Consider the following 57,671-nt stretch of genomic DNA (forward strand, 5'->3'; position numbering starts at 1 on the left):
AAAGAGGTAAGGCTCACCTACGCTATTAGTTCTCAGTTGAAAGTTACAAGATCCTTGGATTCCAATTTTCAAGGCAATATCTCTAACATAGTTTTCAATTTTTTCAGATTTAAAAGGGAAAGCTTTAAATGTATCACCAGCTCTTAAATCTCTTTGTAAGCATAATACCTCAGATTGATTATCACCAAATATAGCAATTGTGCATGTGTATTCTGGACCATCTATATACTCTTGAATAATTGGATCTTTTAATGAATTAATAGCACTTAGTGCTTCTTGAATATTTTTTACTAAATGTACCCCAATTGAACGATATCCAATTTTTGGCTTAATAATTAAAGGAAATTCTAAACTTTCTAAATCAATTTGATGCGGTAGAAATGTTTTAGGAAAATTAAAACCATTTTCTTCAAGAAATTTAATTGTTTTATATTTATCGTCTGCTATTTCAATAACGTTAAATGGTGAAACAAAGGTCGTTACGCCTAAAGAGTTTTTCAATGATTCATAATTATTCGCACACTGTATTAGTTCAACATCAGTTCCAGGAAAATAAAAACTAATATTTTCATTTATACATATTTCTTTAATTCTATCAAAATAATTTGGATGGTTAGCCGCAGGAACAATATAACTATAATCACCTCCATAAAGACCTGCAGCTAACTCGCTCATATCTGCTGTAATTATTGAAATTTTTAAATCATTAATCAGCTTAAGTGACTTGATTATTCCTTGGCCTACACCACCACCAGCTCCAGTTACTAAAACATTTATCATAATATTGCCTTATCTATAAAAATTAAGTAGTTTATTTTTGGTTTGTAACGAAAGGTTTGACCCTAGTATAGATTTACAGTGCAAAATAACATCATAGATTAGCGGAATGTTCTCCAAACAAATAGAATTAGATTCAATAGTGCAAATTAAATATGATGAACACGAACCTCTTGGTTGACCTAAACTACCATTAGTAACTAAGAATTTTTCATCTTGATTAATATAGATAGGCTTATTGAATGAACTATCACAAATATTTGAAACACTTTGATTTTTGGAATAAATGCAGTGTTTAGCTCTATGAGTATGCCCCAAAATAGCACCTTTCAGATTATTAAGTTTTAATACTTCATAATTTACGGAAAAATCACCTTCAGTATTTAAGTAGGACCAGTTTCCGTATCCTAGTAAGTTTGCATGGGTAAAGATGATATCTCCATAGAGGTAGCTTTCTTTCCAATTAAACTCATTTTCAAATATAGAAGATAAATTATTGCCTGTTTGATAAATAGATTCTAACAGAAATTCTGGAAACTTTTTGTATTCGAAATTTTTATTATTTTGAAAATCAAAATATATTTGCTCATGATTACCCTTTATAAACTCACAATCATAGTTTTTTTCTAAGTCCTTCAATAGAGTAATTGTTTCAGCAACATTGACTCCATAGGTTAAAGCATCACCTAAGAATATTATCTTATCAAAAGATAAAAATGATATAGATTTAGTAAATGCAGATAATGCTACACTATTCGAATGGATATCATTAATAATAATAAATTTCATGCGTCACCTTTGAATCTAGAATTCTCCTCAGAATCCAAGTGTTCTACACTATCCTTAGTAATAACTTTGCTTATTGTTGAAAGTAATATTCTAATATCCAACAATAAAGAGTGATTATTAACATACCACACATCCATTTCAAACCTTTCTTTCCAAGATAGGGAATTACGTCCGTTAACCTGCGCATAACCTGTCACCCCTGGACGCACGTTATGACGTTTAGCTTGTTCGGCATTGTATAAAGGTAAATACTCCATAAGTAAAGGTCTAGGACCAACCAAACTCATATCTCCTTTGAGCACATTCCAAAGTTCTGGCATTTCATCCAGACTACTGGAACGCAGCATTTTACCAAATGGCGTTAAACGCTCACTATCTGGTAATGGATTGCCCTGTTCATCCAGTGCGTCTTTCATGGTGCGAAATTTAATCATTTCAAAAGGTTTACCATGCAAACCTGGACGAACCTGACGGAACAAAACTGGTGAACCTAAGTTCTTTTTCACTTTATAAGCAACAAATGCATAAAGTGGTGAAAGCAGGATCAGGGCGATGGAGGCGATGATAATATCGAGAAGGCGCTTAATCATGTTGTACCTTTTCAAAAACTTCAATGAACTGTTTAACGCCACTTTCTAAAGATAATTCCTGTAAATAATAATTACGCGCATTCAAGCCCATTTGTAGTTGCTCACTAGCAGGTAAGTGATAAATTTTTAAAATAGCTTGCTGAATACTTTCTACATTTTCAGATATTGCTACACAACCGCACTCAGCAGCTTTTACAAGATCAGCAGCATTACCCTCTACAGCCATTAACACGGGTTTACCCATCGCCATATAAGCCTGAGTTTTAGAAGGTACTGTGATTTCAAATAAAGGATCTTTTTTTAAGTGTACCAGTAATAAACTAGACAGTTCTAATATACCTCCAACTTCAGCCATAGGCATACGAGGGATAAAAACAGCATTAGGTATACCTTCAATAATTGAGCGTTGTTTTAAACGCTCAGTTTCTGTCCCTCCACCAACAAATACAAACTGAATATCTGGAAAATCCTGAAGATTTTTAGCAACCTCTAAAATAATATCTAAAGCCTGAGCTTTCCCCATATTTCCTGCAAAAATAATATTAAACTTGTTCTGCATGAGTTGTTGATATTCAACCTTTGCAGACTGAGCCTGAGTTAAACTCTGCTCATCACACCAATTATAAATAATGCTAATTTTTTCTTCTGGTACACCACGTTCTGTCAGCAGCTTTTTAAAGCCAGGACATAGCACGACAATATGATCAACAAATCCATAAACCAGCTTACAGATTGAACCAATAAGATTTAAAATTTTATTGTTATTCAACATGCCTGTTGCTTTTAGGGTATCAGGCCACATATCCTGAATGTCATAGACAATCGGTGTACGTCGAAAAAACTTAATGAAAATAGCAGCTATTCCCACAGTTAATGGGGGATGATAAGCATAAATGACATCGGCTTTTCTGGTTGCAAAAATGCCAAAAAGTATTGCCATAAATGCAAAGCTAATATAGTTAAAAATTCTTTTTAACGCAGAGCTATCATGATTAGGATATAAAGCAACACGTAAAATGGATATTCCATCTACTTCTTCACGTTGATAAAGTTTTAATTTATACCCATCATAAATTTTCCCACCCGGGTAATTTGGAAACCCCGTGAGTACCTGAACATCATGACCTTGTCGTTTTAACTCTTTGGCAAAAGCCAGTCCTTTAAAAGTAGGTTCAGGATCAAACCACTGCGTTAAAAGAAGAATTCTCATATTTTAGTACTTCTTCCATACCACACGGTTAACATAGTCGGTATAGCTTAAAATAATACGCACAATTTTTTCACTCACATTTGGCATACTATAGTCAGCCACTAAACGTAGTAATCGTTCTTCACCACGTGGTTGATGATCCAGAATATCTAAACCTTGCAAAATCCGTTCAGCAGTTAAACCGACCATCATCACGGCAGCCTCTTCCATCCCTTCTGGACGTTCATGCGCCTGACGCAAGTTCAAAGCAGGGAAATTTAGAATTGAAGATTCTTCATTAATGGTGCCACTGTCTGATAAAGTCGCTTTGGCAGCAAGTTGCAGCTTATTGTAATCACTAAACCCTAGTGGTTTTAATAACTGAATAAGTGGATGAAACTCAATATTCAGCTCTTCAATACGCTTACGGGTACGTGGATGCGTTGAAACAATTACAGGATACTGATACTTTTCCGCAACTGAATTCAGCATTTGAACTAAGTCTAAAAAATTTTGATCAGAGTTAATATTCTCTTCACGATGCGCGCTGACAATAAAGTATTGATGCTCTTTTAAACCCAAACGCACCAATACGTCCGATGCTTCAATTTTAGCCTTGTAATGATGAAGAACCTCAAACATTGGGCTGCCTGTTTTAATTACCTGATCTGCGGGTAAGCCTTCTGCCAACAAGTAATCTCGTGCAATCGTACTATAGGTCAAGTTAATGTCAGCGGTATGATCGACGATACGACGGTTAATTTCTTCTGGCACTCGCATATCAAAACAGCGGTTTCCTGCCTCCATATGGAATGTTGGAATTTTACGACGTTTTGCAGGTAATGCGGCCATACAGCTATTGGTATCACCCAACACCAGTAAGGCTTCTGGTTGAACTTGCTCGAGTACTTTATCTACAGCAATTATCACATTACCAATGGTTTCTGCACCCGTCGCACCTGCAGCATTTAAAAAATGATCAGGTTTACGGATACCCAAATCGGTAAAAAAAATTTCATTGAGTTCATAATCATAATTTTGGCCTGTATGCACCAGAACATGATCAAAATATTGATCACACGCAGACATAACACGTGATAAACGAATAATTTCAGGACGCGTTCCAACAACGGTCATTAATTTTAATTTCTTCACAATCTTAACTCTTAATGTGTTAGTGGCATGGCATAAGTATCTGGTTTTTCACGGTCAAAAATTTCATTTGCCCATAACATGACCACCATTTCTTCATTACCAATATTGGTAATGTCATGCGTCCAGCCTGGTACAGTTTCTACAATTCGTGGTTCGTCGCCTGTTGTTTCTAATTCATAAAACTCGCCAGTCACCATATGCTTAAACTTAAATAGTGCCTGACCTTTAATTACCAAGAATTTTTCTGTTTTGGTATGGTGATAATGGCCACCACGCGTAATCCCCGGATGTGCAGTAAAGTAGGAGAACTGCCCTGCATCAGGCGTTTTCAGCATTTCAACAAATACTCCACGCTGGTCGCCATATTTAGGTACGCTATAGTCAAACTGTTCAGGTTTTAAGAAACTTAAATAGGTTGAATACAATGCACGGGTTAAACCAGTACCCACTCGATCCGTAATCAAGGTTTCGCGTGAGTGTTTAAAGCCTGCCAGCGTTTTAGCCAACTCACCTACGCTGATTTGATATTCAGGTTCTATAGCGAAAGTTTGCTCTACCTTTTGTGTACCTTTAATAACATTCCAGAATGACTCTACGACATCATCCACATAGACTAGGCGAATAAGCGCATTTTCATCATGAATCTGAATCGGTAAGTCATTTGCAGTGTTATAACAAAATGTTGCAACAGCCGAGTTATAATTTGGACGTGACCATTTACCAAATACATTGGCCAAGCGGCAAATATATACAAGGTTGCCCTGCTGTTGCTGCAGTTCCAATAAAACCTGTTCACCACCCAATTTACTCTGGCCATAGGCATTATCACGTTCTACCTGAATAGATGACGAGAGAATAATAGGAGTCTGCTTTTTTGCTCGCTTAAGAATATTTGCAATTTTTTGCGTCAGGGTAATATTTCCCTCAATAAACTCTTGCTCATTTAAAGGGCGGTTTATTCCCGCTAAATGTACAATCCAGTCCGCAGCAAGTACAGATTGCTCTAACTCTTCTGAACTAGAATCTCGGTTAAATTTTAAAACTTCGATTTCTGATTCTTCAGACAGGAATTGAATTAAGTTTTTTGCAATAAAACCGTTGGAACCTGTGACTAAAATTTTCATGTTTAAGTCTCTGGATCTATATATTGACCTTGAGTTAAAGCACGCACAAATTCAAGTTTTAACAATAACTTTTTCATACCTTCAACATCTAAGCGCTCAGTATTATGCGAATTATAATCTTCGTATTGAGTAATTTTTAAATCACCATCTTCTACATATTTTTCATAGTTCAGGTCGCGTTGATCTGCCGGTACTCGGAAGTAATATCCTTGGTCTATTGCAACTACCATTTCTTCACGGCTGAGTAAGGCTTCATACGCTTTTTCACCATGACGTGTACCCATAATTGAAACTGGATGTTCTTCTACATTCAGCAACTCTTTTAATGCCTGAGCCAAAACTTCAATAGTTGCGGCTGGTGCTTTTTGTACAAAAATATCGCCGTTCTCACCATGCTCAAACGCATACAGCACCAAATCAACCGCATCTTCCAAAGTCATCATGAAGCGAGTCATATTGGGGTCTGTAATGGTGAGGGGTTTGCCTTGGCGAATCTGGTCTACAAATAACGGAATTACTGAACCACGAGATGCCATGACATTACCGTAACGTGTACCACAAATTACCGTTTCCAGTTCTTCTAAGTTGCGTGATTTTGCCACCATCACTTTTTCCATCATGGCTTTAGAAATGCCCATGGCATTAATTGGATATACAGCTTTGTCTGTACTTAGGCAAACCACACGTTTTACACGGTTTTGAATGGCTGCTTCCAATACATTCTCTGTACCCAGCACATTGGTTTTGACCGCTTCCATTGGGTGAAATTCACAAGATGGTACTTGTTTCAGTGCAGCTGCATGGTAAATATAGTCAACACCACGAGTTGCATTCAGCACGCTGTTATAATCACGTACATCACCAATATAGAATTTAAGCTTTGATGACTGGTATTTTTTACGCATATCATCTTGCTTTTTTTCATCACGGCTAAAGATACGAATTTCTTTAATATCTGTTTCTAAAAAACGTTTTAGAACAGCATTTCCGAATGAGCCTGTACCGCCTGTGATTAATAAAGTTTCCGACTTAAAAACACTCATATTTTTTTCCATTAGAAATAAGAGTCCAACAAATATTTATATGACTTAACATGTTCTAAAGATATAAATTCATCTGCTTCTTTAGATGTTGATCCATGTTCTTTATCATAAATCTTCAACTCTGGAGCATATATAGTTTTTAATCCTTTCAATCTAGCTTCTTCCGCAACAAAAACCTCTTCACCAAATAAAAACCTAGGATAATCAATAGAAGCACCTTGATTAAAATAAAATTTAGTAAATAGCATTATTGAACCATGAGCAGCATACATTTCTGTTCCTGAAGAATATGATCGATAACTACTGGTATTTCTTTTCGACCCACGTAATTTAGCTCGACTAACTGACAACCAACTATAAAAGCGATAAAACCATAAAAACTGAAAACCACAATAGAGGCTCGATAGTTTAAATTTACTTGGTCTTTTAAAAATTTTAGGATTTATATCCTCACTAGTTTCTTTGGATAAAATAGAAGGTGCTAAGACCCCTACATCTGAAGAAATACTAATGCCTTTTAAATTTTTAAAAAAACTCTCATCAAATTGAAGATCAACATTTGTAACCACTACAAAATCCCAATCACTAACACCTGTAATATTATCAAGAAGTTTTTTTCCGGCAAAAAAAGCAGGGAAATATCCAACATTATCTAATTTCACATAATTAAACTTTAATTTTTTTATCCTTTCTTTTAGCTTTTCCAATCCTTTACTTTTATTAGAATTATCACAAACTATAACATGCAAATCTAGAAACTCACATGTTCTCATTGCCAACTCAATAGAGTCTAGCAATCCAACCGAATCATCGTAAGCATTATAACATACTGCAACAATTGCAACCTTCATAAAAACACCATAAACTAATAGAAATAATAAAGATTAATACATATAAACTTCCAAAAACTTATAGACTATCAGCCCCTACATGATTTAGGTCAAAACAAATCCAACAAATAGTTACTAGTTAGTATATCAAAATAATCATAACTTCCCTCAAGATTAATTGAAGATAAATATGAAAAAAACAAACTATTCAAAAAAATATATATCACCACCAGAAGCCTAAAATTCAAAGAAATATAAGGAAAACAAACACCCACAAACAAATAACGCAAAATAAAAGCATTTCTATAAACCCTATTAAACTCAAAAAAATACATCAAAAATCCTAAAAAAACCACATGAATAATTAAAATTTTAAATAAAAAATCAATCTTTTTGAAATCACCACACAATAGGCTTGGCTGAATAAGAATATGCTTCCTTAAATTGTAAGCAACAAAAATAAATAAAAAATAATCAAGCCCCCATATTAATATCGACTTCAATTTTATTGTATCTGATAAGTAGCTATATACTAAAGAGTTTACCCGACCTATATTTATAAATGGCAACAAATATGACAAGGTGAATGGAAGAACAACCATTAACACCAGACCCAACAAAAAAATTTTAATCAAATCTCTACTATAAAATTTATATATAAAAATAACCAATATATAAATTAATCCAAAATTATGAAAACATGCTCCTAAAAGAATAAATAAAAAAGACCTCACCCACCTTTCTTCGTAAGCGGATACCATACCATTCAAAGCAAAACAAAACATTATTGTATTTCTAATTTGAGTAATATCAAAAATAAAGGGGTATATAAAATATAAAATACAAAGTATAGAAATATTAACCTTAAAACTAATTGCAGCTCTTAATAACGATAAAGTTAAAAAACCACCAACAATCAAAACTAAAGTTGAGTGCCCACCACCAATAAACTTAACAAACTCAACAAGTAAGACATAACCAAATTCAGCATAACCCTCTGGATCATTAAAAATTTCAACGTAAGGCTTGTAATCGTGATTACCATTATTAAACCCAAATATCAATAACAGCAAAAATAATGCTAACAGACCAATCTGATTTGATATTTTAACATCCCTATTAACTGCAAGCGCAATAAGTGGGAAAAACAAAAAAATTGTTAAAAGCCAAAACATTAATACCCACCTATCACCCTAAAATTTAAAAAAATTTCACCTTAATATTTCTCATTTTATAATTAAATACCATCAACAAAACCATATCCACAAAAACTCTAAGAACCCACACTACAGCCACACCAACAATACCAAAATACACTGCAGCAAAATAAATTGAAATAAAATATGGAATTATTTCTAATAAGTGAATTATTGCCGTTTGCTTAGAAAATCCTTTTGATTGCAAAATAGTATAAGGTATTTGAGCAAGAGCATTAAAATAAAAACCCACAATTAAAATTTTAAGTATGCTTTCCGTCATTACACCATATTTTTCCCCCATCCATATAGCCATAATCTCATGAGCATATAAAAAAATTAAAAACACAATAGGTGCACAAAAAATTGCCACTATAGCATAAGATTTTCTCTCTAAATCTGCCTGCTCTTTTAATGTTCCTGAACTAACAATTTTAGGAAAAAGCACTTTAGATAATGCTATAGGTATATTAACCAGCCTGGTAACCCCTTCTGCTGGTGCAGTATATATTGCCACCTTATTTGCACCCAATATATTTGATATAATAAACTTATCCATATTAACCATTAGTGGACTTATAATATTACTAACTGTAATCCACCCGCCAAACTTAAACAATCTAATACTTACATTCTTATCAAAATGGAATTTAGAGCCTAAAATCTCTTTAAAACAAATAAAAAAAGTAATAATTAAAGAAATTAACCGACCAAAAACCATCCCCATAACAGCTAACAGTAAACTTTTTTCATAAATGCAAAATAATACTGGAAGCAGAACTATCAAAGTATTTCCAATTGATTTTTGAATATTAACAACAAAAAAGTTTTCCATCCCCTCTAAATAACCAATCCAAATTAAGTTCAATAAATACAAAGGAATTGAGAAACTTAAAATTTTCAAAGATAAAGTTACTGTAGTTAAATATATTGATGAGATATTTAATAACTGAGCCACACTTGAAGCAAAAATAAATAACAGTAAGCTTGCAAGCATACCAAAGATTAGAATCAGAAAATTCGATGTACCTAAAATTTTAATTTTTTCGTCGTAATTTCCCCTATAAATTGAAACTTCCCTAGTTACAGCTCTTGAAAGACCTCCATCAAAAATACTAGCATATCCAAGAATAGCAAAAGTTAAAGTAAATACACCAAACTCCTCCATACTCAACCAGCGCGACAATATACCCAAACAGGGTAATGCAATTAAGGTTGGCACCGCAAAACCTATTAGATTGTATGAAGTATTTTTTATGAGACTCATTTTATTTACACTTAGCTAAGTTAGCTAAAAAACTGGATGATATTTCATCTTTTTTACTTAAGAACACTTTATCTACCAGATCTATCGGCCATTGGATAGCAAGTGTCGGATCATTCCAAATAATAGCTCCTTCACTTTCTTTATTGTAATAATTGGTAGTTTTATAAAGAAATTGAGTATTGTCTTCAAGTGCTATAAAGCCATGCGCAAACCCTTCCGGGATCCAGAACATAGTTTTATTTTCCGCACTCAATTCAACACCAACCCATTCTCCATAAGTTTTAGAGTTTGGGCGAATATCAACAGCTACATCCCAAACTTTACCTTGAACAACACGAACCAATTTACCTTGAGCATATGGTTCGCGCTGAAAATGCAAACCTCTCAACACCCCTTTTTGCGAACAGGAATGATTGTCCTGCACAAATGTTGGGATAGGCAAATTTAACGCTTTTAATGCAGCTTCAAAACGCTGTTGATTAAAGCTTTCCATAAACCAGCCACGATCATCCCCAAATACTTGTGGATGAAGTACTAATAAACCGTCGAGTTTTGTTTTTTCTACTCTCATTTTACTTCATCCAATAATTTCAATAAGTATTGACCATAATCTGTTTTTCTAAGTGCTTCTGCACTTTCCTTAAGTTTTTCTTTTGAAATCCAACCTTGCTGAAAACCAATTTCTTCTAAACAGGCCACTTTTAGCGATTGACGTTTTTCAATGGTATACACAAACTGACCTGCTTCTAGTAGAGATTCATGGGTTCCCGTATCTAGCCATGCAAAACCACGCCCAAGTAATTCAACATTGAGTGAACCATCTTTCAAATAAGCATTGTTAATATCGGTAATTTCTAACTCACCACGTGCGGACGGTTTTACCTGTTTAGCAAACTCAATAACCCGATTATCATAGAAATACAATCCAGTGACTGCATAAGGTGATTTTGGTTTGGTTGGCTTTTCTTCAATGCTCAGCACTTTGCCAGTTGTATCAAACTCCACTACACCAAAACGCTCTGGATCAGTCACATGATAACCAAAAACTGTGGCACCAACATCAACAGCATTTGCTATTTTTAATTGCTTACTAAAATTTTGACCATAATAAATATTGTCACCCAATATTAAGCACACATGATCATTACCTATAAATTCTTCACCAATAATAAAAGCCTGAGCTAATCCATCTGGTGAAGGCTGTTCTTTATAACTTAACTTAATACCAAACTGCGAACCATCACCAAGTAACTTTTCAAAGTTTGGTAAGTCTTCAGGCGTCGAAATAATTAAAATCTCACGAATACCTGCCAACATCAATACTGATAATGGATAATAAATCATGGGTTTATCATAAATTGGTAAAAGCTGCTTAGATACACCTTTAGTAATAGGATGTAAGCGTGTGCCTGAACCACCTGCCAATATAATACCTTTACGCTTTATGCTCATTTATGAAATACCTCAACTACTGTTCTTTGTACATGTACTTTCCAATCTGGCAAATAGATTTGAAAAGCATGTTGAATTTTTTGATTATTTAATCGTGAATTATGTGGACGTTTAGCTGGTGTCGGATATGCTGCTGTTGGAATCGGATTAACTTGTTGAATGGCTAAATTCACACCTAAGTTTTTTGCTTGTTCAAATATATAGTTTGCATACTCAAACCACGATGTTTCCCCACTAGCAACCAAATGGTAAATACCAATTTTAGTTTGATCTCGCAATGTCTGCACAATCGCATGAGCACTTACATCGGCAATTAGCTCAGCTGACGTTGGAGCACCAATTTGATCATCAATAATAGATAATTCTTCACGCTGCTGAGATAGAGCAAGCATTGTTTTTAAAAAGTTTTTACCTTTTTGAGCAAAAACCCATGATGTTCGAAATATCAAATAATTGCATTGAGCATTTTGAATAGCCTGCTCACCTAATGCCTTAGTCTTACCATATATATTCAAAGGTTTAAGGGCATCAGCTTCATTAAATACAGATACACCCTCACCATCAAAAATATAGTCTGTCGAATAATGCACAAAGAGCGCCTTAATATGGGCACAAGCCTCAGCTATCTTCCCTACTGTCACATGATTAATGAGATTAGCCATATCTTGTTCTGTTTCGGCCAAATCTACAGCAGTATAAGCACTTGCATTCACAACAACATTTGGCGCTATATCTATAATAGTTTGATAAATTTGTTCAGGTTTACTTAAATCACCACACCATTGATTTAAACCATTTCGATCAAGTGAAATCACCTCACCCAATGGCGCAAGGGAACGCTGAAGCTCCCAACCGACCTGTCCATTTTTTCCAAGCAATAAGATTTTCATTACTTAGCCTTGTATTGCTTTTCTAACCACGATTGATATTCACCACTTTGAATATGGGCAACCCAATCTTGGTTATTCAAATACCATTGCACCGTTTTACGGATTCCAGTTTCAAACGTTTCCGTTGGTGTCCAACCTAATTCATTTTGAATTTTTGTAGCATCAATCGCATAGCGTAAGTCATGACCAGGGCGGTCTTTTACAAATGTAATCAGTGATTCATAAGTTTGACCATTGGCTTGTGGCTTTAACTCATCCAAAATCTTACAAATAGTTTTGACCACCTCAATATTCTGCTTTTCGTTGTGTCCACCAATGTTATAGGTTTCACCCATGATTCCTTCGGTCACCACTTTATACAAAGCGCGAGCATGATCTTCCACATACAGCCAATCCCGAATTTGTTGACCGTTACCATATATTGGTAAAGGTTTAGCATCTAGTGCATTTAGAATCACCAATGGAATTAGTTTTTCTGGAAAATGATAAGGCCCATAATTGTTCGAGCAATTAGTCACAATCACAGGTAGACCATAGGTTCTGTGCCAAGCACGTACTAAATGATCTGAACTAGCTTTAGACGCAGAATAAGGAGAGCTTGGTGCATATGAGGTTGTTTCCGTAAAAAGATCGGTTGTACCTTCTAAGTCGCCATAAACTTCATCAGTTGAAATATGATGAAAGCGAAAGTTGTGTTGAGCTTCAGCTTCAAGACTCATCCAATATTTTCGAGCTGCTTCTAATAGGGTATAAGTTCCCACAATATTAGTTTGAATAAATGCTGCTGGGCCGTTAATTGAACGATCTACATGCGACTCTGCCGCTAAATGCATAATCGCATCCGGTTGAAATGCTTCAATTGCTTTCGTAATTTGCTCAGTATCACAAATATCTATTTGTTTGAACTGATAGTTTTGGTTCTTTTCAACTTCTTTTAAAGACTCTAAATTACCTGCATAAGTCAATTTATCAATATTCAGAACTTGGTTATTGGTGTTTTGAATAATATGACGGATAACTGCTGAACCAATAAAACCGGCGCCACCAGTGACAAGAATTTTCATTTATATGACCTTATATGTCTTTTTAAGAATTTTACCAACAGGAGTATAAAATTTTGCAGCTATTGTAGCCATAAATTAAGAAAAAGATATTAATACCGTATTAAATTTTAACCAGTCATCAAAAAAATAAAAAAATAAATATAAAAATCAAAAAATTAAATTATAAAAGCAAATTTAAAATGTTTTAAACATATTCAATAATTAGATTTTGCACTACAATCCTTTCCTAATAACGATGTATTAAAATTAAGGGCTTGAATGTGAAGTATCAACGCACATCCATTTTATTCACTATTTCAATATTATTTTCTGGTTGTACGCTTACTTCCGGTTTACAAACCTATGACTTGCCTCCTCAAGGTAATTACAGCACCGATCAAGGCGCAGAGCTTTCAGTCATCCAAATCACGCAAGACAATATTCCTCGTATCGAACTCAATAACTCTCAGAATTCCAATAATCTTTTTCACTTATTTGACAAGCATCAACAAGTCTATAAATTAAGTCCAGGTGATGTTCTCTCAATTCAACTTTGGGCCTACCCAGAAATCACCCCCCCTATTCAGGATATTTCAAATGTAAAAGCTGCAGGTTATCCCATTGACTCTAGTGGCAATATACAATTACCTTTAGTGGGGCAGATACGGGTAGCCGGGAAAACACTGGCTGAAACCAATCGTTTTTTACGTAGTCAATTTGCGCGCTATTTGAAACATCCTGATGTGGTAGTTCGAGTATTGTCTTATGAGGGTCGTCGCTATTTTGTCAATGGACAAGTTATGCGTAGTGGTCAATATACCCTTAATGATCAACCTATTAGTATCTATACAGCGCTGGGACAGGCAGGTGGTATTAATACTGAAACAGGTGACAATACCAATATTCAATTGATTCGGGGAGGTCAAACTTTTGACCTTAATGTACTACAACTAGAGAAACAAGGCTTATCATTACATAATTTACTGATTCAACCGAATGATACTATTTTTGTGAATACCAAACAGGATCAAAAGCTTTATGTTATGGGTGAGTCGAGTAAAAGCCAAGCGCTGGCTTTACGTGACCAAGGTATGACCTTAAGTGATGTTTTGGGTGAAAGTGAAGGAATTAATCCTTACTCCGCAAGTGCGGCTAAAATCTATGTAATGCGCACCGATTTAGCCACCAAGCAATCTACTGTGTATCACTTAAATTTAAGCAGTTTTGGTAATCTGGGCTTAGCCAATCAATTTCAAATGAAAAAAAATGACATCATTTATATTGATGCGACTGGATTAACGCGCTGGCAACGTATTGTTAACCAGATTATTCCGTTCTCTAGTGCACTCTATAGCTTTGACCAACTGGGTAAATAAAATATGCAAATTCGGAATATTTTGGTCGTCTGTGTAGGAAATATTTGTCGTAGTCCAATGGGTGAGTTTTTTCTCAAGAAAAATCATCCTAACTTACATATTGAATCTGCGGGTCTTTCTGCCATGGTAGGCCATACTGCTGATGATAAAGCCATTGCAAGTATGGCAAGAAAATCAATTGATATGAGATCACATGTCGCAAAACAAATTGATGCCCACTTAATCAAAACTGCAGATTTAATTTTAGTGATGAGTTCAAATCAACAAAAACATATAGAAAAGACTTGGCCATTTGCTAAAGGTAAAGTATTTCGTTTAGGCCATTGGCAAGGTCATAATGTTCCAGATCCTTATAAGCTTGATCAAGCATTTTTTGAAGAAACATGTAATAACATCGAATCTTATGTTTCGGATTGGCAATCACATATTTAATTTTATCTAGTAGTTTATCCATGAATCAAAATTCAAGTACTAATGACGATACCATTGACTTAAAAGAATTATTTTTTTCGTTAATTGCACAATGGAAAGTGATCGCGCTTTGTATCATCCTGAGCTTAACCTTCGCATTACTTTATTTACGTGTTACTCCCTCAATTTATTCTGCTGATGCAATGGTTCTAGTAGAGGATAATAAAGGCGCTGGAGCTGCTGCCCTCTTGGGTGGGTTGAGTGATGCTATTCCAGGGGGAATGGGCGGAAAATCTCCGGCAGATGCTGAGATTGAAATATTAAACTCACGCATGATTTTGGGACAAACTATTCAAAATTTGCACCTTGATATTCAAATTAAAGATAATAGTAATACTTTATTTAATCGTCTGATTAAAAACGACAAAGCTGAAGTTCTTTATAAAAAGGATATGGTGGTTTTCCAAAAAGAAAATCAAGCCTTCTTAATCAAAACATTAAAAATTCCAAATTTCTATCTAGATAAAAAATTAGAGTTAAAATTCACGGATAACAACCAGTTTACTTTCTCTTATAAAGATGAAGTGATATTTAAAGGTCAATTGAATTCCAGCAATCAAACCATAGACTCTAAGGGACTTTGGGAAGTCGCTATATTTAGCAAATCTCCGTTTAAAGAAACATTTACTATTACTAAACTTGCACTACCTACAGCAATGCAGTTCTTAAAAAATGACTATGGTGTAGCAGAGAGAGGGAAAAACTCCGGTGTTATTGGTCTAAATTATAATGGCAATGATAAGGAACATATTACTCAAGTTCTGAATAATATTTTATCCGTCTATCAAATACAAAATATTCAACGCAAGTCTTTAGAATCTAAACAAACTTTAAATTTTCTAGACAAACAGCTGCCAGAACTTAAACAGCAACTTGAGGAATCAGAAGTCAAGTTCAATCGTTTTCGTGAGCAATACAATACTATTGATGTAACTCAAGAAGCTGAGTTAATGTTAAAGCAAAATGTTGAACTTGCGAAAATGAAAATTGAATTACAACAACAGCAAGCGGAACTTTCTTCAAAATATACCACTGATCACCCTCTTATGTCGGCAATCAATGCTCAACTTGCTGAAATTAATCAAAAAACTTCAGAAATGACACAATCGATTAAACGTTTACCAGAAACACAACGATTATATTTACAACTATATCGAGATGTGAAAGTAAACACTGAACTTTATACCGCCTTACTCAATAGCTATCAGCAATTAAAAATTGCAGAGGCTGGTGAAATTGGTAATGTTAGAGTTATTGACCAAGCTGTTAAACCTGTTAAACCAATTAAACCTAAGTCATTAATTACAATAATTTTATCAATTTTTGCTGGTGGTTTTATTGGAGTATTAATTGCACTATTACGAAATATGATGCGTTCAGGCATTAAAGACGCAGCGCAAATTGAAAATGAGCTTGATCTGCCAGTCTATGCCACTGTACCGCGCTCTGTTATTCAAGAAAGTCTTATTAACCTATTAAAGAAGAAAAAAAATATTCCTATTCTTGCGGTTAAAGATAGTAGTGATATCGCGATTGAAAGCCTCCGTAGCATGCGAACAGCAATTCATTTTGCCTTAATGAATGCGACCAATAATGTGATTGCAATTTCTGGCCCTGCACCTGAAGTTGGAAAATCATTCATTACCACTAACCTTGCTACTATTTTAGCGCAAGGGGGAAAACGGGTTCTGGTCATTGATGGTGATCTACGTCGTGGCTATTTACATAAGTACTTTAATGCCGAAGTGCAACCAGGTTTAGCAGAATTATTGAATCACCAAAATAGCTATGAAGAGGTGGTGCAAAATTCAACTGTAGATAACCTGTTTTTTGTGACACGTGGTAAGAGTCCGGTTAACCCGTCTGAACTATTAAGTACAGATCAATTCAAAACTTTCCTAGATCAGGCATCCGCTCATTTCGATCATGTACTGATTGATACGCCACCTGTGCTTGCGGTGACCGATGGCATCATTATTGCGCAATATGCAGGCGTGAATTTATTGATTGCCCGTCATGCTAAAACGCAAATTAAAGAACTTGAAATTACTGTTAATCGTTTTGAACAGGCCAATGTCAAAGTCAATGGCGTGATTCTAAATGATGTACAACAAGGGGCAGCAGGTAGCTATGGTTATAATTATGCCTATGCTTATACCGCAAATAAAGACAATGACTAATTCATTGTAAACTTTGATATCACACCTTGCTAGAGGCAGGGTGTGATAGTTCTCTCTATCACATTTATTCCACATGTTCATTGTTGAAAAAATCAACTAAAAACCCTATCTTGGTTACAGTTTAAAACTCCTGAGAATATACAAAAATGTTACCTAAAACACTGCTCGCCAGCTTGGCATTAAGCTCCTCACTAACCTTTGCTCAAGGCATCGTTTTAAATGACCAAAACCTGCGCACCGATTTAAACTGGTTAAATCAGCAAGGTGTGATTCAAGTTAGCACTTCGACCTGGCCAATGAGTAGTGATGAAATCCAACGCGCCCTTTCTCAGGCCCAAGTCAGCAATAATAATCAGCAAAGAGTCATTGATTCAGTCATGGCTCATTTGAATACCAACAACCAGTTACTTAAAGCATCACTATTTGCAGAGACAGATCAAAAAAATATTCCTCAAGTCTTTGGCGACCAGCAAAAAGCGCAATACCAAGCGGGTATAGAGTTAAATACAGGCAATCAAAATTGGGATGCCAGACTTCGTATCAATGCAGAAAAAGATCCCCAGATTGATAATGATCAAGATGTGAATGTTGAAGGGTCTTACCTCGCAGGTAAGTTATGGAATCAATGGCTGATTGCTGGACAAATTCCGACCTACTGGGGACCCGGTCATGATGGCAGCTTAATTCGGGGTGATGCCAGTCGTCCTGTGTATGGTGTGACCATGCAGCGTGCCGAACAGCATGCTTTTGCAAATAAATGGCTCTCCTGGATTGGGCCTTGGCAATATCAAGCCTTTGCCGGACAACTGGATGACTATGATGCTGTACCTGATGCTAAATTAATTGGCTTACGTGTCACTGCACAACCTTTACCCTATTTGGAGCTGGGTGTATCACGTGCTATTCAATGGGGAGGTGAAGGACGACCTGAAAGCCTGAGTTCACTTTGGGATGCTTTTGTCGGTAATAAAGACAATGGTGGCACAGGTGAGCCTGACCCATCCAATCAAATCGCCGGTTTTGATGCACGCTTAAATCTACAACCATTACTGCAAGTCCCAATGGGGATGTATGCACAATATATTGGTGAAGATGAAGCCGGTGGCTTACCAGCCAAAAAAATGTATTTGGCTGGGGTCGATTATTCTTCTAGCTATAATAATATGCCTTTCCAGCTATATACCGAATGGGCAGACACCCGCACCAATGGCAAGGCCCAAGGTATTTCTTATAATCACACCAATTATATTGGTGGTTTTTATCAACATGGTTACCCATTAGCACATGCAATGGGTGGTGATGGTCAAATGGTTTCTGTGGGTGGTGATATTCGTTTCGATCGCCTGAACCGTGTTAATGCTCGAGTGCTGTTTGCCAAGTTGAATGAATCCAACCGAACTACTAATTTAGCTTTTCCAATCCAAGATGAATTAAAAGCTGTTGATGTGAGCTGGACCCATTATTTACGCCCCAATATTCCCCTGAAATTAAATGGCTGGATCAGTGATTCAGACCTACGTGGTAATGATGGTGGTGCATCGATTGGAATTGAATTTCCTTTAGAAAAAAGCTTGTTTTCCTACTAAGCTCTTTGCAAAATATAATTTCGGTTGAGGCAGTCATTGATCCTAGACATTCTCCAACAATGATTAAGTTCTGAAAAATAAAAAAACCAGCCATTGCTGGTTTTTTTATATCTTTAAACTTCAACACAACTGCGGTGTCCGCTTGCTAAAAAACCACCCATTCTGCAAGATTTCTCAAAATTTTCTGCTAAGATGGAATGAACCTCAACGATAACATTAGATTGGAATAATACATGAGTAAGGCCTTACCGATTGCTGTCGCTGTTCTTTTAGGCGGTGCCGCGCTAGTACCTGTTTACTATGCAACTCAAAACCCAGCTGCTCAAACCACAAAAGCATCTAAAGATGCCTCTGCTGTTTCTAAAATTAGCTATGCACTCGGTTATGAAGTCGCTCATCAAACTCCACCTGAGCTGGATATTAACAGCTTTGTGACAGGCGTTCGCGAAGGTCATGCCCGTACCGCTCCTGCTTATACTGAAGAAGAATTACAAGCAGCTTATGAGCAGTTCCAAAAAGAAATGCAGCAGAAGCAAGTGGATAGTGCCAAACAGGCTCAGGCATCAAGTGATACTTTCCTGACTGAAAATGCAAAAAAAGCTGGGGTAAAAACTACAGCATCTGGTTTGCAATATTTAGTGACCAAAGAAGGTACGGGCAAGCAGCCTGCAGCAACTTCAATTGTGAAAGTACATTACACAGGGAAATTGGTTGATGGTACCGTGTTTGACAGTTCGGTTGAACGTGGCGAGCCGATTGAGTTCCCACTCAATCAGGTCATTCCAGGCTGGACCGAAGGTCTGCAACTGATGAAAGAAGGTGGTAAAGCCACTCTGTATATCCCATCTAAACTCGGTTATGGTGAACAGGGCGTGCCAGGTACGATTCCTCCACACAGTACTTTGATTTTTGATGTGGAACTCATTGAAGTAAAATAATCCACGAAAAGGAGAGCAACGCGCTCTCCTTTATTTTGAGAATTAATCATGAAAATACAAATAAGTTTGATGGTTTTACTGCTGAGTTCTGGCAGTCTGTTTGCCAAAGAAGTCACCAATAAAAGCCCTGAGGCTGAACAAGTCGGCTACAGCTTTGGTTATCTAATGGGAAAAAGTAATGCAGACTCTTTACAAGGTATTGATCTAGATGCCTTCAGTGCCGGGTTAAAAGCGGCAGCTGCCGGAAAACAGGCAACTTTAAGTGATGAAGAGATGGCGCAGGTCTTGACCCAGTTTAAACGTCAAAGTGAAGCCAAAGAGCTGATTGAATTAAAACAAAAAGCTGAAAAAAATGCCAAAATCGGCCAAGCTTTCCTGGCAGAAAATGCTAAAAAACCTGAGATAAAAGCCACCAAATCAGGTCTGCAATATCAGATTCTGCGCGAAGGCAAAGGTAAATCACCAAGTGCCAACAGTAATGTCCGTGTACATTATGAAGGCCGTTTGATCGATGGTACGGTTTTTGATAGCTCGATTGCCCGTAATCAGCCCGTGGTATTTCGTACCACCCAGGTCATTACCGGCTGGACCGAAGGTTTACAGCTGATGAAAGAAGGTGCCAAATATCGTTTCTTCATTCCGGCCGAACTGGCCTATGGACAGATTGGTTCAGGGGATGTAATTGAACCGAACAGTACTTTAATTTTTGATGTGGAATTACTGGAAATTATCAAATAATCCATCATCTTTTACCGATTATTTCATCAGAGAGGTTCAATATGCACCTCTCTTTTTTATGGGCTTAAACATCAGAGAATTGCATGTTTTCATGTCACATTCCGATCAGTTTTGCTATGTTATATTTTAATTAAGTGATTCAACAACAATAGAGGACGTCAGCATGGCAGCAATCAAGACCCGCGAAATTCATTATACTGCACAGGATGGCAGTCCATTGATTGGTTATTTTGCCGCACCAGAAACAGATACAGCCGTTGCCGGCGTACTGGTCGCACCAGAATGGTGGGGGCGTAATGAATATACTGAACAGCGCGCCCGTGAACTTGCAGAACATGGTTATGCGGCCTTGGCCATAGACATGTATGGTGATAAAAAAGTGACCACCCATTCTGATCAGGCGTATGAATGGATGATGCAGACTTTCGAAGATCCTGACACCATCGTCAACCGTGCAACAGCAGCTCTGAATGCCTTGGCAGCGCAGGATGAAGTCAATGCTGAAAAACTTGCAGCCATTGGTTTCTGTTACGGCGGCAAAGTGGTACTGGATCTGGCTCGTTCCAATGCCCCTTTAAAAGCAGTGGCTACTTTCCATGCCAATCTGTCTCCGAAAGCCCCAGCTCAGGAAGGTCAGGTACAGGCAGAAATTCTGGTGCTACATGGTGAACTCGACAGCATGGTGACTCTGGATGATGTCGCCAGTTTCCGTGAGGAAATGCATGCTGCCAAAGTCGAGCATGAAGTAATTGTTTTTGAAAATGCCAAACATGGCTTTAGCAACCCGCTTGCGGATGAACGGGCCAAGGCCAATGGTGTGGATCTTGGTTACAATGCAGAAGCGGAACGAAAAAGCCTGGCAGCGATGTATGCCTTGCTAGACCGTCATTTGGTATAAATAGAAACAACTATCCGGCTTGTTCACAGGCTGAATATTTCAGATACTTCATGAAGAAAAGAAAGATAAATCCTACCAGAGGAGAATGTGTATGATGGCCGAAACCAACTGCCCCTACTGCAATTTTGATGAATATGATGTCATTGCCAAAAATGATTATGGTGTGGTGTTGCCTGAACCGAATTCATTGTCCGAAGGTCACTGTGTGATTATTCCATTGCGGCATGTGGCCTCATTTTTTGAAGTAACCGACAAAGAACGTAAAAGTTTGATGTCTTTACTGGAACAGGCACGCAATGAACTGCAATTACGTTACCAGCCTGCCGGTTTTCATGTTGGTTTTATTGACGGTGAAGTTTTTCAGGAAAAGGTTGAACATCTGCATATTCATATTATTCCGCGTTATGCAGGCAAGACCTTGAAGCTGGATGAGCGCTGGGGAATTAACGATTAACCGGATTCTTTATCAAAAATAAATGCTCTCCGGAGCATTTATTTTTATGAAAGCCAATTTCTATCAAGCTCGATGAACATCTACGTTTTTATCCGACTTTTCACATTCCCACCCTGCTGATTCCGCTATACTAGCTGCTGCTTATTCGGTTGCTATGTGTTCATGTTTGTATTTTCAGATGCCCTGTTGGAATGGTTTGATGTGCATGGTCGTCATGACTTGCCCTGGCAGGTGACAGATGATCCCTATAAAGTCTGGGTCTCTGAAATCATGTTGCAGCAAACCCAGGTCAAAACTGTACTGCAATATTTCGAACGATTTATCCAGCGTTTTCCGACTGTTCAGGACTTGGGTCAAGCCTCATGGGATGAGGTCGCACCCTACTGGGCAGGTCTCGGCTATTATGCCCGCGCCCGCAATCTGCATAAAGCTGCCGGCATCGTAACCGCACAGCAGCAGTTCCCTCAAACCCTGGAAGAATGGATGGCCTTGCCCGGCATTGGCCGTTCTACCGCTGGCGCCCTGATGTCACTCGGTTTACGTCAATATGGCGTAATCATGGATGGTAATGTCAAACGGGTATTGTCACGTTTCTTTGCGATTGAGGATGATCTGTCCAAACCGGTGCATGAGCGTGCTCTATGGCAACTGGCGGAACAGCTCTGTCCTATCGAGCGCAATCATGACTATACCCAGGCGATTATGGATTTGGGTGCGACCGTTTGTACACCGAAAAAGCCTTTGTGTCTGTATTGTCCGATGCAGCAGCATTGCAAGGCTCATCAGCAAGGTCTGGAAAATGAATTGCCTTTCAAGAAGGCCAAAAAAACGGTTCCGGTACGCTTTGCTCAGGTCTTGCTGATCCAGTCCGGTACAGACTGGCTCTGGCAGCAACGTCCCAATAGCGGTCTTTGGGGCGGTCTCTGGTGTCTGCCGATTATTGAAAATGCATATGAATTTGAACAGCAATGCCAGCAGCTGAGCCTTAAAAATATCGTCAAAAAGACCCAGATTAGCCACAGTTTTACCCATTTTACCTGGCACCTTGAAGCGATTGTTTTTGCAGTAGAACAGGATCAGCAGGAACATGTGGCGATTGAACTGCAAGGCTGCTGGATGAGTCCGCAAACAGCAACCGATGCCGGTATTCCGACTGCCATGAAAAAATTGATCACTAGCGTCAATCTGTGACATAGTCTGGACAAAGCAAAATATCGATCAGCTCGACATGAGCATTGCCAATATTTAAGGATGAATAAAGTGCGCCAATACCTTGCTTTGACGTGGATTGCTTTGATTACTGTGCTGCTGGCTGCTTGTAGCAGTACACCGAAAAAATCCCCCGCTGTACAGCTCAATCCTATCCTCGTGCAAAAACTGAAAAGTATGCGAGTGCCGTCCTCTCTACCAATCCCGGTGGCACGTGTACAGGCACGTGAATTGACAGATACCTGGGGTGCTTCGCGTAGTCGCGGACGCCTGCATGAAGGTATTGATATTATGGCTCCACGTGGAACCAAAGTTTTTAGCGCAACTGAGGGCCTGATTGCAGATTTACGTAATAACAATTTGGGTGGTAAAGTAGTCTGGATTCTGGGTCCAGGCGGCTCCTGGCATTATTATGCGCATCTGGATGGCCATAAACGTGGCTTAAAAGTGGGTGACTATGTCAAAAAAGGCCAGCTGATCGGTTATGTCGGCAACAGCGGCAATGCCCAGCATACTGCACCACATCTACATTATGGAATCTATTTACAGGGCAAGGGCCGCGGTGTGGTCAACCCTTATCCCTATTTACGTTAATTTTAGGATATTTACATGTCAGAAGCGTTGATCAATCGTCTGGTAGAATTTGCTGAATCAGGCAATCAACAAAAAATTGTATTGAATGGTCAAACTTACCAGGGCTGGGTGATGGAAATTACCGAGGAAGCGCTTCTGATCAGTACCGGTTATGCCGACAAGGCCGGTAAAGACATGTGGATTCAATTTAGCGATCTGAATCAGGCTGAACTGTCGTATTGGGACAATCAGCAGGATCAATGGACTGTGTTTAAATTATAAAAGCATCAAAACAAGGAGCATCACATGACTGTGCAACGCTGTGGCTGGTGCTCCGATGATCCGCTGTATATCGCCTACCATGACCAGGAATGGGGACAGGCTCTGCTGGATGAAAATCGCCTGTTTGAAATGCTGTGTCTGGAAGGACAGCAGGCCGGTCTGGCCTGGATTACTGTCCTCAGAAAACGTGAAGCTTATCGTGAACATTTTTTTCAATATTCGATTGAATCTATCGCCTCACTTACAGATCAACAACTCCAAATAAAACTTGAAGATGCTAGCCTGATACGGCATCGCGGCAAGCTGAATGCCATTCGGGAGAATGCCCAAGCTTGGCTGAAACTGCAACAGCAAGGGATTAATCTGGTGGAATGGCTCTGGTCTTTTGCCCAGCAACCGCGATTGAATAATGAGGTTGTGGATTATCGGCAAGCACCCGCTCAAACCATTGAGAGCCAGAAGATGTCTAAAGCACTCAAACAGGCTGGTTTTAAATTTATTGGACCCACCATTTGCTATGCCTTTATGCAAGCCGTCGGTATGGTCGATGACCATGAAAATCATTGTGACTTTAAAACAATATTCTCGCATTTAAATAAGAGCTGAAAATCATGTCGAATAATATTATTCAAGCTTATGCTGCTATGTCCGCAGGTGCGGAACTTGAACCTTATCAATTTGATGCCGGAGAACTGCAGCCGCATCAGGTCGAAGTCAAAGTAGAATACTGCGGTCTCTGTCATTCCGATATTTCAGTGATCAATAATGACTGGGGTTCTTCAGTGTATCCGGTCGTAGCAGGACATGAGATTATCGGTACCATTACCCATCTGGGTACAGAAGCTAAAGGCCTGAGAGTTGGTCAACGGGTGGGTATCGGCTGGACAGCGGAAAGCTGCCAATATTGCGATCCCTGCATTTCAGGCCAGCAGGTGCTGTGTACTGGCGGTCAGGTGGCGACCATTGTCGGACATGCCGGTGGTTTTGCCGACAAAGTGCGTGCCGGATGGCAATGGGTCATTCCCCTACCCGAAGATCTTGATCCTGAAAGTGCCAGCCCCCTGCTCTGTGGCGGGATTACTGTATTCGATCCGATCCTGAAACATCAGATTCAGGCCATTCATCATGTTGGCGTAATTGGCATTGGCGGTTTAGGGCATATGGCCATCAAGCTGCTGAAAGCCTGGGGCTGTGAAATTACTGCCTTCACCTCGAACCTGGATAAAACTGATGAACTGAAAGGCATGGGCGCTGACCATGTGGTGAACAGTCGTGATGTCGCTGCATTAAAAGCCCAGCGTGGCAAGTTTGATTTACTGTTGAGTACCGTCAATGTCACCTTGAACTGGCAGGCTTATCTGGCAACTCTGGCACCAAACGGTACTGTGCATATGTTAGGTTTGCCATTGGAGCCGATGCAGATTCCGGCAGGCATGCTGATTGGTGGAGCCAAGTCAGTTACCGGTTCACCGACAGGTTCGCCGGCGGCTTTACGTCAGTTACTCCAATTTGCTGCACGTAAAAATATTGCGCCACAAATCGAAGTCTTCCCGATGTCACAGCTGAACCAAGCGATTGAACATCTGCATTCTGGCAAAGCCCGTTACCGGATTGTACTTAAAGCAGATTTTACAGCTTAAATTCAGTCTGTTTTCACGTGTTAAAAAGACCCAGCGATTGGGTCTTTTTTATTGCAGAGCTTCAGGCAAGACCGCAATAGGTGAAGGCTTGGCCAGCTCGGTCTTCATTTTCTGCAGCATCTGATAAGGTTGTTGTTGCACGAACATATTTACGAAGGTCAAAGGAATGGAACCTTCCGGATTGGCATAACCATAGGTTGAAACCTTGACCTTGTTATTGGCCAGTTTCTGAAAAGTCCAGTCGCCCTGATAATCGGTTAAACGCACATAATCCGGATTTAAAGGATAGCCACTTTGGATGGCTTTATTCTTGATGGTGATCTGGCCATTGGCTTCCTTGATCATCTTGCCCTGTACAATCAGGTCACGGTCTTTTAAGGGAAATGGAAAATCCAGCACCATATACAGGGTAAAGTCACCTTTTTTATCATCGCGGGACAGGATCTTGATGCTACCCATATAGGGAACCCACTGTACGGCATGCTCGACATTTAGAATCAGGGACACGGCATTTTCAATGGGTGCAGTATAGGTGGTTTCAGCTTTATAGAGAAAGACCGGGTTTTGCTCATTCTGGTAGGTCCAGACCTTGATATTGTTTTTATGAATACTGAGTTTAGGCTTCTCAACAGGTTTTGCCTGCGCAATGGCACCAAGCGCCACTGCACAGAGCAGGAAAATCATTTTTTGCATTTTTTATTCGTCTTATTTTAGTTTTAGATTTTTTTATAAATGATTTTGACTCGGTTTTAAACCTGAATATCGTTAAAACCAAGCACGTCCTTCATATCATATTTACGCGCTTCACGGCCGACGACCCAAGCTGCAGCACGTACCGCACCAGAAGCAAAGTTCATGCGGTTAGTCGCTTTATGAGTAATTTCCACACGTTCCCCATCGGCAATAAACATTGCAGTATGTTCACCGACAATATCGCCACCGCGAATGGTCTGGAAGCCAATGCTCTTACGCTCACGCGGACCAGTATGACCTTCACGGCAATACACTGCATCTTCTTTTAAGTCACGACCCAAAGTTTCCGCAATCGCCTCACCCCACATCAAAGCTGTACCCGATGGCGCATCTACTTTATGACGGTGATGTGCTTCAATCACTTCGATATCAACCGTATCACCAAAAACTTTAGAGGCCAGTTCAAGCAGTTTGATCGAGACGTTCACACCCACTGAATAGTTTGCTGCATAAACTACAGGAGTTTCTGTCGCAGATTGATCGAGATAGGCTTTTTGCTCGTCATTCATACCCGTCGTACCAATCACGATGGCAACACCGGCTTCACGGCAGATTTTCAGATGATTGACGGTCGCTGCTGGCGCAGTGAAATCAATCACGACATCACAGTCTTTGACTACATCGGTAAGGCTACCCACGACCTTAACACCTGTTGCGCCAATTCCGGCAAGTTCGCCAGCATCTGCGCCTAATAGTGTACTTTCAGGGCGTTCTACCGCAGCCGCCAATTGATAACCTGCTTCATGCACAGCCTGAATAAGGATACGCCCCATACGACCGCCTGCACCCAAGATCCCAATGCGTGGTGTAGCTGACATAACATAGTCCTGATGTTGATCCAAAATTGCTCTTACTATAGCAAAACTGCGGAATAACACTAAGATGCATTGCATAAAAATCAATGAAAATACTCAAAGAGCGAAATCACTGATATTGATAAGAGTTTTAATCAAGCTTAAGAAGTTAGGCTATCACTTCCGTCAAAGCTATACGATATACATCAACTTGACTCGTCATATAGTTTTTAGCAATTGCTCATATAACTTGAATAAGCTTATTCATAATTTTATCGCTATGATTTTGAAATGATTTACTGAGATTACTGATTTTTGAAGTTAAACAGACGACTTGCCAATACAGTTTTTCCTGTTTAGGCTCGCCATTATTAAGTCAGCTCAAAATCTTGATGATTTAAATCTCAGTTAGATTAACGGGATTCTTATGCAAGACTTTTACTAAATTTTAATTATGAATATCTACTTTTGAATTGATGAGCAGATAGGATTTTAAGTCTTATTGAGACTAAAAGGACTCAATTTTGCCTTATACAAAAATCAGTCCTTAGATTGAGCAAATTAATTCTCTAGCTCTTCGGGAACTTATTAAAAATAATAATACCTAAAGCAAAATTTGCCTGGTCTATACAATTTTGAAAATTTTTCCACTTAAGGTACTTTGAAAGCACATTTCAAAACTGGGACGAATATCTTCACCATCTACAGTGATATGTTTTATATTGGAATGAGATTGTGTTTTAGAAAAATGATGATCGACTGTTGCTTGAATAGCCTGTTGAGCCCCAAACTGATCCTTTACACTGATACTTTGTTTAAGCATATCTATACCTTTAATAATAGTTAAAGTGGCAAAATATCCACTAAAAATTGATATTTCTGAATTTTATCTTTAAATAACTTTATGATTTAGCTTAAATAATTGATTTAGAGAAGTATAGAATGTACGGCCATCTAAGTTTAAATCCACCTCAACTCCAGATGAAAGAAGAACTCTTTTACCCACTTCAATTCTTTTTAAACCCTGACGTGTATTTTGCATTTTATTGAGAGGAATTAACGAAACAATAATTTCAGTACCATTTTTAGATTTTGCAATTAAATCATTTATTTTTAACAGCTTGAATCCTGTTTTTCTAAAGATTTTTCCAATTTGGAAAATAACTTAAAATTAAATTTTGAACGATAAAAAAAGCACTTATTAAGTGCTTTTTTTTACTGTTTATTCTTGCTTAGATAGCAACAATATTTACAGCATTCGGTCCTTTTTGACCTTGAGCTACACTGAATTCAACCAGCTGGCCTTCAAGCAAGGTTTTAAAACCTGAACTCGCAATTTCGCTGAAATGAGCAAAAACATCTGGACCTGATTCTTGTTGAATAAAACCAAAACCTTTAGTTTCGTTGAACCACTTTACAGTACCTTTAACAACATTTGAGTTTGACATAATATATCCTAATAATTTTTAATAATTTTTTAGTCATTTTATAGACTGATTATAACTTTGAAATAATAAAGAATGAGACTTAAAATCTGAAAAAAAACGAAGGATTATGACTAAAACTACGATACTTAAAGAAGATTTACCGAAACAAGACTTTTTTCTAGTTAAGTTAACTATACACGAAAAATTTAATTAATCAAGTTTTCTTATATATATATTTATTTTATTTATTAAAAAGTAAAATTTATAATTATTTCAATAAGATTAAGCTTTCATTGTCATGATAACAAAATAAGAGTAATCTGCTGTACTGGTAAATTTGATAAGTAATGAATGCGATTATATAGCTCTGTAATAACAATATTGGCCTTTTTAATTTCGGGAATGATGCTTTTTTCTCACTTACAAAATATCTATCACCCTCCAAATTTGGACTCATACTTTCTATTTAGATAGTCAAATATAAAAATAGAAACCGCTTTTTAGGCGGTTTTTATGTTTAAGCGAGACTTATCAAACAATAAATAGCATCTTCTAATCTAGAGTATCTTATCTACATAATAAAAAAGGACGCCTCAGCGTCCTTTTTTACTTTCACTCAATTAATCAAACAAACGATCAAAGAATGATTTTTTCTTTGGTGATGATTTGCTATCTTCACCATCCATGGTTTCTTGCAGTTCTTTTAACAGTTCACGTTGACGTGCACTTAAGTTGACTGGAGTTTCTACCACAATACGGCACAGCAAGTCACCTTGCATGCTGGTACGTACCGGTTTAACACCCTTACCACGTAAACGGAACAGTTTACCTGTTTGCGTACCTTCAGGAATTTTCAGACTAACACGGCCATCTAGCGTAGGAATCTGAACTTCCTTACCTAAGGCTGCATCAGCAATTGATACCGGCACATCCATATACAGGTCAGCGCCATCACGCTGGAAGATTTCATGCTCACGCACCACCACTTCTACGTACAAGTCACCTGACTGACCATCACGGATTGCTTCACCCTTACCGGTCAAGCGAACGCGGTCGCCATTATCCACACCCGCAGGAATAGTGACTTCCAGAGTTTGCTGACGATCCGACACACCTGAACCATGACATTTATTACATGGGTTCTTGATGATCTTGCCCTGACCACGACAGGTACTACAAGTTTGCTGTACGGAGAAGAAACCTTGCTGCATGCGCACTTGACCAGCACCATGACAGGTACGGCAGGTTTCTACATCGTTTGGATTTTTTGAACCCTTACCATCACAGGCATCACACGGTGCCGGTGCAGTAAAGGTAATGGTTTTCTTGACACCTTTGACCGCTTCTTCCAGGGTCAGTTCCATCACATAGCGTAAGTCAGAACCACGGCGTGCGCGTTGCTGGCCACGACCACCGCCGCCACCAAAAGCACCACCGAAAATATCACCGAACTGGCTAAAAATGTCTTCTGCGCTGAAACCACCGCCGAAGCCGCCACCGCCGCCCATACCACCCTCAAAGGCCTGGTGGCCCATACGGTCGTACATGCTGCGCTTTTCACCATCAGAGAGCACTTCATAGGCCTCTGCTGCTTCTTTGAATTTCTCTTCAGCTTCAGCATTGTCCGGGTTACGGTCTGGATGATATTTCATCGCCAACTTACGGTAGGCTTTTTTGATTTCATCATCACTAGCGGTTTTAGCGACGCCCAAAACCTCATAATAATCACGTTTAGCCATGTCTGGCGATGCTCCTCACGGAATTTTGTTTAATATTCAACTGAGGTCTGAAATTGGGGTCAAACCGAGTTTTACAAGGGGAAATATGAAAAAAATTATACGCTTTAGAACACAGCTTTGTTTTGAGAGAATTTATGGATGCCTTTAAACCAGGCATTGATCAGGAAAATAAAGGCAATAAAGCTGAAAATTACCCCGGTCACTACACAGGCTTTAACCCAGAGCTGGCTGTCCCAGGCAAAGAAAAACAGGGGAATAAACCACAGCGCAGCGAAGATCGCCAAAATGGTATAAATCACGATATTACGCATGATCCACAGTGCCTGCGCTTGTAACCAGACCTCGGCATAATCAACCTGGGTGACTTTACGTGCGAACCAGTAGGCCAATAGTCCACTAAACAGGGTAAATAAGGCCAAAAACATGAAGACATAAGCCATCGCTACGGAACGTCGCATCTTGGTTAATGTATCTTGAGTCATGTTTGGTTCAACCTCGTTACCGTATTGGCAGCTCGGCCAATGCAGCAATTACTTATTTTTTTAAATTATAAAAATCTCAGGTGCTACTATATTGAAAATTTCCAAATTTCGCACCTGAAATTATGACAAATTTAAACAGAATTTAAACTTTTTTTCACTTTAAACCACTGTGCATATAGGGCAGGCAGGAAAAACAGGGTCAATAATGTCGCCACAATCAAACCACCCATAATCGCCACCGCCATTGGCCCGAAGAAAATACTGCGGGACAAGGGAATCATGGCCAGCACTGCAGCCAGTGCGGTCAATACGATCGGACGACAACGGCGTACTGTGGCATTGATGATGGCATCCCACTGCGACTCTCCGGCCTGAATATCCTGCTCGATCTGGTCAATCAGAATCAGCGAGTTGCGCATGATCATTCCAGATAAGGCAATCGTTCCGAGCATCGCAACAAAACCGAAAGGTTTATTGAAAATTAACAGGAATAACACCACTCCGATAATGCCTAAAGGTGCGGTCAGGAACACAATAAAGGCCCGTGAGATGCTCTTGAGCTGAATCATCAGCAGGGTCATGACGACTGCGAGGAATAAAGGCATGCCGGCATTCACCGAGTTCTGTCCACGAGCCGATTCTTCAACTGTACCCCCCACTTGCAGCAGATAGCCATTCGGCAGCTCTGCCCGGATTTTTTCCAGTGGCTCTTTGAGTTCATTGACCACAGTAGCGGGCTGCAACTTGCTACGAATATCGGCACGCACGGTAATGGTCGGCAAGCGATTACGATGCCAGATCAGACCTTCCTCAAAGCTGTATTCTATTTTGGCCAGCTGCGCCAAAGGTACCGATGTACCGGTTGCGGTCGGAACAGCCAGACTGGCTAAAGATGCTACCTCCACCCGTTCAGCCTGAGCACCACGCAAACGGATCTCGATCAGTTCACGTTTTTCACGATACTGATCAATGCCTGCTCCCAAAATCGAGCTATTCAGTACATTGGCCAGTTCACTGCTGCTCACCCCAAGCTGACGGGCACGATCCTGATCAATCTGTAATTTGATGACTTTGCTCGGCTCGCCCCAGTCCAGATGCACATTGGTGGTATTTGGATTTTCTCCCACGGTGGCTGCAACTTTCTGCGCCCATTCACGAACTAATCCTAAGTCTTCACCCGATACCCGGAACTGCAGTGGATAGCCCACAGGTGGGCCATTTTCCAACAAGGACACCCGGGTACGCACTTCCGGCAATAACTCTCGAATCTGGTCACTTAAGGATTTGCGGATTTCATTCCGGTCTTCCAGCGAGGAAGCCAATACCACAAACTGGGCAAAGCTGGTTTGCGGCAACTGCTGATCGAGCGGTAAATAGAAACGCGGCGATCCCATCCCGACATAGGCCACATAGTTATCAATCCCCTCTTGTTTTGATAAAAAGGCTTCGACTTTTTTTACTGCAGCTTCAGTGGCTTTCAGTGATGCACCTTCTTCAAGTTTGAGATCCACCAGAATTTCAGCCCGGTTCGAGGGCGGAAAAAACTGCTGCGGCACCAATTTAAACATTAAAATAGACAGGATAAAAATTCCGACCGTGGCAGCAATGACAGTTTTACGATAGGTCACACAGGCATTGACCCAACGACGAAAGCTCTGATAAAACCGGGTTTGATAAGGGTCATAATGTTCACCGGCATGATGCACAAGCGGCTGAGGTTCTGGCTGTTTGCGCAGACGTGCCCAAAGCCGCTGATACCACGGCGCTTTTTGAATTAAATCTTTGTTGAAATCCGGTAGAAGTTTATCGCCTAAATATGGCACAAACAGTACCGCGGCAATCCAGGACACCAGTAATGCAATGGTCACTACCTGGAAAATCGAACGGGTATATTCCCCGGTACTCGAGGCTGCAGTGGCAATCGGCAGGAAACCGGCAGCGGTAATCAGAGTCCCGGTCAGCATCGGAAAAGCGGTGGTGCGCCAGGCATGCCCGGCCGCCTGTAAACGGCTATAACCCTGCTCCATTTTAATCGCCATCATTTCAATGGCGATAATGGCATCATCGACTAGCAGACCGAGGGCCAGAATCAGCGCCCCCAAAGAAATTTTATGCAGTCCGACATCAAACAGCTGCATACCGGCAAAGGTCATGGCCAGCACTAGCGGAATGGAAAATGCCACCACCAGACCAGTCCGGAAACCGAGCGAGAAAAAACTGACCAGCAATACGATAATCACCGCTTCTGCCAGCACTTTCATAAATTCGTTAATACTGCGTTTGACTGCCACCGGCTGGTCCGAGACTTTTTGCAGCTCCATGCCAAGTGGCAGGGCTTTTTGCAGGCGGGCGAATTCCTGTTCTAGATTTTTACCCAAGGCAATGATGTCCCCACCCTTGCGCATCGATACAGCAATACCAATGCCGTTTTCGCCCATAAAGCGCATCCGGGGCTGCGCCGGATCACTAAAGCCACGATAGACTTCTGCGACATCCCCCAGCTGAATGGTTTTGCCATTGACCAGCAGCGGCATCTGTCTTAACTCTTCAACACTGTTTAATGCACCACTGACCCGCACCTGAATCCGGTCTGAACTGGTTTCAAAAAAACCGGACTGGGTGGTGGCATTTTGCTGCTGCAGGGCTTGCTGAATCGCCATGACTGGAACGCCCAGCTGAATGGCCTTGGTATTGGAAATCTCAATCCAGATTTTCTGGTCTTGCAGGCCAATCAGCTCAACTTTGGCAACATCTTTGACCCGTTGCAATTGCAGCTGTAAGCGGTCGGCGTATTCCTTGAGGGTCGCATAGTCAAAATCTTTACCCTTGAGCACATAAATATTGCCAAAGGTATCGCCGAATTCATCATTAAAGAACGGACCTTGTACCCCTTGTGGCAATTCATACCGAATATCGCCCACCTTCTTGCGCACGTTATACCAGACATCCGCGACATCTTTCGAAGCCAGAGAATCCTTGGCAACAAAAGTCACCATGGATTCACCCGGACGCGAATAGGCCATGATGCGGTCATACTGTCCCGTGGTCATCAGTTCCTTTTCAATCCGGTCAGTGACCTGTAGGGATACTTCTTTGGCACTCGCACCCGGCCAATAGGTCTGGATCACCATGACTTTAAAGGTAAAAGGCGGATCTTCACTTTGTGACAGTTTGGAATAAGAGACGATGCCGATCAGACCCAGCAGGATCATGAAATACAGCACCAGACCTTTATTTTTTAAGGCCCATTCCGACAGGTTAAAGTTCATGCTTAACTCCCTGCCTGAATGGTCACATGACGGTTTTCACGATCAATCGGATTGATTTTTTGCTGGTTACGCAGCAGATGTACGCCACCAATCACCACATAGTCTTCCGGCTTGAGCCCACTGAGTACAGGAACACTGTCCCGGCCATAGGCACCTAGCTGGACCGGGACTTTACGCAAGGTATGATCCGGCTGGACCACCATTACATAAGCCTGCTGATCGGTGGCCGATACACTGGACAGCGGGATACTGAGCATATTGTCCCGGCTGTGCTGAAAATATACCCGGGCACTTTGTCCCAGCTGAATCTGCGCATTGCCCTCACGCAGTGAGACTTTAACCCGGAAGGTACGCGACTGGTCTGCTGCCGGTGCAATCTCGCGAACAAAGGCAGCAAATTTTTCTTCAGGTCTGGACCATAAAGTGACCGTAGCTGCCTGTCCGACCTTAATCTCTGAAATGGCCTGTTCCGGCACTCCAATCACCACTTCACGTTCACCGGAAATCGCCAGCTCATAGGCCGCCTGCCCCGCGGCCACCACCTGACCTGTTTCGATATTACGTGCAGTGATCACGCCATTTTTAGTGGCAAGTAGCTGGTTATAAGCGGTCTGGTTTTTGGCCGTATCATAATTGGCTTGTGCCTGTTTCAGGCTTGACTGTGCGGCTTTGTATTGATTATCGATGGCATCATATTGCGAGCGACTCACAGCATTGACAGGTAATAGCTGCTTGAAGCGCTGTAGTTCATCTTGAGCAATTTTGCTGGCAGACTGTGCATTTTCCAGCTGGGCACGTGCTGCATCCAGCTGTAGCTGTGCATCTTTTACATCCAGTGTCGCTAGTACCTGCCCGACTTTGACCTGATCCCCGACATCGACGAAACGCTGGGTTACCTGTCCCGCCACCCGAAAGGCCAGCTCGGTTTGCTGACGCGCCTGCACATCTCCGGCATAGCTTTTCAGTTCATGCTGTGAAGCGGCCGGTCTACTCACCATGACGAAGGGAACTTCCTGTTCTGCTGCGGCAGTATCTTTGTTGCACCCGCTTAAGGTCACACTGCAAAGCATCATCATGCCAGCCAATACGCTGTAAATCCTGCTCATCTTATTCGCTCTTATCTGATCATCTTTTTTAGGGCAAACTATGCTGATATATTGAATTGCTTATCTTTTAGCCAATATGCCAACCGGTACACTAATTACAACTGAGTCATCAAAGCAATGACCGTGTTAACTGTTTTGACTCTGTACACGACAAAAATAGATAACTCATTGAAATAATGTCATAATAATTGTTTTCTAACGACGAATACTATGACACATCTCAATGAGTTATATCTTATCTTAAACAAATATCTAAAATGGAACAAGTCACATTTAAAGTGCTTTGCGCTCATCATGCTTGTGATTATTTTAAAGCAAACATGTAATCTTTCTTCTGCATCTAAAGCCTTGCCCATCAAGTGCTTACCACAATCATTTTATCGACGTATGCAGCGCTTCTTTGCAGGTCAGTATTTTGATTATCGTCAAATTTCTCAGTTGATTTTCAATATATTTTCATTCGACAAAGTCCAACTGACTTTAGATAGAACCAATTGGAAATGGGGAAAACGAAATATTAATATCCTGATGCTTGCGATCGTTTATCGTGGAATAGCGATACCTATCGTTTGGACATTACTTAATAAACGGGGAAATTCAGATACGAAAGAGCGTATTGCTTTAATTCAACGCTTCATATCCATTTTTGGTAAAGACTGTATTGTGAATGTGTTCGCAGACAGAGAGTTTATCGGTGAGCAGTGGTTTACATGGTTAATTGAACAAGAGATCAACTTCTGCATTCGTGTTAAAAAAACTTTATTGTCACCAATCATTTAGGAAAGAATCATAAAATTAGTGATTTATTTCGCCATCTTCAAGTTGGTCAAATTGAATGTCGTAAACGACGGATTTTGGTTGGTCGGGTGAAACTATATATAAGTGCACTACAGTTAGAAAATGGAGAGCTTTTACTCGTCGTTTCTCCTCAGTTTAATGCCAATGCTATTGAGGATTATGCATTACGCTGGGAAATTGAAACCTTATTCAGTTGTCTCAAAGGACGCGGGTTTAATCTTGAAAATACGCGCTTGACAGACCCTAGACGAGTGAAAAAATTGATTGCGGTGTTAGCTATAAGCTTCTGTTGGTGTTACTTAACGGGTGAATGGCAACATGATCAAAAAAAAGTGATAAAAATAAAGAAGCATGGACGACTCTCAATGAGTTTATTTCGCTATGGTTTAGACTATGTTCAAATGGCGATTCAGCGTTTAATTGGTTTTGGGAAAAAAGAAGAGTTTAAGGAAATTTTGGCAATTTTAAGAAGGCAGAACCCTGATAGGATAAGGGTTCTGTGAAATTTGTCGTGTACAGAGCTGTTTTGAGAAGAAATTGTGCAAATACCTGTAGGACGACCCAAAGATCTGAAAAAGCGCCAACGGATTCTCAGTGTGGCCAAAGCCTTATTTTTAGAACATGGCTATCATACTTCTAGCATGAACCAGATTGCGCGTGAGGCCGGCGTCACCAAGCTGACGGTGTATAACCATTTTCAGGACAAGGCGACTCTGTTTACGTGTGCGATCGAAGATACCTGTGAAGCCATTCTGCATGAATACCCGCAGATGCTACGACCTGAAATTGATTTTTATCATGAGTTTTATTAAATGGAGCGTAAAACTCTGTTCTTCAGGTCAGAGATATAAGCGACACGACATGAAATGTCGTTTATTTTTTAAGAATCAATAATTTTATAGGACTTACGCATTGAGGGATTTAAAAAAGTCTCAAACTACTTTATAACGTATCTGTGATCAGACGAACTAAACATGCTTCTACAGCAACTTGTACATTACCCATTTATATGGGCTTTCTCATGACAGAACCAAACTCTATTAGCTGCACACAACTTGCCGAGACTTATAATATCTCGCATGACAGTGTAAATCGCTTTTTGGAGCGTGAAGACTACACAGCTCGCGATCTATATCAAGAAGCAATTCAACACATTGATAATAATAAACTTATAGTCAGTATTGATGATACTGTTTTAGATAAGCCATATAGTCAACATATGGACTTAGTTAGCTATTTTTGGTCAGGTAAACACCACCGATCCGTCAAGGGTATTAATCTCATTACCTTGTATGCGACAGATCAACATGGCAAAAATATTCCAATTAATTTTCGAATTTATGATAAGTCAGAAAGTAAAACCAAGAATGATTACTTTATGGAGATGTTAAGTGAAGTACTCGATTGGGGTGCAAAGATTCAATTCATTACAGGTGATAGTTGGTATTCATCGACTGAAAATCTAAAAACCATAAGAAAACATGGTATTCGATTTATGTTTGGTGTCGACAGTAACCGTAAGGTTTCCCCTGAAAAAGGACAATGGTTTCAACTCCGTTTATTGCCGAATTTTCATCAGGGTCAAGTGGTCTGGCTCAAAGATGTTGGCTTTGTACAATTATTTAAGACTCAGTTAAAAGAACAGCAGAGATTTTATATTGTGCATCAAGATGAAGATGATTTATTGTCCTTTGATGGTTTTTATGAATTACATTCAAGTCATTGGAAAATAGAACAATATCATCGAGTAATTAAACAGGTTTGTCATATTGAAAAGTTTCAAGTAAGACGATCCAAGCTGATTTTGAATCATATTTTCTCAGCCTTGATGGCCTATGTTGAGATACAAAAGAACCAGTTTGAGCGGATCTTTGAAAATGTATATCGTTGGCAGAAAAAATTATTTAGACCAATTATCAAGAACTTTATTGATGAATTTATTCTCGATAAGAATCATCTGCTGCCACAGAAAATCTATAAATAATAGTGCGTAAGTCCTATTTTAATTCAACATGAGCTAATATAAGCCCATGAAAACACTTAAATTACGAATAAAAGACAAACACTGCAAGGTGCTAGACCAATTAGCATCTGAGGTGAACTTTGTTTGGAATTATGTGAATGATTTAAGTTTCGCACACCTAAAAAGAACAGGTGACTTTTTCTCAGCATTCGATATGGCTAAATACACAAAAGGGACTTCAAAATTGTGTGGTCTGCATAGCCAAACGGTGGATGCAATCAGGGAAGAATATACTGCTAAAAGAAAACAGTTTAGAAAAGCAAAATTAAAATGGCGTGTAAGTAACAAGAAGTCAGCAAGAAGATCGCTTGGTTGGATACCATTCAAAAAATCAGGACTGAAATATGCTGAGGGATGGGTTGAGTATGGAGAAACCAAATTTGGCTTATGGGATAGCTACGGTTTAAGCAAATATGCCGTTAGAACAGGTTCATTTGTTGAGGACAGTCGTGGGCGTTGGTATGTGTGCCTAGTCGTGGATTCACCTAAGTTAGACAAACCAACTGCAACTAAAGCCATTGGCATTGATCTAGGCTTAAAAGATATAGCCACCTGTTCTGATGGTACTGTGATTTCAAATCCAAAGTTCTATCGAAAATATGAACAAAAACTAGGTATTACTCAACGAGCGAAGAATAAAAAGCGTGTTCGTGCATTACACGCCAAGATTGCAAATTGTCGTAAAGATCATTTGCACAAAGCAAGCACCATGCTTGTAAAAGAAAATGCACTGATTATTGTTGGCAACCTGAGTGCTAAAAAACTTGTGAAAACTAAAATGGCTAAATCGGTTTTAGATACAGGATTTTCAGCACTCAAAACAATGCTCAAGTATAAATGCGAGAACGCAAGTGTATTGTTTGAGGAAGTCAACGAAAGTTTCACAACCCAAATCTGCTCGTGCTGTGGTGAGATCACCGCAAGCAGTCCGAAAGGTAGAGCAGATTTGCGAATAAGAGTATGGGAATGTGAAAACTGCTCAAGTGTCCTGGATAGGGATTTGAACAGTGCTAAGAACATACTTGCGCTTGGGCATAAGCGTCTAGCAGTAGGAATCACCCTCCTTTCAGGTGGGTGAGGATGTCAACAGGCCTCGCATAGCAAACTGGAAGCAGTCTGGAATGATTTCTTTGCTCTGGCTCAACAGTACCGTTTTATTAAGGTTGATCTTCCAGAAAAACAGACCGAGCTGATTGTGTCCCTGCTGACCGGAACCCGGCATCAGAAAATCCTGCTGGGCCTCAGCCCGCCTCCATCGCATACCGCACAACAGCAGATCATTGCCCAGGCGATTGAACTGTTTATGCTGAAATATGGTATTACCAACCCATAAGCTCATACCAACGTCACCTACCTGCGCTATTGTGATGCTGCCGACTTGTGAAAAAAGCAGCTAAAAATCTGCAACTTTTGTCTGTAAAGGACTTGGATTGTCCGACAGTCGCGGTATAGTCAAACTAAGCATTTGAGGGAATATAAAATGATTCAACAAATTGATGCACCACTACGCGAAGACGTACGCTTACTGGGTAATTTGCTCGGGGAAACCTTAAAATTACATGCCGGGCAGGATTTGTTTAATCAGATCGAGCAAATCCGTGCCCTGTCCAAAGGCGCTCGCGATGGACAGGTCGAAGCAGAAAAACAACTGGAACAACTGTTTTTGAGCCTGGAAGATGCCGAAATCCTGCCGCTGACCCGTGCCTTTACCCACTTTTTAAACTTTGCCAATATTGCCGAACAATATCATGTGGTACGTCGTCGCCGTCAGAGCGAGTTTGATCACACTGCAGAATCACCCAATCCTCTGGTGCCTTTATTTGAAAAATTTAAACAGCAGGAGATTTCTGCCGATACGCTGTATCAGGAAATCTGTGAACTGAAAATTGAACTGGTCCTGACCGCGCATCCCACAGAAGTCAGCCGCCGTACCCTGATTCAAAAATATGATGGCATCAATAATGCCCTGTCCAAATTCGACCAGCAGAAACTCACTCCACGTGAACGTCTGGCAGTTCTGGCCGATCTGAAACAGCTGATCAGCTCCGCCTGGCAAACCGATGAAATCCGTCAGCATCGCCCGACTCCGATTGACGAAGCCAAATGGGGCTTTACCACCATTGAGCAGACCCTGTGGAATGCGGTCCCGAAATTTATCCGCGAACTGAATGGCATGGTGCAAGCGCAATGTGGCCAGAACCTGCCCTTAGATGTCGCACCAGTACGTTTTGCCTCCTGGATGGGTGGTGACCGCGATGGCAACCCGAATGTCACTCACACCGTCACTCAGGAAGTACTGTGGCTGTCGCGCTGGAAAGCAGCCGACCTTTATGTACGTGATATTGAAAACCTGCGCTGGGAACTGTCTATTCAGCAATGTAGTCCGGAAATTTCCGAAGCTTTGGGCCAGCCCCATCCTGAACCCTATCGTGAATATTTACGTGACACCCGTACCCGCCTGAAAGCGACGCGGCACTGGCTGGCAGAAAAATTAAAAGGCAATGATGCCGATGACAGTCTGGTGATTAAAAGTAAAGACGAACTTTTACAACCGCTCCTGACATGCTACCGCTCGCTAATGGACTGCAATCTGGCCGAAATTGCCAATGGCAGCCTGCTGGACTTTATTTACCGGGTCAACAGTTTTGGGATCGAACTACTAAAACTGGATATCCGTCAGGAATCCGGCCGTCACCGTCAGGCAATTTCAGCCATTACTGAATATTTGGGACTGGGGAATTTTGAAACATGGACCGAACAGGCCCGTCAAAACTTTTTACTGCAGGAATTACAAAGCAAGCGTCCATTACTGCCGAAACATCTGAATGAACCGGCCGGCAGCCTGATTGAACATCCGGATGTACAGGAAGTCTTTGCCACCATGCGCACACTGGCCGAACAGCCGAGCGAGTCTCTGGGTGCCTATATTATTTCCATGGCAGAATATCCAAGTGATGTGCTGGCGGTACTGCTTTTACAAAAAGAAGCCGGCATCGAGCAGGCGTTACGGGTGGTTCCTCTATTTGAAACCTTAAAAGATCTGGATGGTGCAGCCGCAACCATGTCGACCCTGTTCAATATGCACTGGTACAAACAGCATATTCAGGGCAAGCATGAGGTCATGATTGGCTATTCGGATTCTGCCAAGGATGCCGGCTTTATGTCGGCCAACTGGGCACAGTATCGTGCCCAGGAAGAACTGACCGCAGTTGCCCAGCAACATGGCGTGCAATTGACCCTGTTTCATGGTCGTGGGGGTTCAATTAGCCGTGGCGGTGCGCCAACCCAGCAGGCACTCTTCTCTCAACCGCCAGGGTCGATTTCAGGTGCGATCCGGGTGACTGAACAGGGCGAAATGATCCGTTTCAAATTCGGTCTGGAAGAAATCGCCCTGCAGAATCTGGAAATTTATACCGCTGCAACACTGGAAGCGACCTTACTCCCGCCACCTGAACCCAAACAGGAATGGCGCGACTTGATGCATCAAATGACCGAGCTATCGGTGCAGGTCTATCGCCAGACCGTCCGGGAAAATCCGCATTTTGTGAAATACCTGCGTACCGTCACGCCAGAACTTGAACTGCAAATGCTGCCACTGGGTTCACGGCCGGCGAAACGTAAAGTCAGTGGTGGGATTGAATCACTGCGAGCGATTCCCTGGGTCTTTGCCTGGACCCAGATTCGCCTGATGTTACCGGCCTGGCTCGGTACCGGTGCTGCATTAAATGCGGTACTGGATCAGGGACAACGCACGGTACTGGATGAGATGCTGGCAGAGTGGCCGTATTTTCAGACCCTGATTGATATGCTGGAAATGGTACTGTCCAAAGCCGATGCCAATGTGGCGCTATATTATGAATCGCATTTGACTCAGGATGAAGATCTTAAAGTTCTGGGAACAGAACTGCGTCAGCGTTTGCAGGATGCTGTACAAACCCTGTTGAGCTTAAAAGGCGAATCGAAACTCCTGAGCAGTAACGGTGTACTGGATCAGTCGATGAAAGTACGTAAACCCTATTTGTTACCGCTGCACTTACTGCAAGCTGAACTGATGAAACGTCGCCGTTTATATCTGGAACAGCAGCAGGCTGAAAATACCCCGGTCGATCATGCCTTAATGGTCAGCATTGCCGGCATTGCAGCCGGTTTACGTAATACCGGCTGATTTTTCGCCCTCGCATTCAAAGCACATCCTGGTGATGTGCTTTTTTTGTACATGAATTGGCCAAAACCACTCACTGCATCGTATTTTTTATAACTAAAATAACAAATCTTTATGAGTGAATTTTAAGCATAGCTATATGATTAATCCACTGATTTAACGCTACTTTTATATTAAAAATATTTACCAATTGATAAAAAATAAATAAAAGTCAATGAATTAACTTGAACAAAAAGTTGAAAGGAGTGATTAAAACTTCCAAAAAACCGGAGTATGATGTGCACAATTTATCTTATGAGTGCTCATTTTATGTCCAGTTGGTTTCCCAAATGGCGCCCTTATCAGGGCAGTATCGATGCACGACCAGTAGGTACCGCAGAGTATTTGCCACCCGCACAAACGGTAGTTTTGGGTGTACAACATGCCTTTGCCATGTTTGGCGCAACCGTACTGGCACCTTTTTTAATGGGCTTTGATCCAAACCTGGCAATTTTAATGTCAGGGATCTGTACCATCCTGTTCTTTTTAATCACCGGTGGCCGCGTTCCGAGTTATTTAGGTTCGAGCTTTGCCTTTATTGGGGTGGTAATTGCAGCGACCGGTTATGCCGGCGGCGGTGGACTGAATCCGAATATTGGCGTTGCAGCCGGCGGGATTATTGCCTGTGGTATTTTCTATGCGCTGATGGGTTTTCTGGTCATGGCGACCGGTACGCGCTGGATTGAAAAGCTGATGCCACCGGTGGTGACTGGTGCCGTGGTAATGATCATTGGTCTGAACCTGGCGCCAGTGACGGTGAAAAGCGTCATGGGCAACACCTTTAATATGTGGATGTCCTTGGTCACTGTGCTGTGTATGGGTTCGATTGCAGTGTTTACCAAAGGCTTGCTACAGCGTCTGCTGTTATTGGTCGGTCTGTTATTGGCTTATCTGATCTATTTCGTGCTCAGTAATGTCATGGGTTATGGCACTGCGATCAACTTCCAGCCGATTCAGCAAGCGGCCTGGTTCGGTTTACCAACCTTCCACGCGCCAACCTTTGAATTAAACGCCATGCTGATCATTGCACCGGTTGCCTTGATTCTGGTGGCAGAAAATCTGGGCCATATTAAAGCGGTCAGCGCGATGACCGGAGAAAATCTGGATCCGCATATTGGTAAAGCCTTTGTTGCCGATGGTGTTGCGACGACCCTGGCTGGTGGTGTCGGTGCGCCGGGGATGACCACCTATGGTGAAAACATTGGGGTCATGGCCGTAACCCGTGTGTATTCAACCATCATCTTTGCCATCGCCGGTGTCTTTGCCATCTTCCTCGGTTTATCGCCAAAGTTTGGTGCAGTGATTCATACCATTCCAACGGCGATTCTGACCGGTGCTTCGATTGTGGTGTTTGGTCTGATTACCATTGCCGGTGCCAAAATCTGGATTGAAAACAAGGTCGATTTCTCGCAGAACAAGAACCTGATGGTGGCTGCGGTGACCATTATTTTAGGGACGGGTGATTTTGCCCTGACTTTCGGCAGCTTCAATCTGGGTGGTATTGGTACCGCAACTTTTGCAGCCCTGTTCCTCAACTGGTTCTTCAGCCTGGTCGATAAAAAATAAAATTCAGCGATGACCGGACACAACCTGTTGCAAGCAAAAAGACCGAACATTGATGTTCGGTCTTTTTGTGTCGCTTAAAACAGTCGGTCTAGAATGAACTGTTTTAAGTGACAGGCTATTGATTCGCGTTGGCTTATTTCTGTTTTTTAAGCGCTTGCTTCAGTTGCTTCAATTTGCCTTTATGTTTTGAAATCTTTTTCAAACGTGCTTTGATTTTCTGCTTTAAAGATTTAACTTGCTTAGCCATGGTATTACTCCCTAGTAAGGCTATTCGTTAGGCTTGTGTTGTTTCACAAAACCACGAATAAATTTTCTTAATTCACGAGCAGCACTGGTATCCAGTTCTTCGCAAAGACGAATAAATTCATCACGCTCCGTACTCTGAATACGAATTAAAAGTTGTCCATCTTTCTTGCCTGTCTTTATTTTTTTGATTTGCTCGCTCATTGCTGATCTCTCCAAAATAAAGACTGCTTTGCAAAAGATGTATATACAATATATATACTTCTTAAATTAAACTTACATTGTAAAAATATTTAATAAAATCAATTTCTTTTTTTACCATTATTTTTAAAAAACCGTGCAAAGCCCGTCCAGACAAGGCTTTAGGCACTTGGCTGAATGGGCTTTTGATGGATAAATTATTTTTGCAAAAAGGCGACGTTGTGCTTAAAAATGGCCAAGATTACAGCAAGATCTACTGCATAGCTTGAAGATCGTCCGGTGCGGTTAAACTGAAATGAGCCCGTTTAAGGACGAAACTCTTTCAGTTCACGCTGGATAAAATACTGGAACATTTCACGGTATAGATGTTCAATAAACTCCTGATCGATACCCTGCTTTTGCGCCAGAGCTCTGACATTTTCTACAATCTGTTCCATACGTTCCGGTGACTGCAAATCGGTTTCGGTTTTTTTGAAACGGGTGGTTTGATCAACATAAAATTGACGCGCAGCGATCAGCTCAACTAAAGCTGTATCAATGGCATCGATCTGTTGACGTGCATGTTCTAGTGATTCAGCTTTGATCTTTTCCATGTTTTTTCAGTTCACTTTCAGTTTGATTATTACTCTTATACTTTTCTTCTAACACATTACTGAAAATACTTTCAATCATCCAGACCCGATATAAGCTATTAAATGTATAACTTTGATCATCTATACGTAGTTCCAGTACCGGGAAATTCGGCTGAGACTTCATTTCACAGAGCATATCATTGTCCTGTAGCTTGGCCAGAATATCGTCCTGGGTCAGATCTACAATATTTAACTGTTGCTGCAAACGTTTGAAATGAGGTGCATAAGACAGGTCTTCACCACGGGTCCAGACGGCCTGCAAGATCTGGTACATCGCCTCAATCCGCTGCTCCTCGGGACAGCTATAAAATAATTGTGCCATTGGCGCAATCGCCTGCTCGGTCGGTCGGCAGAACGGGGTAAATTCTACTTCAGTCCGTTTGGATAAACGTGTGGCCAGACTCCAGTCAAACTCATCCCGGCCGCGATAGGACAAGGGATAGACATTCAGCTGGATATTGTAATAATCCGCCAGTTCTTCCTTGATATAAGCCAGCAGCAGCCAGGAGATCGGGTCTTCCAGCGCGATATACAAGTCCAGTTCCGGATCCATCGACTGGATCTCGTTCAGCTCTTCAGCATCACTGATCAGATGCTCACGCCATTCAATGTGATCGATCATAAAAATCGGATTACCGGTCAGCAGTTTTTGCTGCTCCAGACGCCGGGTCAGACGCAACAGGTCATCGACCGCCTGATACTGGCGACCGCCTAAATTAAAATAGCTGGCCAGAATCGGAGTCTGGTCAAAAATACGTTCGGGAAAGTCCTGTGGCTGATGATGACGACTGGCCATGGCATAAAGGGTTCGTAATTTTCCGGTCTGTTTTTGCCACAACATATGAAACACATCTTCCAGCAAATACAGAAAATCCTGCCCGCGCAGCGGGGTATGCCGTAAAATCAGTTCCGCCTGTTGCAAGGCTTCAGCGCTGGGCAATTCTGGCGTGTCATGAAAACTAAAACGATGCTGTTTCGACAGAATCTTGGCATCATTTAGGGTGTAGTGCTGCCATTCATCAAAAGACATCTGATTTGGGGGGGCTGCATGCGAACTAGAAATAATTACTTTCAGCGGCTTGAGCTGCGGACTTAAAATTTCTTCGAGCTGGGGCAGCTGCTGTACCGCCAGATAGCTGTACACATCATCCAGTCTTAAATGGATACTCAGCCCATCTTGAATAGATAACACCGTTTGACGGATTGGTTTCTGGTAAAACCAACTCGATCGGATTGGATCAAACCAACGGCGTAACAGGGACATGAGATCGGCCTCGACAAAGATGACGGTGTGCAGTTCAAAAAATTGAATCTGTACAGAATAATCTATTTTTAAGATCGCAGAGCCAAAGCCCTGCATGGTGTAAAAACTTATATCAAGTCTTGACATACTCCCGCCACTTTCGACTAGCTCAAGTGGGGGATTCTAAAAGCAAAAGCTCTTAGGTGACTTCCTCACGGATTTCACTTGCTTTCTGCTTCACAGGGCGATCTTTACCGCATCTTCCCTCGACAGACAAAACGGTATGTCCCACCGCTAAAATGTTACGAGAAGCGTTAATATCTGCATTCTCGCTAAAACCACAACTAACACACTCAAACTTAGCCTGAGTAGGTCTATTTTCTTTTGCAACATGACCGCATGAACTACAAGTCTGACTTGTATATCTAGGGTCAATCTTAACGAGTAAACCACCTCGCCATTGTTGCTTATACTCCAACATATTGACAAGCATTGACCAACCTTGATCTAGGATTGATTTGTTTAAGCTTGATTTAGCTTTAACATTCTTTCCTTTTTCCTCAATTGAGCCTTTTGCTGACTTCGACATATTGGCTACTTTCAAGTCCTCAACTACGATCATTGCGTGGTTTTTGCTGAGAGTTGTCGTGACTTTGTGCAAGTAGTCATGCCGAATATTGGCTATATGGTGATGTAATTTATTAAGTTTTAAATTAAGTTTTTTCCAATTTTGGCTAAACTTGATTTTCTTTTTTAGCTTACGTTGAAGTTTAGCTAACTTTACTTGATTGGCTTTAAAACTATTGATTGGGTCAAATACCTGACCTGTTGATGTTGTAATTAATTTCTTAATGCCAAGATCAACACCAATTGCAGATTTTGATGGATGAATTGGTTGTTCGATTTCACGGTTAGTACAAAATGAAACATACCAAAGCCCACAAATTTTCTTAATTGTAATACTTGTGATTTTACCAACAATTTCTTGTGATTTTTTAAATCTTATCCAACCTGTTTTTTTAGGCAAAGAAACTCGATCACCAATAACCTCACAATCTGCAAATGGAAGTCTAAAAGATTGCTCACCATCTGATTTCTTCTTGAATCTTGGCATGAGTGGTCTAAGCTGAATCTCACCACCATCAGCCAATTTAAAAAAATTGGGTTTACGTGGTTTCCGCTTGTTTTGCTTTAAACGAGCTTGTTCTTTTTTGTTGTAAAACTTACCCCATGCTTGAGCAAGATCACGTATTTTTTGCTGTAAGCAAGCTGAATATGTTTGACCAAGAAAAGAAAATTCAGGTGTTTTTTTAAGGGGCACTAATTTTTTTTCAATGCTTTCGTAACGAATATATTCATCTTTAGCAAACATTTCAAATGATTTAGCGAGAATTTGATTCCACACAAAACGAGCAGAACCTATTGCTTGATTAAGCAATATTTCCTGTTCTTGGTTAGGCAGAAGCCTAAACTTGTAGTGTTGTGAAATCTTCATTAAATCATTGTTTATAAAAGAATTGTAGTGTTTAAATTATAGCAAAAATAAGCAATAAAACCAAGAAAACATTATCTTTAATATGGCTATCGCCACTCGCTTGTATCCTCCACCTGACTGTCGGTGAGGGTCTTACGCCCGATTAAGATAAGCAAATGTTCAATGTTTAACAATGGATTAGAGGTCAAGATTCAGGTCAGTGACTGCACCGGTTTCTGCACCTGAAGTCAGTTTGGCGAATTTGGCCAGCGCACCGTGAGTATAGTTTGGCTGAGGTTTGGTCCAGGCCGCTTGACGTGCGGCAATTTCTTCTTCCGCAACATGCCAGGTCATTTCCCGGGTTTCAGCATTAATTGAAATCTGATCACCATTTTGCACCAGACCAATCGGGCCGCCCTCATAAGCTTCTGGCGTCACATGACCAATCACGAAACCATGACTGCCGCCAGAGAAGCGTCCGTCAGTAATTAAAGCCACCGAAGCGCCCAGACCTTTACCAATAATCGCAGAAGTCGGTTTCAGCATTTCCGGCATGCCCGGACCACCTTTAGGGCCGACGCCACGAATCACCACCACTTCACCCGGCTGGACTTCGCCATCCAGAATCCCGCGCATGGCACCCTGCTCGCCTTCAAAGACCCGTGCCGGGCCAGCAAAATGCAGACCTTCCTTACCGGTAATCTTGGCCACAGCGCCCTTCGGCGACAGATTGCCTTTCAAAATCACCAGATGGGAATCTTTTTTCACGGGCGCATCAAAAGGCAGAATAATCTGCTGACCTTCCGGATAGTCCTGCACATCGGCCAGGTTTTCTGCCAGCGTCTTACCTGTGACCGTTAAACAGGACCCATCCAGCATGCCGGCATCCAGCATGCGCTTCATCAGTGGTTGAATCCCACCAATCGCAATCAGTTCTGACATTAAATATTTCCCGGATGGACGCACATCGGCCACCACCGGAATATCTTTGCCAATCCGCACGAAATCATCCAGACTCAATTCAACCCCTGCGGTATGCGCCATGGCTAGCAGATGTAACACGCCATTGGTTGAACCACCCAGCGCAATCAAGACCTTGATCGAATTTTCGAAAGCAGCCTTGGTCATGATGTCGCGCGGCTTGATATCCAGTCGTAACAGATTCATCACCGCTTCACCGGCACGGGCACAGTCGATTTTTTTGTCATCCGAAATCGCTTCCTGTGCCGAGGAACCCGGCAAGCTCATGCCGAGTGCTTCAATCGCAGAGGCCATCGAGTTAGCGGTATACATACCGCCACAAGAACCCGGACCCGGCAAAGACACTTCTTCAATATGCTTGACCTGAATCGCGTTGATTTCACCTTTGGCATACTGACCGACTGCTTCAAATACCGAAATCATGTCGGTATGGCCTTCGCCCGGTTTAATAGTGCCGCCATAAATAAACAACCCCGGACGGTTTAAGCGTGCCAACCCCATGATGCAGCCCGGCATGTTTTTATCACAACCACCAATCGCGATGACCCCATCATAAGCCTGGCAGCCCACGACCGTTTCAATCGAGTCTGCGATCACTTCCCGTGATAGCAGTGAATATTTCATGCCTTCCGTACCGTTGGAAATTCCGTCAGAAATGGTAATGGTATTGAAGATAATACCTTTGCCACCCGCCGCACTCACGCCCTGTTCGACTGTTCTGGCCAGACCATCAATATGCATATTACATGGCGTAACGTTGGCCCAGGTCGAAGCAATGCCAATAAATGGTCGGTTAAAATCTTCATCCTGAAAACCGGTGGCACGCATCATGGAACGTGCCGGTGCATTTTCAATGCCTTCATAGACAGGGGCTGAATGTTCGCGGATATTTTCTTTACTCATTATTTTATTCCTTGGCGATGACCAATTTTAAGCGTCGGTCTTGGACAATTTATTTTAATGTCATTGTATAGAAAGCATTCGGCATGTAAAAGAAATTACCCTATAGAAAAACATTTTGATGAATCCTTAAAAATTTGAATCACATGAGCGAGTGACATGGATGTCGCTGTTTTCCTGTGCAGCAAGGATGCTGCATCAGGAAAACAAAGGCGTTTTGTTACTTTTGCGCTGTCAAAAGTAAAACATTGTCTACGCAATATTATTGCAAAATCACAAAGTAAAATGCGACCGTGCTATTTTCAACAATTAATAAAAAAGCACCCCCGTCTGGAGTGCTTTTAAAATCTGTAAAATTACAAATTAGATATCACGTACCGCACCTTTCGAGGCACTGGTGGTATGCATCGCATACGCTTTCAGTGCTTTAGACACTTTACGCGGACGCTGTTCAGCAGGCTGCCAGCCTTTGGCTTCTTGTGCTTCACGACGTGCTGCCATAGTTGCATCATCCACCGCCAGGTGAATGGTACGGTTTGGAATATCAATTTCGATACGGTCGCCATCTTCAACCAGACCAATCGCACCGCCTTCTGCAGCTTCAGGCGACACGTGACCAATCGACAGACCAGATGAACCACCAGAGAAACGGCCATCCGTTAAAAGTGCACAGTCTTTACCCAAACCTTTCGATTTTAAGTAACTGGTTGGATACAGCATTTCTTGCATACCCGGACCACCACGTGGACCTTCATAGCGAATCACGACGACATCACCCGCAGTGATTTTACCACCCAGAATTGCTTCAACCGCAGCATCCTGACTTTCAAACACACGTGTAGTCCCGTTGAATTTCAGGATTGAGTCATCCACACCCGCTGTTTTTACGATACAGCCTTCTAGTGCGATATTGCCATAAAGTACTGCCAAGCCGCCATCTTGCGAGAATGCATTGGCTGCATTACGGATCACGCCATTGTCACGGTCGCCATCTAAGCGTGCATAATAACGGTCTTGCGAGAATGCCGTCTGAGTCGGTACACCACCCGGCGCTGACTTAAAGAATTGATAGACGTCTTCATCTTCAGTACGGATGATGTCCCATTTATCCAAGGCATCTTTTAAAGTTTTTTCATGGACCGTTGGAACAGAAGTATCCAGTAAGCCTGCACGATCCAGTTCGCCCAGAATCGACATGATGCCACCGGCACGGTGTACATCTTCCATATGCACGTCCTGCTTCGCCGGCGCAACCTTACAAAGAACTGGCACATTACGTGACAAACGATCGATATCAGTCATGGTAAAGTCGACTTCTGCCTCGTGTGCTGCTGCCAACAAATGTAGAACCGTATTGGTTGAACCACCCATGGAAATGTCTAAAGTCATCGCATTTTCAAACGCTGCTTTGGTCGCGATTGAACGTGGCAATAAGCTGTAGTCATTTTGCTCATAATGACGTTTAGTGATTTCAACAATCAATTGACCCGCACGCTCGAATAATTTTTTACGGTTGGCATGGGTTGCCAGCGTTGAACCATTGCCCGGAAGCGATAAACCAAGTGCTTCAGTCAAACAGTTCATCGAGTTTGCGGTAAACATGCCTGAACATGAACCACAGGTTGGGCAAGCTGAACGTTCATATTCAGCAACTTCTTCATCAGTGAAGCTGTCATCTGCTGCAACAATCATGGCATCAACCAGATCAATGGCTTTTTCATTGCCACGGATTTTGACCTTGCCCGCTTCCATTGGACCGCCAGAGACAAATACTACTGGAATGTTCAGACGCATCGCGGCCATTAACATGCCTGGGGTAATCTTGTCACAGTTCGAGATACATACCATCGCATCGGCACAATGGGCATTGACCATGTACTCGACCGAGTCTGCAATCAGGTCACGCGAAGGCAATGAATACAACATGCCATCATGACCCATCGCGATGCCGTCATCGACCGCAATAGTATTGAATTCTTTGGCCACGCCGCCTGACGCTTCAATTTGACGTGCCACCAGCTGACCCAGGTCTTTAAGATGCACATGACCCGGTACAAACTGGGTGAACGAGTTCACCACCGCAATAATCGGCTTACCGAAATCTTCATCTTTCATGCCGGTGGCACGCCATAAACCGCGTGCGCCAGCCATATTTCTTCCGTGTGTCGATGTTTTTGAACGATAGTCAGGCATTTTATATTTCCAACAAAGTTTGAGCTTGCAATGAATCGGGCAGATCCACTCTGGCTAAATCATACTGACAAGGAGCTTAAATCAGTTGAATTTTAAACCTATCATACTACAAGCCCTTGATTTACAAGATGGCCTTTTGGGTGTAGATACAGGCAAAAATGTCTATAGAGAGATTTGGATGATCTGACGATAAAAATTTCTTAATGAAATCTACTATACCGCCATCATCATCAGGACAATACAAAACTTTCATGAATAATTTTTACAATTTGCATGAGTTTTTTTTATATAAAAATTCCACTGAAATTCAAGCACTCACCAAGCTTCTCGGATAAGTTTTTGCAACGATTAGGCTGAAATTTGGCTTTTGGCTTATAATAGCTTTTAAGTTTATTTGGAATTTCATGTGTGAAGATCATATTTGCAGGCACACCAGAATTTGCAGCGACTGCATTGGCTGCGTTGCTTAGAACCGAACATGAAATTGTGGCGGTCTATACTCAACCGGACCGCAAGGCCGGACGTGGACAAAAGCTCACGGCATCTGCGGTGAAGCAGTTAGCGCTTGAACATCATCTTTCGGTCTATCAGCCTTTACATTTCAAGTCATCGACTGAAGAAGGTCTGGCGGCGCAAGCGGAACTTAAAGCCTTAAATGCAGATGTGATGGTGGTGGCAGCTTATGGCCTGATCCTGCCACAAGTGGTTCTGGATACGCCAAAATATGGTTGCCTGAATATTCATGGTTCGCTGTTGCCACGCTGGCGCGGTGCAGCCCCGATTCAGCGCGCGATTGCTACCGGCGATATCGAAACAGGTGTGACCATTATGAAAATGGCAGCCGGTCTGGATACCGGGGACATGATGTATAAAACACTGTGCCCGATTAGCGCCGAAGATACATCTGCCAGCCTGCATGACAAACTGGCGCTGCAAGGTGCTGAGGCGATTGTGGCCGTGCTCGAATCGGAACAGACTTTACAGCACTATCTTGAGACCCGTGAAGTTCAGGATGAAAATCTGACTGTCTACGCGCATAAACTGACAAAAGCCGAAGCACAAATTGACTGGACCCAGCCTGCAGCAGATATTGACCGTAATATTCGTGCCTTTAATCCCTGGCCAGTGGCATTCACCCCGCTAGATGACGGCAACAATTTACGCATCTGGAATTCATCACTTTCCACACAAAAGGCAAGCAATGCCCTGCCTAGTGAAGTGATTGCCCTGGATAAAGATGGCGTGCATGTGATGTGTGGTGATCAACATGCTATTTGCATCACCAATCTGCAATGGCCAGGTGGCAAAGCCCTGAATGCTGTTCAAATTAATCAAACTCAAAAACTATCGGTAGGATATAAATTCGCATGAGCCAAATTCAATCATCAGCTAAAAATTTGAATTTGCGCGCGCAAGTTGTAAAAACGCTATTGGCTGTACAAAATGGCCAATCACTTGCTTCTGTACTCAATCAACATATCAACATCGTATCTGAGCGTGACCGTGGTCTATATCATGAGTTAACTCTAGGCTGTTTACGTCAGTGGCATGGCCTGAAAGCCATCACTCTGCCGCTGTTAACCAAACCCCTGGATAACCAGGCTCTAGAAAGCTGCTTATATTTGGGTTTGTACCAGATTCTATGTACCCGTATTCCGGCACATGCTGCAATTTCAGAAACCGTCACTGCAGCCAAACAGCTGGGATTTGAACCTTTAAGCGGTCTGGTCAATGCGGTACTGCGTCGTGTTTCACGTGAAACAGAAGAATTTGACCTGGCTTTAAATCAGGCGCATGGCCTGCCAAGCTGGCTCTACAAGCGTTTAAAGAAAGACTGGCCGGAACAGCTTGCCGAGCTGTCACATGACTTGAAACAGATTGCGCCGCTTACCTTGCGTGTCAATATCAATCAGGTCAGCCGTGATGAATATCTGGAAATTCTGGAAGAAGAAGGCTATGAAGCACGTGCCTGTACTCTTTCTGAAGTTGGGATTGTACTGGAACAGAATGTGCATATTCCGAACCTGCCGGGCTATGAAGCCGGCGGTTTCTCGGTGCAGGATGAACATGCCCAGCTGTGTGCGACCTTAGTTCCTGACCTTGAAGGCAAAATCGTAGTAGATGCCTGCGCTGCGCCAGGGGGTAAGACTGCGCATATCTTGGAAAAATACAGCCCGAAAAAACTCTATGCCATTGATCAGGATGCTAAACGTTTAGTCCGTGTGGCAGAAAATCTGGAACGTTTACTGTTAACTGAATATGCCGACGTTGAAATTATCGCGGCTGATGCGATCACCTGGACCGCTCCGGAGCCGGTCGATTGTATCGTACTGGATGCACCATGCTCTGCAATTGGTGTGATCCGTCGTCATCCGGATATTCGCTTGTTACGTCACTCTACCGATATTCCGCAAACGGTACAGCTGCAAAAGCAGATTCTGGAAAATATGTGGCAGCAACTGAAAGTCGGTGGTACGTTGCTGTACATCACCTGTTCAATTCTGAAAGCCGAAAATGAACAACAGATGGTCGAGTTCTTTGCTCAACATGCCGATGCCAAAGAAATCAAAATCGAAGCCGATTGGGGCATCGAACAGATTCATGGCCGTCAATTGTTACCGAAAGCGGATCAAGGCGACGGCTTCTTCTATTGCCGTATTGAAAAAACGGCATAAATCATGCGTTTAAAATGAAAGGCAGCCTAAGCTGCCTTTTTTATATCTCGTGATTCAGTGAATATGAGGTTTATTGAATAAACTTAAAAATCACCAGACTGCTGGCCAATGCAGCCATGCCACTGACCAGCCCATATACCGTTTCATGTCCTTTGGCATAGCGTTTTGCCGTCGGCAATAATTCATCCAGTGCCAGATAAACCATCACGCCGCCAATCACCCCAAAGATCAGACCATAGACGGTTTCACTCATATAAGGTGCCAGAATAAAATAACCGAGCGCTGCCCCCAATGGTTCGGCCAGGCCCGAGACCAGACTGGCCCAGAGCGCATAATCTTTACGGCCGGTGGCCATATATACCGGCAAGGCAATCGCCACACCTTCTGGTACATTATGAATCGCAATTGCCACCGCCAGTGGCGCACCCAAAGCAGGGCTTTCCAGTGTGGCAAAAAACGTCGCCAGTCCTTCCGGTAGGTTATGTGCGCTAATCGCAAACAGGGTCAACATGCCGGTACGCAGTAATTGGGTTGAACTGACGCCCTTGGCAGAATGGGTTTCAATGGTGTCATGGGGATTCGGCACAAAGCGATCCAGCAATAACACCAGAACTACGCCCAGTAAAAAAGCAAAAGTGCCAAAGGCAAAACCGGTTTTTTCATCAAAATCCAGGCTAAAGGACGCGATCGATTTGTTCAGAATTTCGGTTAAAGAGACATAAATCATGGCCCCGGCAGCAAAGGCCAAACCAAAGGCTAGCAAACGGAAATTAGGTTTTTTTAAGAATAATACCAGTCCCCCACCCACCACGGTGGCCAGCCCGGCAAATAAAGTCACGGCAAAGGCTGTATGGACTTGTCCATCTGAAACGGAAATCATGTCAAAGCATCAGCCATTAAAAAAGTCATTATCATCAAGGATGATAATGACTTCTATTTATGGTAACAGTAGGTTTATGTGAAGATTTTTAGTCTTCTGGTTCTTCCGGATTCTTTGCCAGATGAATCACAGCCAGTACCAGACCACCCCATAATAAAACGATAGAGATGATCATCATGATTAGTGCAGATGTATTCATAGTCGCTCTCCTAGCTGTGACGATCTTTAATCAGGCTGAATAGAATGGCACCCAGAATAAAGAATGCCATTACTCCTCCACCTACCATCCATAGGGTACTGGCAGCATAGCCACCATAACCTTCTGCCATGATCGATTTCAGGGTCAGGCCCAATGCCAGCAATAATGACAAAGGCGTGATCACCGTTAGCATGAAGTTCCAACTGGCACCCAGTTTCACGCTGGCAAACTCATTCACATGGCCTTCCAGCTGTTTCATTAATGGACGACGGAACCACGACAACAGAATAATCGATAACAGACCGCCACCGACAATACCGATGTTATTGGCAAAGTAGTCGATGATATCGACAAAGGTAATGGCACTATGTGTCGAGAACATCAGGGTAGAAATCACTGCTGAACCACCAGCAATAATCGTCACTGACTTGTTCTTTGACCAGCCCAGTTTGTCCTGGAACGCAGCAATCGGAACTTGCAGGATACTGACCATCGAGGTAATACCAGCAACCGTCAATGAACCAAAGAACAGGAAACCGAACAGGTCACCACCTGCACCTAAACTGGAAATGATTTTCGGAAACGCAATAAAGGCCAGACCAATACCGCCAGATACCACATCTTCAACTTTCGCACCTGAGCTGAATGCCATAAAACCAAGCGCGGCAAAGACACCAATACCCGCCAGAATTTCAAAAGACGAGTTGGCCAATGCCACCACAATCCCTGAACCGGTCAGGTTAGTTTTGCGTTTCAGGTAAGATGCATAGGTCAACATGATCCCGAAGCCCACTGACAGTGAGAAGAAGATATGACCAAAAGCGGCTAACCAGACTTTATAGTTGGCCATCGCTTCCCAGTTCGGCGTGAAGAAAGCATTTAAACCATCGACTGCACCAGGTAAACGTACTGCCTGAATCACTAGGATCGTGAATAAAATCACCAGCAATGGCATAAAGATTTTATTCGCCAGTTCTACCCCACGGCGTACTCCACCGTAAAGAATCAGCATGACTGCTGCCCAAACGACCACCAGACCAAAGAACAGCACAGGTACAAAACCGAGCGTCAGACCCTCACCATTTTGTAGGTAAGTATTGAAGAAGAAGCCTTGGGTATCTGTGCCCCACTGCTGTCCAAAGGAATAGAACATATAGCTGCCAGCCCAGGACAAGACGCTGGCATAGTAAATCCCGATCACCAGAGTGACCATGACCTGCCACCAACCCAAGGATTCGGCATTCATGAGTTTTTTATAGGCCATAGGCGGTGCTTTACGGAACTTGTGTCCGACCGCATAGTCTAAAAACAATAAAGGTAAACCTGCTGCGAAAATCGCAATCAGATAGGGGATCAGGAATGCCCCGCCACCATTTTCATAGGCAACATAAGGGAAACGCCAGATATTCCCCAAGCCAACGGCGGAACCAATCGCTGCAATAATGAATCCTGATCGTGCGGACCAATTCTCACGAGTTTCTGTCATAGAACACCTAAACTTTTAACCCCTTTAGATGCTGCTTGTTATGGTTATGGCGCAAGCAAAAAAAGAAGCATTTTCAATAATTTTGGGTGTTTGAATTAGAGGGCACCTTGTGGGCGTCGAATTCTAATGTACAAACAGGTCAGCAGGTCTTACATCTTGCTTAAAGTCTGATCGAAAAACTGACCTTGTAGATGATTTAACAATACTGACTTTTTTAAATTTTTTCTGTAAATTCTGCTTAAAATATTCGTTATTTATAATCTATTCGAATTAAGCGTTCAATAATTCTGCAAAATAAGGCAGATTAAACAAGTTATATATTGACAAACTTTTTGGAATATATTTTTCTTAAGTTTTACTACAGGGTCGCTGTTTCAAAAAATGTATTCCAAGACTCTGATCCAGCATCTGTTTTTAGATCATTATTTGAAGATGAAACGGCTCATACTAAGGCACATGACCAAGCCGTGATATGGGAAATCAAATTCTCTCATGGAATTTTGACCTCTTTAAAAACCGGTTTAAATATCACAAGCAGATTTAAAAACCAGCCACCTGTGATATCGAAGCGATGAATTGAATATTCTGAACCTAGGCTTTAATCACCAGCATGCGCTCTTCCTGCATATCGCGAATGGCGGACTGAATTCCTTCACGACCCAGACCTGAATCTTTGACCCCGCCATAGGGCATGTTATCGACCCGGAAAGACGGAA

The 57,671-nt window shown here is 41.6% G+C and carries 54 protein-coding genes and 1 pseudogene (2 of these 55 only partly in view); 22 read left to right on the forward strand and 33 right to left on the reverse strand.

All coding sequences use genetic code 11. The features are described from left to right. From I6L24_RS03495 to rfbB, 14 genes are all read right to left on the reverse strand, one after another. Positions 1–780, reverse strand: the 5' portion of a protein-coding gene (locus I6L24_RS03495; RefSeq protein WP_216986423.1) for an ATP-grasp domain-containing protein. The gene continues 234 nt to the left of window position 1, outside the view; only the first 780 of its 1,014 coding nucleotides appear in the window; it begins with the start codon at positions 778–780; its stop codon lies off the left edge, out of view. Between the two features lie 9 nt (positions 781–789). Next, positions 790–1,566 carry a metallophosphoesterase family protein gene (locus tag I6L24_RS03500; protein ID WP_180101092.1) on the reverse strand — a complete coding sequence of 259 codons (777 nt, stop codon included), beginning with the start codon at positions 1,564–1,566 and terminating at the stop codon, positions 790–792. Then, the gene (locus tag I6L24_RS03505; protein ID WP_216986424.1) at positions 1,563–2,156 is read right to left on the reverse strand and encodes a sugar transferase; all 594 of its coding nucleotides are present in this window, start codon (positions 2,154–2,156) and stop codon (positions 1,563–1,565) included. Before I6L24_RS03505 ends, I6L24_RS03500 begins: the two co-directional genes overlap by 4 nt. Continuing rightward, positions 2,149–3,366: a glycosyltransferase family 4 protein gene (locus I6L24_RS03510; protein WP_216986425.1), complete on the reverse strand. Its 1,218-nt coding sequence runs from the start codon at positions 3,364–3,366 to the stop codon at positions 2,149–2,151. Before I6L24_RS03510 ends, I6L24_RS03505 begins: the two co-directional genes overlap by 8 nt. A 3-nt stretch (positions 3,367–3,369) precedes the next feature. Then, positions 3,370–4,500, reverse strand: a complete 1,131-nt coding sequence (wecB, locus tag I6L24_RS03515; RefSeq protein ID WP_216986426.1) for a non-hydrolyzing UDP-N-acetylglucosamine 2-epimerase — start codon at positions 4,498–4,500, stop codon at positions 3,370–3,372. Between the two features lie 11 nt (positions 4,501–4,511). Further along, positions 4,512–5,624, reverse strand: a complete 1,113-nt coding sequence (gene wbjC, locus I6L24_RS03520) for a UDP-2-acetamido-2,6-beta-L-arabino-hexul-4-ose reductase (protein WP_216986427.1) — start codon at positions 5,622–5,624, stop codon at positions 4,512–4,514. Positions 5,625–5,626: 2 nt separating this feature from the next. Next, positions 5,627–6,667, reverse strand: a complete 1,041-nt coding sequence (locus tag I6L24_RS03525; RefSeq protein ID WP_216986428.1) for a polysaccharide biosynthesis protein — start codon at positions 6,665–6,667, stop codon at positions 5,627–5,629. 11 nt (positions 6,668–6,678) lie between these two features. After that, entirely contained in the window at positions 6,679–7,518 is an 840-nt protein-coding gene (locus I6L24_RS03530) for a glycosyltransferase family 2 protein (RefSeq protein ID WP_216986429.1), read from the reverse strand. Positions 7,519–7,607: 89 nt separating this feature from the next. Next, positions 7,608–8,672, reverse strand: coding sequence for an EpsG family protein (locus I6L24_RS03535; RefSeq protein ID WP_216986430.1), 1,065 nt, complete (start codon positions 8,670–8,672; stop codon positions 7,608–7,610). A 25-nt stretch (positions 8,673–8,697) separates the two neighbouring features. After that, a complete protein-coding gene (locus I6L24_RS03540) occupies positions 8,698–9,960 on the reverse strand; it encodes a flippase (RefSeq protein ID WP_216986431.1) in 1,263 nt (420 codons plus the stop codon). A 1-nt stretch (position 9,961) separates the two neighbouring features. Then, entirely contained in the window at positions 9,962–10,531 is a 570-nt protein-coding gene (gene rfbC, locus I6L24_RS03545) for a dTDP-4-dehydrorhamnose 3,5-epimerase (protein WP_216986432.1), read from the reverse strand. Beyond that, entirely contained in the window at positions 10,528–11,412 is an 885-nt protein-coding gene (gene rfbA / locus I6L24_RS03550) for a glucose-1-phosphate thymidylyltransferase RfbA (protein WP_216986433.1), read from the reverse strand. Before rfbA ends, rfbC begins: the two co-directional genes overlap by 4 nt. Next, positions 11,409–12,302 carry a dTDP-4-dehydrorhamnose reductase gene (rfbD, locus tag I6L24_RS03555; RefSeq protein ID WP_216986434.1) on the reverse strand — a complete coding sequence of 298 codons (894 nt, stop codon included), beginning with the start codon at positions 12,300–12,302 and terminating at the stop codon, positions 11,409–11,411. The genes rfbA and rfbD overlap by 4 nt, the downstream gene beginning before the upstream one ends. After that, entirely contained in the window at positions 12,302–13,366 is a 1,065-nt protein-coding gene (gene rfbB, locus I6L24_RS03560) for a dTDP-glucose 4,6-dehydratase (protein ID WP_216986435.1), read from the reverse strand. The genes rfbD and rfbB overlap by 1 nt, the downstream gene beginning before the upstream one ends. Before the next feature lie 260 nt (positions 13,367–13,626). Here rfbB and I6L24_RS03565 point away from each other — a divergent pair, with 260 nt between their 5' ends. From I6L24_RS03565 to ahr, 13 genes are all read left to right on the forward strand, one after another. Continuing rightward, positions 13,627–14,721, forward strand: a complete 1,095-nt coding sequence (locus I6L24_RS03565; protein WP_216986436.1) for a polysaccharide biosynthesis/export family protein — start codon at positions 13,627–13,629, stop codon at positions 14,719–14,721. A 3-nt stretch (positions 14,722–14,724) separates the two neighbouring features. Next, a complete protein-coding gene (locus I6L24_RS03570; protein WP_174894051.1) occupies positions 14,725–15,153 on the forward strand; it encodes a low molecular weight protein-tyrosine-phosphatase in 429 nt (142 codons plus the stop codon). A 20-nt stretch (positions 15,154–15,173) separates the two neighbouring features. Next, entirely contained in the window at positions 15,174–17,372 is a 2,199-nt protein-coding gene (locus I6L24_RS03575; protein WP_216986437.1) for a polysaccharide biosynthesis tyrosine autokinase, read from the forward strand. A gap of 146 nt (positions 17,373–17,518) precedes the next feature. Then, on the forward strand, positions 17,519–18,958 hold the full coding sequence (locus I6L24_RS03580) for a capsule assembly Wzi family protein (protein WP_216986438.1): 1,440 nt from the start codon (positions 17,519–17,521) through the stop codon (positions 18,956–18,958). 233 nt (positions 18,959–19,191) lie between these two features. Beyond that, the gene (locus I6L24_RS03585; RefSeq protein WP_034170756.1) at positions 19,192–19,896 is read left to right on the forward strand and encodes an FKBP-type peptidyl-prolyl cis-trans isomerase; all 705 of its coding nucleotides are present in this window, start codon (positions 19,192–19,194) and stop codon (positions 19,894–19,896) included. Between the two features lie 48 nt (positions 19,897–19,944). Beyond that, positions 19,945–20,634 carry an FKBP-type peptidyl-prolyl cis-trans isomerase gene (locus I6L24_RS03590; protein ID WP_216986439.1) on the forward strand — a complete coding sequence of 230 codons (690 nt, stop codon included), beginning with the start codon at positions 19,945–19,947 and terminating at the stop codon, positions 20,632–20,634. A 163-nt stretch (positions 20,635–20,797) separates the two neighbouring features. Then, entirely contained in the window at positions 20,798–21,532 is a 735-nt protein-coding gene (locus I6L24_RS03595) for a dienelactone hydrolase family protein (protein WP_216986440.1), read from the forward strand. A 94-nt stretch (positions 21,533–21,626) separates the two neighbouring features. Then, entirely contained in the window at positions 21,627–21,986 is a 360-nt protein-coding gene (locus I6L24_RS03600) for an HIT family protein (RefSeq protein ID WP_026055739.1), read from the forward strand. 162 nt (positions 21,987–22,148) lie between these two features. Further along, positions 22,149–23,177 (forward strand): A/G-specific adenine glycosylase, encoded by a 1,029-nt coding sequence (mutY, locus tag I6L24_RS03605; RefSeq protein WP_410550298.1) that lies wholly within the window; start codon positions 22,149–22,151, stop codon positions 23,175–23,177. 60 nt (positions 23,178–23,237) lie between these two features. Then, entirely contained in the window at positions 23,238–23,789 is a 552-nt protein-coding gene (locus I6L24_RS03610; RefSeq protein ID WP_206687199.1) for a M23 family metallopeptidase, read from the forward strand. 15 nt (positions 23,790–23,804) lie between these two features. After that, positions 23,805–24,050, forward strand: coding sequence for a hypothetical protein (locus tag I6L24_RS03615; RefSeq protein WP_216986442.1), 246 nt, complete (start codon positions 23,805–23,807; stop codon positions 24,048–24,050). Between the two features lie 24 nt (positions 24,051–24,074). Continuing rightward, positions 24,075–24,656: a DNA-3-methyladenine glycosylase I gene (locus I6L24_RS03620; protein ID WP_216986443.1), complete on the forward strand. Its 582-nt coding sequence runs from the start codon at positions 24,075–24,077 to the stop codon at positions 24,654–24,656. Positions 24,657–24,661: 5 nt separating this feature from the next. Next, positions 24,662–25,690 carry an NADPH-dependent aldehyde reductase Ahr gene (gene ahr / locus I6L24_RS03625; RefSeq protein ID WP_216986444.1) on the forward strand — a complete coding sequence of 343 codons (1,029 nt, stop codon included), beginning with the start codon at positions 24,662–24,664 and terminating at the stop codon, positions 25,688–25,690. Positions 25,691–25,738: 48 nt separating this feature from the next. On the opposite strand, the gene I6L24_RS03630 is transcribed toward ahr, so the two are convergent. The 9 genes from I6L24_RS03630 to I6L24_RS03670 form a co-directional block, all read right to left on the reverse strand. Continuing rightward, positions 25,739–26,383, reverse strand: coding sequence for an START domain-containing protein (locus I6L24_RS03630; protein ID WP_216986445.1), 645 nt, complete (start codon positions 26,381–26,383; stop codon positions 25,739–25,741). Positions 26,384–26,439: 56 nt separating this feature from the next. Continuing rightward, complete coding sequence (gene dapB, locus I6L24_RS03635; RefSeq protein ID WP_004728905.1) at positions 26,440–27,261, reverse strand: 4-hydroxy-tetrahydrodipicolinate reductase; 822 nt, start codon at positions 27,259–27,261, stop codon at positions 26,440–26,442. A gap of 601 nt (positions 27,262–27,862) precedes the next feature. Further along, positions 27,863–28,060: a hypothetical protein gene (locus I6L24_RS03640; protein ID WP_004728908.1), complete on the reverse strand. Its 198-nt coding sequence runs from the start codon at positions 28,058–28,060 to the stop codon at positions 27,863–27,865. A gap of 69 nt (positions 28,061–28,129) precedes the next feature. After that, entirely contained in the window at positions 28,130–28,357 is a 228-nt protein-coding gene (locus I6L24_RS03645) for a hypothetical protein (RefSeq protein ID WP_004647679.1), read from the reverse strand. 112 nt (positions 28,358–28,469) lie between these two features. Continuing rightward, positions 28,470–28,685: a cold-shock protein gene (locus I6L24_RS03650; RefSeq protein WP_005105001.1), complete on the reverse strand. Its 216-nt coding sequence runs from the start codon at positions 28,683–28,685 to the stop codon at positions 28,470–28,472. A 599-nt stretch (positions 28,686–29,284) separates the two neighbouring features. Continuing rightward, positions 29,285–30,403: a molecular chaperone DnaJ gene (gene dnaJ / locus I6L24_RS03655; protein WP_005104999.1), complete on the reverse strand. Its 1,119-nt coding sequence runs from the start codon at positions 30,401–30,403 to the stop codon at positions 29,285–29,287. 104 nt (positions 30,404–30,507) lie between these two features. Next, entirely contained in the window at positions 30,508–30,885 is a 378-nt protein-coding gene (locus tag I6L24_RS03660) for a hypothetical protein (RefSeq protein WP_005245471.1), read from the reverse strand. A gap of 131 nt (positions 30,886–31,016) precedes the next feature. After that, the gene (locus I6L24_RS03665) at positions 31,017–34,154 is read right to left on the reverse strand and encodes an efflux RND transporter permease subunit (RefSeq protein ID WP_216986446.1); all 3,138 of its coding nucleotides are present in this window, start codon (positions 34,152–34,154) and stop codon (positions 31,017–31,019) included. A gap of 2 nt (positions 34,155–34,156) precedes the next feature. Beyond that, entirely contained in the window at positions 34,157–35,260 is a 1,104-nt protein-coding gene (locus I6L24_RS03670; RefSeq protein ID WP_216986447.1) for an efflux RND transporter periplasmic adaptor subunit, read from the reverse strand. A 210-nt stretch (positions 35,261–35,470) separates the two neighbouring features. Here I6L24_RS03670 and I6L24_RS03675 point away from each other — a divergent pair. The 7 genes and pseudogenes from I6L24_RS03675 to I6L24_RS03705 all read left to right on the forward strand — a co-directional run bounded on the left by I6L24_RS03675 (position 35,471) and on the right by I6L24_RS03705 (position 43,848). Next, positions 35,471–36,561 (forward strand): IS4 family transposase gene (locus I6L24_RS03675; protein ID WP_216986448.1). Its coding sequence is split into 2 segments (ribosomal slippage): positions 35,471–36,011 and positions 36,011–36,561, totalling 1,092 coding nucleotides; the frame shifts between segments, so codons are not numbered across the junction. A gap of 36 nt (positions 36,562–36,597) precedes the next feature. Next, a pseudogene (locus tag I6L24_RS03680) lies at positions 36,598–36,867 on the forward strand (TetR/AcrR family transcriptional regulator); the annotation flags it as partial. Positions 36,868–37,013: 146 nt separating this feature from the next. Further along, positions 37,014–38,042, forward strand: coding sequence for an IS701 family transposase (locus I6L24_RS03685; protein ID WP_077067961.1), 1,029 nt, complete (start codon positions 37,014–37,016; stop codon positions 38,040–38,042). A 46-nt stretch (positions 38,043–38,088) separates the two neighbouring features. Next, positions 38,089–39,159, forward strand: a complete 1,071-nt coding sequence (locus I6L24_RS03690; RefSeq protein WP_005104991.1) for an RNA-guided endonuclease InsQ/TnpB family protein — start codon at positions 38,089–38,091, stop codon at positions 39,157–39,159. Between the two features lie 78 nt (positions 39,160–39,237). Continuing rightward, positions 39,238–39,414 carry a TetR/AcrR family transcriptional regulator C-terminal domain-containing protein gene (locus tag I6L24_RS03695; RefSeq protein WP_228733345.1) on the forward strand — a complete coding sequence of 59 codons (177 nt, stop codon included), beginning with the start codon at positions 39,238–39,240 and terminating at the stop codon, positions 39,412–39,414. Positions 39,415–39,561: 147 nt separating this feature from the next. Next, entirely contained in the window at positions 39,562–42,246 is a 2,685-nt protein-coding gene (gene ppc / locus I6L24_RS03700; RefSeq protein ID WP_216986449.1) for a phosphoenolpyruvate carboxylase, read from the forward strand. A gap of 306 nt (positions 42,247–42,552) precedes the next feature. Next, a complete protein-coding gene (locus tag I6L24_RS03705; RefSeq protein ID WP_216986450.1) occupies positions 42,553–43,848 on the forward strand; it encodes a solute carrier family 23 protein in 1,296 nt (431 codons plus the stop codon). Positions 43,849–44,115: 267 nt separating this feature from the next. Here I6L24_RS03705 and I6L24_RS03710 read toward each other — a convergent pair whose 3' ends face one another. The 6 genes from I6L24_RS03710 to ilvD (I6L24_RS03735) all read right to left on the reverse strand — a co-directional run bounded on the left by I6L24_RS03710 (position 44,116) and on the right by ilvD (I6L24_RS03735) (position 51,715). Further along, positions 44,116–44,295 (reverse strand): hypothetical protein, encoded by a 180-nt coding sequence (locus tag I6L24_RS03710; RefSeq protein ID WP_004280844.1) that lies wholly within the window; start codon positions 44,293–44,295, stop codon positions 44,116–44,118. Between the two features lie 302 nt (positions 44,296–44,597). Then, positions 44,598–44,885: a chorismate mutase gene (locus I6L24_RS03715; protein WP_180050512.1), complete on the reverse strand. Its 288-nt coding sequence runs from the start codon at positions 44,883–44,885 to the stop codon at positions 44,598–44,600. Next, positions 44,866–46,188, reverse strand: coding sequence for a hypothetical protein (locus I6L24_RS03720; protein WP_216986613.1), 1,323 nt, complete (start codon positions 46,186–46,188; stop codon positions 44,866–44,868). The genes I6L24_RS03715 and I6L24_RS03720 overlap by 20 nt, the downstream gene beginning before the upstream one ends. 178 nt (positions 46,189–46,366) lie before the next feature. Beyond that, entirely contained in the window at positions 46,367–47,662 is a 1,296-nt protein-coding gene (locus tag I6L24_RS03725; protein ID WP_216986451.1) for an RNA-guided endonuclease InsQ/TnpB family protein, read from the reverse strand. A gap of 177 nt (positions 47,663–47,839) precedes the next feature. After that, positions 47,840–49,525, reverse strand: coding sequence for a dihydroxy-acid dehydratase (ilvD, locus tag I6L24_RS03730; RefSeq protein ID WP_216986452.1), 1,686 nt, complete (start codon positions 49,523–49,525; stop codon positions 47,840–47,842). Between the two features lie 360 nt (positions 49,526–49,885). After that, complete coding sequence (gene ilvD / locus I6L24_RS03735; RefSeq protein ID WP_216986453.1) at positions 49,886–51,715, reverse strand: dihydroxy-acid dehydratase; 1,830 nt, start codon at positions 51,713–51,715, stop codon at positions 49,886–49,888. 408 nt (positions 51,716–52,123) lie between these two features. On the opposite strand from ilvD (I6L24_RS03735), the gene fmt reads away from it, so the two are divergent. Then, a complete protein-coding gene (gene fmt / locus I6L24_RS03740; protein WP_004647691.1) occupies positions 52,124–53,086 on the forward strand; it encodes a methionyl-tRNA formyltransferase in 963 nt (320 codons plus the stop codon). Continuing rightward, the gene (gene rsmB, locus I6L24_RS03745) at positions 53,083–54,390 is read left to right on the forward strand and encodes a 16S rRNA (cytosine(967)-C(5))-methyltransferase RsmB (protein ID WP_004280818.1); all 1,308 of its coding nucleotides are present in this window, start codon (positions 53,083–53,085) and stop codon (positions 54,388–54,390) included. The genes fmt and rsmB overlap by 4 nt, the downstream gene beginning before the upstream one ends. 70 nt (positions 54,391–54,460) lie before the next feature. On the opposite strand, the gene zupT is transcribed toward rsmB, so the two are convergent. The 4 genes from zupT to I6L24_RS03765 all read right to left on the reverse strand — a co-directional run. Beyond that, positions 54,461–55,270 carry a zinc transporter ZupT gene (gene zupT / locus I6L24_RS03750; protein ID WP_004280816.1) on the reverse strand — a complete coding sequence of 270 codons (810 nt, stop codon included), beginning with the start codon at positions 55,268–55,270 and terminating at the stop codon, positions 54,461–54,463. A gap of 88 nt (positions 55,271–55,358) precedes the next feature. Next, positions 55,359–55,469: a methionine/alanine import family NSS transporter small subunit gene (locus I6L24_RS03755; protein ID WP_004647694.1), complete on the reverse strand. Its 111-nt coding sequence runs from the start codon at positions 55,467–55,469 to the stop codon at positions 55,359–55,361. Between the two features lie 10 nt (positions 55,470–55,479). Further along, complete coding sequence (locus tag I6L24_RS03760; protein ID WP_004280815.1) at positions 55,480–56,955, reverse strand: sodium-dependent transporter; 1,476 nt, start codon at positions 56,953–56,955, stop codon at positions 55,480–55,482. A 591-nt stretch (positions 56,956–57,546) separates the two neighbouring features. Next, on the reverse strand, positions 57,547–57,671 hold the final stretch of the coding sequence (locus I6L24_RS03765) for an aldehyde dehydrogenase family protein (protein WP_086044922.1). The gene runs 1,324 nt beyond the window's last position; 125 of the gene's 1,449 nt are visible here — the last part of the coding sequence; its start codon lies beyond the right edge, outside the window — the gene reads right to left on this strand; the stop codon is at positions 57,547–57,549.

The sequence above is a fragment of the Acinetobacter lwoffii genome (assembly GCF_019048525.1).
Classification (GTDB): Bacteria; Pseudomonadota; Gammaproteobacteria; order Pseudomonadales; family Moraxellaceae; genus Acinetobacter; species Acinetobacter lwoffii_K.

Coding starts and splice junctions, on each gene's coding strand:
- I6L24_RS03650 (WP_005105001.1), bottom strand. CDS start 28,685: ATGTCAAACTCAAATGTTGTTAAAGGTACTGTAAAGTGGTTCAACGAA.
- I6L24_RS03620 (WP_216986443.1), top strand. CDS start 24,075: ATGACTGTGCAACGCTGTGGCTGGTGCTCCGATGATCCGCTGTATATC.
- I6L24_RS03585 (WP_034170756.1), top strand. CDS start 19,192: ATGAGTAAGGCCTTACCGATTGCTGTCGCTGTTCTTTTAGGCGGTGCC.
- ppc (WP_216986449.1), top strand. CDS start 39,562: ATGATTCAACAAATTGATGCACCACTACGCGAAGACGTACGCTTACTG.
- I6L24_RS03640 (WP_004728908.1), bottom strand. CDS start 28,060: ATGCTTAAACAAAGTATCAGTGTAAAGGATCAGTTTGGGGCTCAACAG.
- I6L24_RS03600 (WP_026055739.1), top strand. CDS start 21,627: ATGGCCGAAACCAACTGCCCCTACTGCAATTTTGATGAATATGATGTC.
- I6L24_RS03510 (WP_216986425.1), bottom strand. CDS start 3,366: ATGAGAATTCTTCTTTTAACGCAGTGGTTTGATCCTGAACCTACTTTT.
- I6L24_RS03505 (WP_216986424.1), bottom strand. CDS start 2,156: ATGATTAAGCGCCTTCTCGATATTATCATCGCCTCCATCGCCCTGATC.
- ilvD (WP_216986453.1), bottom strand. CDS start 51,715: ATGCCTGACTATCGTTCAAAAACATCGACACACGGAAGAAATATGGCT.
- I6L24_RS03690 (WP_005104991.1), top strand. CDS start 38,089: ATGAAAACACTTAAATTACGAATAAAAGACAAACACTGCAAGGTGCTA.
- rfbC (WP_216986432.1), bottom strand. CDS start 10,531: ATGAGAGTAGAAAAAACAAAACTCGACGGTTTATTAGTACTTCATCCA.
- I6L24_RS03525 (WP_216986428.1), bottom strand. CDS start 6,667: ATGAGTGTTTTTAAGTCGGAAACTTTATTAATCACAGGCGGTACAGGC.
- I6L24_RS03760 (WP_004280815.1), bottom strand. CDS start 56,955: ATGACAGAAACTCGTGAGAATTGGTCCGCACGATCAGGATTCATTATT.
- rfbB (WP_216986435.1), bottom strand. CDS start 13,366: ATGAAAATTCTTGTCACTGGTGGCGCCGGTTTTATTGGTTCAGCAGTT.
- ahr (WP_216986444.1), top strand. CDS start 24,662: ATGTCGAATAATATTATTCAAGCTTATGCTGCTATGTCCGCAGGTGCG.
- I6L24_RS03755 (WP_004647694.1), bottom strand. CDS start 55,469: ATGAATACATCTGCACTAATCATGATGATCATCTCTATCGTTTTATTA.
- dapB (WP_004728905.1), bottom strand. CDS start 27,261: ATGTCAGCTACACCACGCATTGGGATCTTGGGTGCAGGCGGTCGTATG.
- I6L24_RS03500 (WP_180101092.1), bottom strand. CDS start 1,566: ATGAAATTTATTATTATTAATGATATCCATTCGAATAGTGTAGCATTA.
- I6L24_RS03710 (WP_004280844.1), bottom strand. CDS start 44,295: ATGAGCGAGCAAATCAAAAAAATAAAGACAGGCAAGAAAGATGGACAA.
- I6L24_RS03615 (WP_216986442.1), top strand. CDS start 23,805: ATGTCAGAAGCGTTGATCAATCGTCTGGTAGAATTTGCTGAATCAGGC.
- I6L24_RS03670 (WP_216986447.1), bottom strand. CDS start 35,260: ATGAGCAGGATTTACAGCGTATTGGCTGGCATGATGATGCTTTGCAGT.
- rfbA (WP_216986433.1), bottom strand. CDS start 11,412: ATGAGCATAAAGCGTAAAGGTATTATATTGGCAGGTGGTTCAGGCACA.
- I6L24_RS03575 (WP_216986437.1), top strand. CDS start 15,174: ATGAATCAAAATTCAAGTACTAATGACGATACCATTGACTTAAAAGAA.
- zupT (WP_004280816.1), bottom strand. CDS start 55,270: ATGATTTCCGTTTCAGATGGACAAGTCCATACAGCCTTTGCCGTGACT.
- I6L24_RS03570 (WP_174894051.1), top strand. CDS start 14,725: ATGCAAATTCGGAATATTTTGGTCGTCTGTGTAGGAAATATTTGTCGT.
- wbjC (WP_216986427.1), bottom strand. CDS start 5,624: ATGAAAATTTTAGTCACAGGTTCCAACGGTTTTATTGCAAAAAACTTA.
- I6L24_RS03720 (WP_216986613.1), bottom strand. CDS start 46,188: ATGTCCCTGTTACGCCGTTGGTTTGATCCAATCCGATCGAGTTGGTTT.
- I6L24_RS03725 (WP_216986451.1), bottom strand. CDS start 47,662: ATGAAGATTTCACAACACTACAAGTTTAGGCTTCTGCCTAACCAAGAA.
- ilvD (WP_216986452.1), bottom strand. CDS start 49,525: ATGAGTAAAGAAAATATCCGCGAACATTCAGCCCCTGTCTATGAAGGC.
- I6L24_RS03535 (WP_216986430.1), bottom strand. CDS start 8,672: ATGTTTTGGCTTTTAACAATTTTTTTGTTTTTCCCACTTATTGCGCTT.
- I6L24_RS03715 (WP_180050512.1), bottom strand. CDS start 44,885: ATGGAAAAGATCAAAGCTGAATCACTAGAACATGCACGTCAACAGATC.
- I6L24_RS03610 (WP_206687199.1), top strand. CDS start 23,238: ATGAATAAAGTGCGCCAATACCTTGCTTTGACGTGGATTGCTTTGATT.
- mutY (WP_410550298.1), top strand. CDS start 22,149: ATGTTTGTATTTTCAGATGCCCTGTTGGAATGGTTTGATGTGCATGGT.
- I6L24_RS03540 (WP_216986431.1), bottom strand. CDS start 9,960: ATGAGTCTCATAAAAAATACTTCATACAATCTAATAGGTTTTGCGGTG.
- I6L24_RS03705 (WP_216986450.1), top strand. CDS start 42,553: ATGTCCAGTTGGTTTCCCAAATGGCGCCCTTATCAGGGCAGTATCGAT.
- I6L24_RS03590 (WP_216986439.1), top strand. CDS start 19,945: ATGAAAATACAAATAAGTTTGATGGTTTTACTGCTGAGTTCTGGCAGT.
- I6L24_RS03595 (WP_216986440.1), top strand. CDS start 20,798: ATGGCAGCAATCAAGACCCGCGAAATTCATTATACTGCACAGGATGGC.
- rfbD (WP_216986434.1), bottom strand. CDS start 12,302: ATGAAAATCTTATTGCTTGGAAAAAATGGACAGGTCGGTTGGGAGCTT.
- I6L24_RS03665 (WP_216986446.1), bottom strand. CDS start 34,154: ATGAACTTTAACCTGTCGGAATGGGCCTTAAAAAATAAAGGTCTGGTG.
- I6L24_RS03530 (WP_216986429.1), bottom strand. CDS start 7,518: ATGAAGGTTGCAATTGTTGCAGTATGTTATAATGCTTACGATGATTCG.
- I6L24_RS03660 (WP_005245471.1), bottom strand. CDS start 30,885: ATGACTCAAGATACATTAACCAAGATGCGACGTTCCGTAGCGATGGCT.
- I6L24_RS03630 (WP_216986445.1), bottom strand. CDS start 26,383: ATGCAAAAAATGATTTTCCTGCTCTGTGCAGTGGCGCTTGGTGCCATT.
- I6L24_RS03580 (WP_216986438.1), top strand. CDS start 17,519: ATGTTACCTAAAACACTGCTCGCCAGCTTGGCATTAAGCTCCTCACTA.
- rsmB (WP_004280818.1), top strand. CDS start 53,083: ATGAGCCAAATTCAATCATCAGCTAAAAATTTGAATTTGCGCGCGCAA.
- dnaJ (WP_005104999.1), bottom strand. CDS start 30,403: ATGGCTAAACGTGATTATTATGAGGTTTTGGGCGTCGCTAAAACCGCT.